The following is a 57,296-nucleotide window of genomic DNA, read 5'->3' as shown; positions in this document are numbered from 1 at the left end:
GACAGCGGGGATGCCACCAGCGATTATCTTGCCGCCGGCATCGGCGATGAACTGGCCGACCGGATTTCGCGGCTGCGCTGGCTCAAGGTCATCGGCTCCGGCAACAGCTTTGGCGTTGGCGGTGGGGAGGATGTGCTGGCCGCTGGCCGCCGGCTGGGCGCCGCCTATGTGTTTGGCGGGCGGCTGCGGCGCAGCCTGTCGGGCTGGCAATTGTCTGGCCGGCTGATGGCCTGCAGCGACGGCGAGATTATCTGCGCGCCGGCGCTGGAGCTGCGCAACCCACAGGAATCAAATGCAATCCTGCCGATTGTCGATCAGATGGTCGCCATTCTTTCGGAACGGCTGGATGCCAGTGAGCAGGATCGGGTGGCAGCACTCCCGGCGGATCAGCTTGATGTGGATGATCTGATCTGGCGCGGTCGCTGGCACCAGAATCGCCTGTCTGCGCCGGAGTTGGACAAGGCCGCGACCCTGTTCGGCGAGGCGCTGCGCCTGGCGCCGGAATCGCCCAATGCCGCCATCGAATGGGCGCAGAATCTGGGCCATCGCCTGTGGAGCCGCCGCGCCGAGCCGGGCGAGGTGCAGGCCTTTGGCGATGCCGCCCGCCGCGCGGTTGATCTTGATCGGCGCGATGGCCGTGGCCACATGCTGGTGGGCATTGCCGAAATGTGGCTGCGCCGCATGGGCCCGGCCGAAACCTGGCTGCGCGAGGCGATTGATCTGTGCCCCAGCCTGGCGATGGCCCATGAACAATTGGGCACGCTGCAAACCCTCAATGGCCGGCCGGTCGCGGCCTGCGAATGGCTGATGACGGCGCTGCGCCTGTCACCGCATGATTTCCGCCGCTTCTATCGCGAGGCCGAACTGGCACTGGCCCTGCTGCTGCAAGGTGAATGGGAAGACGCGCTGAGCCGGGCCGAAACCGCCATCGCGCTGCAGCCGGCCTATTGGCATGCCCATCTCACCCGCATCAACGCCTTGTGGCGCTTGAAGAATGATGCCGGCGCCGCCACCGCCCTGGCCGAATTGCAGGCGGCCCGGCCTGGCTTCCGCAGCGACTATGTTGACTGGATTCCGTTCCGCAACGCCAGCTTCAACGCCTGGCTGAAGGAACCGCTGCAGGCATTGCAATCGGGCTGAACACAAATCCTGGGGGTGGGGCATGGCATTGTTCAAGCTGAAATATCCGGTGCCTGCCGGCCCCCAGTCCTGGCATTTGTCGGGCCAGGATCTCGCCCAGGTCCGCTTCCGCCTGGAACGGCTTGAGCCCGTCGGCCTGCTTGCCCGATTGTTCCGCAAGGTCGTCCTGATCGGCCTTGCCCTGGCGGTCTGGTGGGCCCGCGTTTTCGGCCCCTATAGCCTCCTCGGTGTCCGCATTGTCGCCCGCCACGATGATGTGGTCGCCGTGCTCGGTGATCCCGCCCGCTATCCTGTCCCGTTCGGGCCCGAAATGGTCCTGCTCGCCCATGGTCCGGCGTCGGCTGATGCCGATCCCGCCCTGCGCCCGCCCTTCATGCTCGGCACCGAAGGCCCCGATCACGCCAGCCAGCGCGCACTTGTGGAACAGGCGATGGCCGCCGGGCCGGGCTGGCGAGACCGGTTCATGGCCGACACCAGCGCCATCACGGCGGCGCTGCTCGCCAATGCCGATGGCCAGATCGATGTGATGAAGGATGTGTTTGCCCGGGTGACGGCGCAAACCGGTGCCGATTTCCTTGGGCTGAACCCGCCCGACATCGATGCCTATTCGGATTGGACGCTGGCCATGTCGGCCATGCTGTTTGGCGATCCGTCGGGCACGCCCGTGCCCCGCGAACTGGCCCAGCATGCCGGCTGGCGGCTGCGCGCCCTGATCGATGCGCAACTGGCCGGTGCCGTGGCCCAGCTGGCGCCGCTGGATGCCGCCGGACGGGAGGCACTGGCCGCGCAAAAGGGCCTGATGTGGGCGCTGGCCGCCACGAAAATGGCCGGCGCACCCACGCTGGCGCCGGCCGATCATGCCCTCATCCGCTCCATCATCACCGGCCTTGCCATTGGCCTTGGCCCCACCACCACGCTGGCCGGCGGCAAGGCGTTTGACTGGCTGCTGAACCATCCCGGCCCGTTCCAGATGGCGGTGGACGCGGCGCAAGCTGGCAACCGCGACGCGCTGCGCCGCATCGCGCTGGAAGCCTGCCGCATGGCCCCGGCGCTTGATCCCGGCCAGTTCCGCATGGGCCCCGATGGCCCGGTGCTCGCCGCCACGGCGGCGGCCATGCGCGATCCCAAGATCTGGTCCCGGCCGGACCAGTTCGACCCCGATCACTGGGTTGGCAAGGAATTTTCCCCCAATCTCATGTTCGGCCACGGCCTGCACAACTGCATGGGCCAGCACATGAGCACCGAGCAGATGACGGCGATCATGGCCGAACTCTTCGCCCAGCCCGGCCTGATCCGCGCCAGCAAGACGCAAACCGCCGGCGTGTTCCCGCGCCGGCTGGATGTGCGCTATGGCCCGGCCCTCCCGGCTGGCCCGGCAGCGCATGCGATGATCACGCTGAATGTGCCGGTGCTGCGCGGCGTCGCTGACCCGGCCGCCGATCTTGCCGTGCTGGAAGCCGATCTGGTCGCCTTTGGCAACCCGGCCGGCCCGGCAGTGCGCGCCTGGCTCGATGACGTCGCCATCGTCCATTATCTGTCGATCAATGCGCTCGATGTCGGCACGCCGGCCGCGCCCGACGTGCGCCTGCTGATCGAGATTTCGGCCGATGGGGCGGAGGAACAGGCCCTCGAAACCATCTTCGCCAACCCGCCCGCCGATCTTTCGGCCCTGATCCAGCGGGTCAGCGCCTGGGATGGCCAATCCAGCCTGGCTGCCTTCCTGATCGGTCACCGCCTATATGTGCGGCCGCGGCCCTGGGGCGCCACCGGCCTGCTCTACAACGGCTCCACCGGCTTCACCATGGCGATGAAGCGCCGCCGCCGCCTGCTTGCCGATTTCGCCCGCCGCGCCGCCGATCATGTCCAGGCCCAGGCTGGCGGCGCTGCCGCCCCGGCGCTGGAAAGCGTCGCCGCCATCCGCGCCATGCTTGCCGATCCCGCAATCGCGCCCGCGCATCTGGCAAACGATGCCAGGGCCCTGCGCCCACTGCTGTTCGTCCCCGGCCGCCAGCGCCTGCCCTATGTCCATTTCCAATGGCCGGGCTTCTGGGGCGGGGTGATCGCCTATCTCTTCTCGCCCGCCGGCCGCTGGATTCCGGCGATCGCCGCCCTGCCGGCGCTTGCGGTCGGCCTTGCCACCTGGTGCCTGCTGGCCCCCGGCCTGTGGCTGGCCAAACTCGCCATCTGTGCCGCCGTCGGCCTGCTCGCCGCCGCCCTGTTCTGGGGCGCGGCGCTGTTCATCACCATCCGCCAGTTGAACAAATTGGAAGCCAGCGACGCGCCCGACACGCGCGATCCTGATCTGGCCAAGCGGCTTGCCATCGCAGCGGCGGAAAACGCCCCCGGCCACGAGCAGAGCCACATCATCTCCTGTTCCGATTTCAAGCCCGGCCTGCTGCGCCGGCTCACCTTCGCCTTCGCCATGTGGGGCATCAAGGTCTTCGCCACCCACTACACCCGCTCCGGCTTCATCCTCACCATGGGCACCATCCACTTCGCCCGCTGGCTGCGCCTGCCCGATGCCGAAAAGCTGATCTTCTTCAGCAATTATGACGGCACCTGGGAATCCTATCTCGAGGATTTCATCACCAAGGCCCACGAAGGCCAGACCGCGGCCTGGAGCCATGGTGTTGGCTTCCCGCCGGCCCGCAACCTGGTGCTCGAAGGCGCCAAGAACGGCGATCTGTTCAAGCGCTGGGTGCGCCGGCAACAGCGTCTCACCCATGTCTGGTACAGCGCGCTGCCTGATCTCACCCTCGATCGCATCCGCGCGCAAGGGTTGATCCACCACGGCCTTGCCCGCGCCGCCGATGAAGCCGCCGCCCAGGATCTGCTCAGCCTGCTGGGCAGCCTGCCGCGCCCGGCCGAGGTGGTGGACACCGCCCAGGTGCAAAGCATCGTCTTCCGCGCCATGGGCAGCCTCGTCCACGGTGCCCATCTCTTCCTGCGCCTGCCGGCCGATGCCCCCAACGCCGCGCTGGCCCGGCTGCTGGCCGGGGAAGGGGCCTTGCCGCCGGTGCGTTTTGGCGATCTGCCCTCGGGCGCGCCGCGCCTCACCGCCACCGCCAGCCTCGCCCTGTCACCGGCCGGCCTTGTCAAGCTGGGCCTGCCGGGGCCCGACAGCGCCCATGGCCTCGCCAGCTTCCCCCTGGCCTTCATGGCCGGCATGAAGCGCCGCGCCACCATCCTGGGCGATGCCCCCGATTGGGATGCGGCCGGCCTTGCTGCCTATGATGATGCCGATGTCTGCCTGATCCTCGCCACCGAAACCCCGCAGCAGCTGGCCGCCGCCATCGCCGCCGCCGGCGGCATCGCCACCATCGCCCACCAGGTCATCACCAGCCCCAGCGGCAACGGCCCCAACCCGGGCAGCCTTGAAACCGATCATTTCGGCTTCAGGGACGGCATTTCCCAGCCGGTCATCCGCCACACCGGCGATTGGCGCCGCCGCCCCGCCACCGATCACATGGCCGCCGGTGAAATCCTGCTCGGCCACCCCAGCAACCAGGGCTACACCGCCCCGCCGCTGCGCCTGGAATCGGGCCATGATCCCCTCGGCCTCCTCCCCGCCGCGGCGGAGCCCAAGCGCCCCTATCCCGATTTCACCCCCGATGATCCGCCCGCCTTCCGCGATTTCGGCCGCAACGGCAGCTTCCTTGTCGTCCGCCGTCTCGCCCAGAATGTCGAAGGCTTTGCCAAGGGCACCGCGGCCGCCGCCGCCGATCTCAACCAGCGGTGCCCGCACCTCGCCCCCAGCATCGGCCAGACCATCGATGGCGAATGGGTGGCGGCCAAGATCATCGGCCGCTGGAAGGATGGCACCCCGCTGATCGATCGTGCCGGCCCCGGCACCGATGGCGATGCGCGCAATGATTTCAGCTTCGCCCAGGAAGACCCGCAGGGCCTAGCCTGTCCGCTCGGCAGCCATATCCGCCGGGCCAATCCGCGCGACGGGCTGGATCTCAATGATCCGGAAAGCCAGGCCACCATCAACCGCCACCGCCTTGTCCGTCGCGGCCGGCCATACGCTGAGGGGAACGAGCGCGGCCTGATGTTCACCGCCCTCTGCGCCGATATCGAACGCCAGTTCGAATTCATCCAGCAACGCTGGCTGTTCAGCCCCAGCTTCCACGGCCTGCCCGGAGAGGTTGATCCCTTGCTGGGGCAGGGCAATTTCACCCTGCCCACCGCCACCGGCCCCGTCCGCCTCACCGGCCTCGCGCAATGGGTCACGCTGAAAGGCGGCGGCTATTTCTTTCTGCCCGGCCGCGCCGCCCTGCGCTGGCTGTCGCAGCCCCGCTGAATCCGCTTTCCCTGTCGGCGCGCCGCCGGTATGCGCGCCGACAGCCAGAAGGGGAGGCTTCATGGACCGTTTTCTCACCACCCACGTCGGCAGCCTGCCGCGCGCCGCCGATCTGCTCGATCAGATCATCGCCCGTGAAGAAGGCCACGCCGTGGACGAAGCCGCCCTGGCCGCGCGCATCGAACAGGCGGTCGCCGATGTGGTGGCCAAACAGGCTGCCGCCGGCATCGACATCATCAACGATGGCGAACAGTCAAAGCCCAGCTATGCCACCTATATCAAGGATCGGCTGACCGGCTTTGGCGGCACCGGCACCAGCTATGTCTTTCAGGATGTGGAGGATTTCCCTGGCGTCAAGCAGCGCATCTTCGGCGATGCCGGCCGCAAGCACCGCAAGACCCCGGCCTGCAACGCCCCCATCACCGCGAAGGACATGGAGGCGGTGCACATCGATGCCGCCAATCTCAACCGCGCCATCGCCGCCCACCCCGGCAAACAGGCCTTCATGTCCGCCGCCTCGCCCGGCGTCACCGCGCTGTTCTTCCGCAACGATTTTTATACCAGCGATGAAGATTATGTGATGGCGCTCCCCGAAGGCCTGCGCCACGAATATGAGGCCATCGCGGCCGCCGGCATCACCCTGCAGGTCGATTGCCCCGATCTCGCCATGGGCCGCCACACCCAGTTCCGCGATCTTGATCTGAAGGGCTTCCGGGCGAAGATGGAGCTGAACATCGCCGCCCTCAACCATGCCACCCGCAACATCGCGCCGGAACAGATGCGCATGCACCTGTGCTGGGGCAATTATCCCGGCCCCCACCATTGCGACGTGCCGCTGGCCGACATCATCGATCTGATCTGGACCGCGCGGCCCCACGCCATCCAGTTCGAAGCCGCCAACCCGCGCCACGCCCACGAATTCGCCATCTTCGAAACCGTCAAGCTGCCCGACGGCAAGAAGCTCATCCCCGGCGTCGTCGAATGCCAGAGCCCCTATATCGAACACCCCGGCCTCATCGCCCAGCGCATCGCCCGCTACGCCCACCTCGTCGGCCGCGACAATGTCATGGCCGGCATCGATTGCGGCTTCTCCATCCACGCCGGCTCCGGCGGGGTGGATCCTGACGTGGTCTGGGCCAAGATGGCCGCCATGGCCGAAGGCGCGCGGATCGCGACAAGGCAGTTCTGGCCCTGACATCCTCCCCGCACAGGGGAGGTGCCGAGCGCAGCGAGGCGCAAGGGTTAGGCCCGGCGCACGCGCCCTTGCACCGGCCCGCCAGCGCTGCCAACCTCCCCCCCCATGCTGCATGGCCCGCCATCCACCCAGCGCAAGGCCCGCCAACTCCGCCGCCAGCACCCGGCCGGCCCCTATATTCTGGATTTCTATTGCCCCGCCCATCGCCTGACGGTGGAAATCGACGGCGACAGCCATAACAACGCCGCGCAATGGCACCACGATCAAGCGCGCGATGCCTGGCTTGCCACCCACGGCGTCCTCACCCTGCGCATCCCCGCCCGCGATGTGCTGGCAGACTGCGACGCCGTCATCACCCGCATCCTCGCCACCGCCACCACCCGCGAGCCAACCACATCCTCCCCTCAAACGGGAAGAAGAACAGTCCCACATCCTCCCCTGCAAGGGGAGGTGGCGCCCGCAGGGCGACGGAGGGGTGTCGCCCGTCGAAACGACCGCTCTACCCTCAGCGCCCGCGCCTCACGGCCCGTCATAACCAATCGCCGCCGCCGCCGCGCCGCTCATGATGAAACCGATCGGCCGCTCGGTTTCTTCCTGCAGATGGCCGATCAGGCTGGCGGTGCGGGCCAGCAGCGAAATGCCCTTCAGCGCGGCCAGCGGGAAGCCGACATCCAGCATCACCGCCGGGATCGCGCCATTCACGTTGATCGGCAGCGGTCGGCCCAGCACGGCGGGCAGGGCGGCCTGCACATCGCGCAGCGCCTTGATGTGCGCGCCCTCCACGCCATGCTCGGCGGCCAGCTTCAGCAGCAGGTTGGCGCGCGGGTCGCCTTCGCTGTGCTGGGGATGGCCAAAGCCGGGGATGGCCTTTTTCTCGGCGCGCAGCGCCCGCACCGCGGCTTCGGCATCGCCCCCCGCTGCCACGGCTTCCACCACCTGCGCCAGGAACCGCCCGGCCACCTCGGCCGATCCCAGCACCACGCTGCCGCAGCCCAGCAGGCCGGCGGCCACGGCACCGTGGAAGGCCTCGGGCGCGGCGGCATAGGTCATGCGCGCGGCCACCACCGATGGCACCAGGCCATGTTCGGCAATGGCGCACAGCACGGCATTGGCGAAGAATTTCTGCGTCTCGCTCGGCACCTGGCCGGTCACCAGCATCCAGAAATAGGTGATGAAATCGGTGTTGCCGATGATCTCGCCGGTCAAATCCTGGCCGCGCACCTTGATCTGGTGGGTATCGGATGTGCAGATGGCGGTGAAGGGGGCATCCTGCTTGCCGATGCGCATGGGTGGGCTCCTCAGTATTTCGAAATACGAACTTGCCTTCGATATGCGAAAAGATTAGGGAGGGCAAGCTGGCGCTCCGGCCTGTGCGCGGGCCGGCCGCCGGGCGCGGTCACCCGCGGCCGATGTGCGGTCACCGCTGCACCGGCTGCGGTCACCGCGGGGCACGGGGCGGGCACGGCGGCGCCGGTTGCGGCCACGGTCGCACGGATTTTCGCGTTTTGGAGGATGGGTGATGCAAGCTGAACAGGCCGCGCTGCCGCTGGCGGGTGTGACCGTGCTGGAAATGGGCACGTTCATCACCGGGCCCTGTGCCGGCATGCTGCTCGCCGATCTCGGCGCCCGGGTGATCAAAGTGGAGCAGCCCGGCAGCGGTGATCCCTTCCGCGCCTACAAGGGCACGCTTTATTCCCCGCATTTTCAAACCTATAACCGCAACAAGCAGTCGATCACGCTGGATACGCGCCAGCCCGAAGATCTGGCTGCCTTCGATGCGCTGGCCCGCGATGCCGATGTGTTCATCCAGAATTTCCGCCCCGGCGTGGCAAGGAAACTCGGGGTGGACTGGGAACGGCTGCACGCGCTCAACCCGCGCCTCGTCTATGCCAGCATCTCCGGCTTTGGCAGCAGCGGCCCCGATGCCGACCGGCCGGCGTTTGACACCGTGGCCCAGGCCGCGTCGGGCTTCCTGCGCCTGCTGGTCAATCCCGTGCACCCGCGCGTTGTCGGCCCGGCCATCGCCGATGCCATGACCGGCTTCTACACCGCCCAGGGCGTGCTCGCCGCCCTGTTGCAGCGCGCCGCCACGGGGCAGGGCCGGCTGGTCGAAACCTCGATGTTCGAGGCGATGGCCCACTTCAACCTTGATGATTTCACGCATCTTTTTGCCGCCGGCCAGGTGATGGACGCCTATAGCCGCCCGCACGTGTCGCAATCCTATGTGTTCCAGTGCAGCGACGGCCTGTGGCTGGCCCTGCACATGAGCTCGCCGCCGAAATTCTGGGAAAATCTGGCCCAGGCGGTGGAACAGCCCCACATGCTGGCGCTGCCGGCCTTTGCCAGCCGCGATGCCCGCATCGCCCATTATGAGGATGTGGTGGCGCATCTGGCGCCGATCTTTGCCACCCGCCCGCGCGCCGACTGGCTGGCCCGGCTGCGCGCGCTCGAAGTGCCCACCGCCCCCGTCGCCACCACGGTGGAGGTGCTGGAGAACGAGCAGGCCCGCCATCTGCAGCTCCAGGTCTCCGCCACCGGCCCGATGGGCGAATTCCGCACCATCCGCTCGCCGATTTCCTTCGATGGCCAGCGCAATCTCGATGTGACCGCGCCGCCGCTGCTCGGGCAGGACAATGCCGCCATCCTTGGCCGCCGTGCCGAAGCGGCAGAATAGTTGACCGCGCCCGCCAAAGCCTGCCACACCAAGGCGATGGGTGCGGACAAGGATCCGGAATATCTCTCGACGCTGGAACGGGGGCTGAAGGTGCTGCGCGCCTTTGACGCGACGCGCCCGGAAATGGCCCTCTCCGAAGTGGCGGCCGCCACCGATCTGCCGCCGGCGGTCGCCCGCCGCTGCCTCAACACGCTGGTGGCGCTGGGCTATATCCGCCAGGATGGCCGGCGCTTCCTCCTCACACCCGAAGTGCTGGCCTTCGGCTCGGCCTATCTCTCCTCGATGAATGTCGAAAGCGTCGCGGTGCCGCCGCTGCAGGCGCTGGCCGACGCGACCGGGGATTCGGTCAGCCTCGCGGTGCGTTCGGGGCGGGAAATCCTCTATGTCGTCCATGTGCCCAGCAACCGCCGCATCCGGTTGGGGGCAGGGGTCGGCACCCGCTTTCCGCTGCACGCCACCTCAATGGGCAAGGTGCTGCTGTCCTACGCCGCCGATGTTGTGGTAGAGGACTTGCTGGCCGCTGGACCGCTGGCCCGCATGACGGAGCGGACGGTGACCGATCCGGCCGCCCTGCGCGCCCGCCTGGCGCTGGTGCGCGACCGGCAGTACGACAGCGCGCTCGACGAGCTGGATTATGGCATCGTCTCGGTCGCGGTGCCGGTGCGCGATGCGCAAGGCGTGGTGGTGGCGGCGATCAACTGCTCCACCAGCACCACGCGCATCAGCCAGGATGAACTGGTGCGCACGCGTCTGCCGCTGCTGCGCGATGCCGCCGGCCAGATCGAGGCGGAATTGCGCCGCACGCCGATGCTGGCCCGCTCGCTCGCCCGCTGACCGCCCCCATTTTCCACCTGTAGGACATGCCCAACAGCCCGCCGGGGTGCGGCATCTGTGCGCGCAAACTTCGCATATCGAACTTGAGTTCGCATACCGAAACGCTATCGCCGATGGTCAAGGCCCGTCATGGGCCGGGCGTGGCGCGGGAAGGCCACGCCCCAGCATTGGGGAGGCACAAGATGCAGATGAATTTCGCCCGTCACGCGGCCCGCCTGTTGGCCACCTCCGCCCTGGTCGCGCTGCCGGCCTTCGCCCAGACCGCTGAAGCGCCGAAGGACGAGGGCGAGATCATCGTCACCGCCACCCGCCGCGCCGACACGCTGCAGAACACGCCGGCCGCCGCGGCCGCCTTCACCAGCGCCACCATCCAGTCTGCCGGTATCGAACGGCCGGGTGACTTCATCGGCCTGACCAGCAACGTCAACCTCGTTGAAACCCAGAACGCCGGCAACGCCTTCGTCATCATCCGCGGCATCACCCAGGCCCGCAATTCCGAACCCTCGGTCGCCGTCATCGTCGATGGCATCCAGCAGGTGAACCCGGCCCAATTCAACCAGGAACTGTTCGACATCGAACAGATCGAAGTGCTGAAGGGCCCGCAGGGCGGTCTCTATGGCCGCAACGCCATCGGCGGCGCCATCATCATCCGCTCCAAGGCCCCCACCGATGAGCTCAGCGGCAAGATCACCGCCGGGGTGGACAATGGCTTTGGCTATTATGTGCGCGGCAATGTTTCCGGCCCGGTCGCCGAAAATCTGAAATTCCGCCTGTCGGGCAGCTGGTATGACACCGATGGTTTCATCCGCAACACGTTCCTCAACGAAAAGGCCGATCCGATCAAGGATCTGAACTTGCGCGGCAATCTGCTGTGGAACCCCACCGCCGGCCTCGATGTCGATCTGCGCGTCGCCTATTCCAACCTGCAGACCCAGGCGCTTTATTTCAACATCGTCAACGATGTGAACGACACCTCGCTGCCGGTGCGTGTCAACAACCGCGGCCAGAACGACCGCGAGATGTGGAACGCCGCGCTGAAGGTCAAATACAGCGGCGATTTCGGCACCGTGCAGAACGTCTTCAGCTATGACCGGCTGACGGAAGTGCTGACCGGCGACGCCTTCAACTTCCTGCCGATCCGCGAATCGCTATTCTTCCAGTTCTTCGGCTTCGACCTCAACCAAAGCCAGTTCCTGGAAGTGGACGCCTGGTCGAACGAGCTGCGCTATGAATCGCCGGCCGACAAGCCGCTGCAGTTCGTCGTCGGCTCCTACATGGTCGGCACCAAGCGCTTCATTTCCACCGGCAACATGATCGATACCGGCCAGGGCGTGTTCCCGGTGTTCCGCACCCCGTCGACCGATCCGCGCAATCCGCAGTTCAGCTTCCTGTCCGACAGTCAGGATAACTTTGCCTGGGCATTGTTCGCGAACACCAGCTGGAAGGTGAACGAGCAGCTGCGCGTCGATGCCTCGCTGCGCTATGACCGCGACACGCGTGAGAACACCACGCTTACCCCCACCGCCTTCCTGCCCAACGTGCCCGGCTTCCCGCAGGGCCGCAGCGGCGATGTGCGCAAGCGCAGCTTCCAGAGCTGGCAGCCCAAGTTCACCCTGACCTACAAGCCGGTGGACAATATCACCCTCTATGGCGGCTGGAGCCGTGGCTTCCGCTCGGGCGGCTTCAACCAGACCGGTGTTGGCGCCGTGGCAGCCGGCAACGGCATCGTCGGCGTCGGCGATATCTTCAACGCCGAAGTGGCCGAAACCTGGGAAGTCGGCGCCAAGACGCAGACGGATGACAAGCTGCTGACCTTCAACGCGGCCGCCTTCTCGACCCGCACCGAAAACAGCTATTTCTTCGTCTTCCTGGCCGCCAACTCCACGCAAAACCTCGGCAACGTGCCGCTGGCGCAGATCAAGGGCTTTGAACTGGAAGCCAATCTGCGGCCGATGAAGGGCCTCGATATCAACTTTGGCCTTGGCTATACCGACAGCAACATCAAGCGCTTCGCCGACGCCCGCCGCATCGGCAACGAACTGCCGCTGATCAGTCGCTACACGTTGAACGCCGGCATCAACTATGTCCGCCCGCTGACCGAGGATCTGAACCTCAACGCCCGCGTCGATTATCGCTGCACCGGGCGCACCTGGTGGGATGTCGAAAACTCCACCAGCCGCAACCCGGTGGACATCATTGATGCCCGCCTTGGCGTCTCCACCAACAAGTGGAGCGTGACGGCCTTCAGCCAGAACCTCACCAACAGCATCTATAACGCCGAATTCTCGCCCGGCGGCTTCGTGTTCAAGGCGCGCCCGCGCCGCTATGGCATCGAAGCCAGCTTCAACTTCTGATCGAAAGGCACGAACAATGGCCCGCGTTCTCGTCCTCTATTACTCCTCCTGGGGGCATGTGGAGGCCATGGCCAACGCCGTGGCCGAGGGCGCGGCCAGTGTCGATGGTGTCAAAGCCGTGGTGAAGCGGGTGCCCGAACTGGTCCCCGCCGACACCGCCGCCGCCTTCTTCTACAAGACTGAGCAAGCGGCCGCGATCGCCGATCCGAACGAGCTCGCCGATTATGACGCCATCATCATCGGCACGCCCACCCGCTTTGGCAACATGGCGGCCCAAATGCGCAACTTCCTCGATCAAACCGGCGGCCTGTGGGCCAAGGGCGCGCTGATCGGCAAGCTGGGCGGCGCCTTTGTCGCCACCGCCAGCCAGCATGGCGGCCAGGAAACGACGTTGACCAGCATTCACACCACGCTGCTGCACCACGGCATGATCATCGTTGGCCTGCCCTACAGCTTTGCCGGCAACAGCATCATGACCGAAATCAGCGGCGGCACGCCCTATGGCGCTTCGACGCTGGCCGCCGGCGATGGCAGCCGCCAGCCGTCGACCAACGAGCTCGACGGCGCCCGCTTCCAGGGCCGCCACACCGCCGAGATTGCGAAAAAGCTGTTTGGCTGATTATCCTTTGGGGGAGGAGAGCATCATGACCATCACCCGCCGTCCCAATCGCCTGCACCACACCGCCTATGTCACCAAGGATCTGGAGGCGACGCGCGCCTTTTACGAGGATGTGATCGGCCTGCCGCTGATCGCCACCTGGACGGAAGCCGACGAGCTGTTCGGCAAGCTGCGCACTTATTGCCACGTCTTCTTCGAACTGAACGACGGCTCGTGCCTGGCCTTCTTCCAGTTCGCCGATCCGGCCGACCAGGCCGAGTTTGGTCCCGACATCCCGTCGAGCCCGTTCATCCACATCGCCCTGCATGTGGACAAGGACACGCAGGAAGCGCTGGAAGCCCGCATCAAGGCCGCCGGCATCACGGAACCAGCCACCTATGTGCTGGAACATGGCTATTGCCGCTCGGTCTATGTCACCGATCCCAACGGCATGATCCTCGAATTCACCTATGATGCACCTGAAGCGCTTGATCCCGCCCTTGATGCGCAGCGCCGCGCCAACGCCCATGCCGAACTGAAGCGCTGGCTGGCCGGCGATCACACCAACAACAACAATTTCCGCTCGGCCGCGTGATCCAGCCGGCGCCGTCCACGGCGATGGACGGCGCCTTCGCCGGCAGCCGTCTGCATCGCATCCCCGTGCCGGGGGGCGAACTGGTCGCCGAAGTGGCGGGGCAGGGGCCGGCCATCATCCTGCTCCACGGCTGGATGCTGGACCGGCGGCAGTGGCGCGGCCTGCGCCCGCTGGCCAGCCGTTTCACGCTCATCGCCCTTGATCGCCGCGGCTGTGGCGACGCCACCGCCCCGCCCGATCTGGCCGAAGAGCCGGCTGACATCAGCCGCGTCGCCACCGCGCTCGGCCTCGGGCGCTACCATCTCGTCGGCTTGTCCCAGGGCGGCAAGGTGGCGCTGGCCCACGCGGCCCAGCGCCCGGCCGGGCTGGACCGGCTGGTGGTGATTGGTGCGCCGATCGATGCTGATTTGCCGGCCCCGCCCGATGCGCTGCCGCTGGCCCATATGGCCGATCTTGCCCGCGCCGGGCGCATGGCTGATCTGCGCGCCTTCTGGCTGGCCCATCCGCTCACCGCCGGTCGCCCGGAAGTGCGCGCCGCCATGGCCACCATGCTGGCCCGCTATGATGGCCGTGATCTGGTCGCACCCGGCCGGCCGCTGCGGGTCACCCTTTCTGACATTGCCCGCATCACCGCGCCTGCCACCGCGCTGGCCGGGGCGGATGACACGCCGTGGCGCCGCGCGGTCGCCGCCATGCTGGGCCGGGCCGGCTTTGCCCACGCCCTCGTCCCCGGTGGTGGCCATCTCGCCCCGATGGACGCGGCCGAGGCCACCAACGCCGCGCTGATCGCCGCCCTCACTTGACGTGGGCCACCGCTGCGGCAGCATGGCCGCGCATCCGGGATTTCCCGCAGCTTGACTTGGATGCAGCTGCGTGGCCATTTGTCCGGACAACTTGTGGAGCTTGCCCGCGATGTCTGATCTGCCACCGCCCTACACCGCGCTCACCCGCCACCCGATGCTGGCACGCACCAACCATGACGAGGCGGCGCGGTTCAACTTCCTCACCCACCTGAACCGCTATCTGTCGGGCACGCTGGGGCCGGGCAACCGGTTGGCCTATGATACCCGCGTGCTGCCGGCCTTCCGCGCCGAACATGGCCGCGATCCCGAACATCGCTATGAAATCCGCGATGCCATGAACCAGGACCCATTCCACCGCATGTGGAGCGCGCTGAAGCGCAATTCGATGGAGATGCGCCAGCACAACGGCCGCGCCACCGTGCTGCGCCAGCTTGACGAGCTTGATGCGCTTGCCCGCCAGTTCAACGAGCATTCGGGCCAGCTTGAACTCGATCCCAGCATTCAGCAGCCCGAATATCAGACCGCGGTGGACATTCATTGCCAGCCCGGCGGTTATCACAGCGAGGAACGGCCCGGGGATGTGTCGGCCGGGGCCAATTATGATGTCGGCATCTTTGCCACCACCGGCGGCGCGCTGGGCGGGCTGAACGATGGCGGCGGCCAGGCCGTGGTGGCCTGGGCCAAGAAGGAACGCCCCGGCTGGCAGCCGCAGCGCATCCTCGATGTCGGCGCCACGGTTGGCCACAACGCCGTGCCGATCGCGCTGGCCTATCCGGAAGCCGAGGTGATCGCCATCGACACTGCAGCCGCCTCCCTGCGCTATGGCGCGGCGCGTGCGGCCGGGCTGGGCGCGAAGAACATCAGGTTCGTCCAGGCCAATGGCGAAGACCTGTCGCGCTTCCCCGACAATCATTTCGATTGGGTGCAGACGACGATGTTCCTGCACGAACTGTCGGCCCGGGCGATGCCGAAGCTGCTGGCCGAATGCCACCGCGTGCTCAAGCCCGGCGGCCTCATCCTCCACATCGAACAGCCGCAATATTCGGATGCCATGCCGCTGTTCGAACAGTTCATGCGCGACTGGGATGCCTTCAACAACAACGAGCCGTTCTGGAGCGCGATGCACGGCCAGGATCTGAGGCAGGTGATGGCCCGCGCCGGCTTCCCGCTGGAAAGCCAGTTCGTCGTCGGCGTCCGCGCCGTGGTTGATCGCAGCATCTTCCCGGCCGCCGAAACCGAAGAACAGGAGGATTATGGCCGCGCCGCGGTGTGGAACGCCTATGGCGCCTGGAAACCTGCTGCGCAGGAGCTGGCGGCATGACAGAGGGAGTTGACTGGATCGCCCGCGCCGGCGCCCGCCCCAAGGGCCGCCGCCCGGCCTATTTCGATGATCCCGCCGTTGATCGCCTGTTGTCGCTGTCCATGGCGCTGGTCGCCGAAGTCAGCGTGCTGCGCGAACGGCTGGACACGGTGGAACGGCTGCTGGAGGCCAAGGGCGGCCTCAACCGCGCCGATATCGAGGCCTATATGCCCGACCGCATAGCTGGCGAGGAACGCGGCGAGGCCACCCGCGCCTATATCGCCCGCGTCATGCGCGGCTTCGCGCAAGAGGTCGAAGCCATGGCCAACCCTGATCCGCCGATCATGGACTGGGTGGAGAAATTGTCGAAGGAATAAGGCGCGCGTCAAGCGCCCGTCTCGACAAAGGGTGGAGAGACGATGGACATCGAACCGGTGCTGGTGCTGCGCTGGCTGCACATCCTTGCCATGGTCTATTGGCTTGGCGGCGAATGGGGCGTGTTCCAGACCAGCTACAATGTCACCAACCCGCGCCTGTCATTGGATGAACGGCGCCGGCACATGGAAACCGCCTACCGCATCGATATCCTGGCCCGCACCGGCATCATCCTGCTGCTGCCGCTCGGTCTGCACATGGGCCATATCTATGGCCTGCAACCTTATGGCGGTGGGTATCTCACCGCCATGTGGCTGGCGGTCGGGGCCTGGATGGCACTGTGCTGGGCGGCCTTCTTCACCCGCGAAACCGATACCGGCATCCGCCTCACCAAGATCGATGAATATGTCCGCTTCATCCTCATCCCGCTGATCTTCATCGTCGGGATCGGCAGCCTGCTTGGCCACGGCCCGCTCGAAGCCGGCGAGGGCAACCGCTGGTATGCCACCAAGCTCACCCTCTATGGCTTTGCCCTGTGCATCGGCCTTGGCCTCCGCTTCATCATGCGCGCCTGGACGGTGCGCTTCCGCCGCCTCGCCATGGGCCCCAACCCGGCCGAGGAAGCCGCCCTCACGCGCGAGATCGGCTGGGGCCGGATGATGGCCTATGTCTACTGGATCACCATCTCCGGCATCTGCTTCCTCGGCACGGTGAAGCCCTTTTAGGTCCTCCCCAATTTCCGATTGGGGAGGTGGCGCGCAGCGCCGGAGGGGCCTCTTTGGGCCAGAACCCCTCCGTCAGCGTTCAGCTGCCACCTCCCCAAACAAGTTTGGGGAGGACCTACCTCACTTCAAAATCTGGTTCATCTCCACCAGCACGCCATCCGGATCAAAGAAATTGCAGCCCATCACCCTGATCTCCGGCCCGCCGTTCCGCCCCGGATAGATCTGCAGCCGCGGTTCGGATGTGAAATGCACCCCCGGCACGGCCTTGGCCGCCTTGCAGCGGCCTTCCACATCATCGGTGTTCATCACCAGCACCACGCCGCCCGGCCCCATGCGCTTGGGGTACGGCTTGGCCTTCAACGTCGGCTTTACCCACTGCATCAGGCCGATCCAGCCCACCCAGGGGTCATTGCTGTTCAGCAGCACCAGCCGCGCCTTGGCGCCCGGCGGGCCGGCGGGCAGGGCGACGCCGCTGGTTTCCACCACCGTGTCATAATTCACCTGCATCCCCACCACGTCGCGATACAGCTTCAGGCTCGCCTCCATGTCGCGCACGATGATGGTGGCGCGGCGCACATCGGTGGGCAGCCGCTCCTTGGGCTTGTCCACGCCCGGCGCGGTCTGCGCCGTGGCAGCAGCAGCCATCAGGCCAAGGGCAATGATCAGGTGTTTCATCGGCTTTCCTCCACGGCACCGCTGGCGATCAGGGCGGCGATCCTGTCTGCATCATAACCCAGCCCGGCCAGCACGGCGCGGCTATGCTCCCCGGCCTTGGCCAATATCTGCGGGGCGCCGGGCCGGCCGCCGGCCAGCTCCAAGGGAATGGTCGGCAGCGTGGTCTGGCGGCCATCGTCCAGCGTCACCGGCTCCAGGCCCCCGCTGGCCAGATGGGGATCGTCAAACAGCTCCTCCGGCTTGCCAATCGGCGCAAAGGGCATGCCGGTGCCATCCAGCTTTGCCACCACCTCGGCCCGCGTCATGCCCGCCACGATGCTGCGGATCACCGGCAGGATACGGTCGCGCGCCAGCACCCGGCTGTTGTTTTTCCTCAGGCTTTCATCCGCCCACAGCGCGTCCAGCCCGAACAGCGCGCAGAATTTCTCCCACAGCGCATCCGTCACCACGCCGATGAACAGTGGTTCGTCCTTCGTCTCGAACACGTCGTAAATCGCCCAGGCCGAAACCCGGGCCGGCATCGGCGCGGCCGGTTTCCCGGTCACGGCAAACTGCGCCATGTGCTGGCCCACCAGATAGGCGGTGGTTTCAAACAGGCTGGCCACCACCTTCTGCCCGCGCCCGGTGGCGCCGCGCTGGTGCAGGGCCGAAAGGATGCCGATCACGCCAAACATGCCGCCGGTCACATCGATCACGCTGGCCCCGGCGCGCAATGGCCGGCCCGGCGGCCCGGTCATATAGGCAAGGCCGCCCATCATCTGCGCCACCTCGTCCAGCGCCGTGCGCTGCTCATAAGGGCCGGGCAGAAAGCCCTTCTCGCTGCAATAGATCAGGCCGGGGTTGCTGGCCGCCATCGCTTCATACCCCAGCCCCAGCCGATCGAGCGCGCCGGGGCGAAAATTCTCCACCAGAACATCGGCACCGGCAATCAGATCGCGCGCCACGGCAAGGCCATCGTCCGATTTCAGATCAAGGCAGATACTGCGCTTGCCGCGGTTGTACATCGGGTAATAGCCGGCGCCCGATCCCAGCAGCCGCCGCGTCTGGTCCCCGCCCAGCGGCTCCACCCGCACCACATCGGCGCCCAGCCCGGCCAGGATATGCCCCACCGTGGGGCCCATCACCATATGGGTGAATTCGATGACCTTCAGGCCAGCCAGCGGGGTGGGGGGCGTCATTTCGCCATCCTTTCGTGATAATCCAGCATCGGGCCAGCGTCTGGCGTGAAGCCATAGAGCGGCTCACCGGGCAGTGCCTCGGCCAGGATCGCCCGCACGTCGATCAGCTTTTCCAGATCAATTCCGGTCTCCAGCCCCATGCTGTTCAGCATCAGCACCAGATCCTCGGTCACCAGATTGCCCGAAGCCCCCGGCGCGAACGGGCAACCGCCCAGACCGCCCAAAGAGGCATCCAGTGTGGTGATCCCTTCTTCCAGCCCCGCCAGCGCATTGGCCAGCCCCAGCCCGCGCGTGTTGTGCAGGTGCAGCGTCGTCAGCCGCTCCCCCACCTCGGCCCGCACGGCGCGCACCAGCCGCTTCACCTGGGCCGGATCGGCATAGCCCGTCGTGTCCGACAGGCTGAACTCCGCCGCTCCGGCCTCGGCCGCCGCCACCGCCAGCCGCACCACCCGATCCTGCGGCACCGCGCCTTCCATGGTGCAGCCGAACGCCGTTGAAAGCCCCACGGCAAAATGCACACCGGCCGCGCGCGCGATGGCCGCCACCGCGCCAATCTCGTCGATCATTTCGGCATGGGATTTGCGCACATTCTTCAAACTGTGCGTCTCGCTCATCGAAAAGGGGATAGACATGCCATGCACGCCCGCCGCCACCGCCCGCGCCGCACCCTTGACATTGGGCACCAGCGCCACGACGTTCAGGCCGGGGATGGTCCGCGCAAACTCCACCAGTTCGGCCGTGTCGGCCATCTGCGGCAGCAGGCTGGGCGGCACGAAACTGCCCACCTCAATCTCGCGCACGCCGGCCGCCGCCTCCGCCGCAATCCACGCCTTCTTGGCCGCCAGCGGCATGACCCGGCTGATCGACTGCAACCCATCACGCGGGCCCACTTCGGATACGAGGATCATCGCATTGCTTCCAGATACACCCACGGCCGCACCCCCCGGTCTGCCGCCTCCCACGCATCAATCGCACCCCGCGCTTTCAGCGTCAGCGCAATCGCGTCCAGCCCTTCCAGCAGCATCAGCTTGGCTTCCGCATCAATGGCAAAGCCCACCCCGTTCACCGTCTGCGCCGCCAGATCGATGGTCAGCGTGGCCCAGGCCCAATCCGCCACCGGCAATTCCACCGGCAACAGCCCGTTGCGCAAGGCATTGGCCTTGAAAATCGGCGCAAAACTGGGCGCGATCACCGCCCTGATGCCCCATTCGGCCAACGCCCACACCGCATGTTCGCGGCTCGAACCACAGCCGAAATTCTCGCCGCCCAAAAGGATCTGCGCCCCCACCGCGCGCGGATCGTTCAGGGGAAAGGCCGGATCCGCCACCCGCGCATCAACATCCAGATACCGCCAGGGCGCAAACAGCCCGTCGGCAAGGCCGGTGCGCCCGGTGGAGCGCATTTCGCGGCTGGGGATGATGGCATCGGTATCGACATTGTTGCGAGCCAACGGAATGGCGACCGAGGTGAGGGTGGTGAACGGCGTCATGCGATCTGCCTTGGATCGGCGATCACCCCGGCCAGGGCACTGGCCACCACGGTTTCGGGGCTGGCGATATGGGTGCGGATACCGGGGCCCTGGCGGCCTTCGAAGTTGCGGTTGGTGCTGCTGATCGTGCGGCTGCCCGGCGGAAAGCCCTCGCCGCCGGCATAGAAACACAAGGAACAGCCGCTTTCCCGCCATTCAAAGCCGGCGGCCTGAAAAACCGCGTGCAGCCCTTCGGCTTCGGCTTCCCGCTTCACCGCGCTGCTGCCCGGCACCACCAGTGCCTTTTTGATGCCCGGTGCAATCCGCCGCCCCTTCAGCAGCGCGGCGGCGCGCCTCAGATCGGAAAGCCGGCTGTTGGTGCAGCTTCCGATGAAGGCCACATCAATCGGCGTGCCGGCAATCGGCGTGCCCGCGGCCAGCCCGATATAATCATGCGCCCGCGCCGGGCCGGCCGGCAGGGCGGCATCGATGGCGATGCTGTGCTCGGGGCTGGTGCCCCAGCTCACCATCGGCGCCACCTGGCCGGCATCCAGCGCCAACTCGGCATCAAAATGCGCATCCGCATCGCTGTGCAGCGATTGCCACCAGGGCGCATCAAAGGCCGCGGGCGCATAACGCCGACCGGCCAGCGCTGCATACGCTGCCTCATCGGGCGCGATGATGCCGGTGAAGGCAGAAAATTCGGTGGCCATGTTGCACAGCGTCTGCCGTGCCTCCATGTCCATCGCAGCCACCGCAGCGCCGGTATATTCCACCGCATGCCCGGCCCCGCCGCCGGCACCAAAGCGCGCCAGCAACGCCAGCGCCAGATCCTTGGCCGTCACCCCGGCCGCCAGCCGGCCATCCAGCCGGATGCGCATGGTCTTCGGCCGGGTCAGGCGCAGCGTGCCGGTCACCATCGCATGCTCAGCCTCGCTGCTGCCGATGCCCCAGGCCAGCGCGCCAAAGGCGCCCTGCGTGCAGGTGTGACTGTCCGGCGCCACCAGCGTGCAGCCCGGCAGCACGATGCCCAGTTCCGGCGAGATGACATGGACGATGCCCTGATCGGGATCGCTCACATCAAAGATGGTCAGCCCGGCGGCCTTGGCGGCGGCGCGTGTCTCGCTGATGAAGCCCTGGCCGCCGGGCATCAGCGTCTGGTCGCTGCGGCCGGGGCGGGTGTCGACAATATGATCCATGCCCACGAACACGCGGGCCGGATCACGCACGCGCCGGCCGGCCGCCGCCATGGATTTCAGCGCGGCCGCCCCGGTGCGTTCGTGCAGGAAGATGCGATCAATGGCGATCAGATCGGCACCACCGGGCGTGGTCGCCGCCCGGTGATGGTCCCAGATCTTGTCCACCAGCGTCGGCATCAGGGCTCCAGGCTCTGCCAGTCCTTCGTCACCAGGCTTTCCTGGATGGCGGTGCGGGTTTCCAGCTGGCCGTTGCGGATCCAGTGCCAGGTGCGGCAGCGCTTGGTGCCGCAATCGGAAAGTTGGATCATTTCATACAGATAGAGCGTGGGATCGCCGGTGCGTTCCCAGAACAGCATCACCGACCGGCTGTGGTCATCCTGGCCCACCTCCCAGGCGCTGCCCTTGATCAGCTCATTGTCCCACCACACACGCTTGTCGCGATAGGCGGCGGGAAAATCGCGGATTTCGGTGCGGCCGTCGGGCCAGGTATAGTGGTTTGTCTGGTGATAGGGCGTCGGGCTGTCATCGCCCAGAAAGCGGCAGAACAGCCGGCTCTTGTGCTCGTCCACCTTTTCGCCGGCGGCGTTGTAATAAGTATATGTGCCGTCCCACACGCCCTCGTGGCGGGCCAGCAGCGGCATGTCTTCACGAATTCCCATCTTGGTCTCCAGTGGCGGTGTGGAAGGCGCGGGCCGATCGGGCCTGCAACAGGGCAAGATGCGCCGCCGCCAGCCGTTCGGGCGTGATGGCGGCAGCATCAAAGGGGATGGCAGTGGCCGCGCTGGCCTGGTGCCATGGCCGGAAAAAACAGCCTGCGCGCACGGCGCTCCACGCGCGGGCCAGGTGGCTGCCAAAGCGGTCTGGGGTGAGATCGGGGTAGAGCAAGGCCGGATCGCCGGGGGCAGGGGCTTCGAACGCCAGGCCGGCAAAGCCGCGCTGCCGCGCCACCTCGGCCAGCACCGCATCCCAGGCCGCCCGCCCGCTGCCGCCCGACCAGTCATCCGACAGGCCGTGGCCGGGCGCATCGATGCCGGCGCCGGCAAACAGGCTGATGGCGCGGCCGGGGGCAGCCACGCGCGCCGTTGCGCCGGCCGGCCCGCGCCAATGCACCAGCCCATCGAAATCCGCCGTCACCACCCGGGCAAAGCCTTCATCCGCCGCCTCGCGCAGCGGCACCTCGGCCACCGGCGGCAGGCCCAGCAGCCACTCCAGGCTCACCCGCTGGTGATCGGCCGGCGTCTCGACCTTCTCGGCCCGCCAGCCGGCCGGCAGGGCACCCAGCCGATCAATATGCGCCTGCAGCGGATCGCCGGCATAGGCCGAAATCAGCACCGGCGGCACCGCCGCATCGGCCGGCGGAATATCGCGCGGCGCCCGCAGCACGGCGCCATAGCCGGCGCGATAGGCATCGCCGGCCTCCAGCATCTCGCGCACCGCCTGGTCCACCCGCGCCACATCGGCATGGGCGCCCGGCAGCCGCGCTTGGCCCCGCACATCAAACCAGGGGAAGAACCAGCTCTGTTCCAGCATGCGGTTCCACAGCCAGGTCAGATGCTCGCCATAGGCCGTGGGCTGGAACGGCGGCAGATAGGATTCGCCAAAGATCGCCATCTCCTGCGGCGTCCAGATCGCATAGCCGCCCACCGCCAGCCCAGTGAAGCGCTGCGGATGCCGTTTCAGCGCGGTGACCAGGATGATGCCGCCGGAATGAAAGCCATAGGCCGGGCAACGCTCCAGCCCCAGCGCGTCCATCAACGCCACCAGCCCATCGGCGAAATCGGCAATGTCGGGGCTGCCGGGCAGGGGATCGGATTGGCCAAAGCCCGGCGTGTCGGGCGCGATGCAGGTGAAATACTGGCCCCATTGCGCCATCAGCCCCGCATATTCTGCCGACGAACGCGGGCTTTGGTGCACCATCAGCAACGGCTGGCCGCGCCCGCAGCGGCGATAATGCACGCGCCGCCGGCTGCCATCGGCATTCGTCACATCAATGAAATGGCGGCTGATCATCAGCGCCAATTTGTCCGGACAAATTCCCCTCGACAAGCTTTTTCTTGCACGGCAGGTTGCACCAAGAGGAATCAGGAGGGACGGGGATGACCGTGAAGGGCACCCGCATGGTCAGCGATGGCCGCACGGCGAAGGCAATTTTCGAGGAGGTGATGGCCAATCCGGCCCGCCGCAAGTTCGGATTCGGCCACAAGCTCGCCATCATCAATGTCGATTTCCAGCGCGCCTATACCGACATCGCCGCCTTCGCGACCGCCTATGAGACGGACCCGCGCCAGATCGAACATGTCAATCATATCAGTGCCCTGGCCCGAGCGCGCGGCATGCCGGTGATCTGGACGCGCGTTGCCTACAAGGCCGATGCCGGTGACGCCGGCGTGTGGGGCACGCGCACCAACACGCCAGACAGCCTGCAGAACATCAAATATGACAGCGAGCGCCATGCCTATGATCCGCGCGTCGTCATCGGCCCCGATGATCTTGAATATACCAAGCGCATGCCAAGCGCCTTTTTCGAAACCCCGCTGGCCAGCTATCTCGTCTGGCACAAGGTCGATACGGTTGTGGTCACCGGCGGCTCCACATCGGGCTGCGTCCGCGCCACGGCGGTCGACGCGCTTTCCCACGGCTATCGCACCATCGTTCCCATCGAAACCTGTGCCGACAAGCACGAAAGCTATCACTTCGCCAATCTCACGGATCTGCAGCTGAAATATGCCGATGTCGAACCGGTGCAGGCGGTGATCGACTGGCTGGAGGCGCAGCCATGATGAGCGAGACGATCCTCCCCAAACTTGTTTGGGGAGGTGGCGCCGAAGGCGACGGAGGGGCAGCGGGCGAAGGCCCCTCCGCCTCGCGTCGCTCGGCACCTCCCCAAACAAGTTTGGGGAGGACCCGCCGGTGATCGAGAACGCCGCCGATCCCGGCCTCTACAACCCGGCGCCCAGCCGCCGCCGCTTCACCTGGCCCGGCGGCAAGACGGTCGCCGTCTGGGTCGCGCCCAATCTGGAATATTACGAGATCGACCCGCCGCCGCACCCGCGCCGCAAGGCCTGGGCCCGGCCGCACCCCGATGTCGTCGGCTTTTCGCACCGCGATCATTCCAACCGCGTCTCGCACTGGCGCATGGCCGATGTGATGACGAAACACGGCTTCCCCGGTTCCGTCTCGCTCTCCGTCGCCCTGTGCCAGCATCACCCGGAGGTGGTTGCCGATGCCAACGAACGCGGCTGGGAATTCTTCAGCCACGGCATCTACAACACCCGCTATGCCTATGACATGGCAGAGGAACAGGAACGCGCCATCATCGAAGATAGCATCGCCACGGTGCGCGCGGCCACCGGCCAGACCATCCGCGGCTGGCTCGCCCCGGCGCTCACCCACACGCCGCGCACCCTCGATCTCATCGCCGAATATGGCCTCAGCTACACCTGCGATCTCTACCATGATGATCAGGTGCTGCCGGTCCACACCCGAAGCGGCCGCCTCGTTTCCATCCCCTACAGCCTGGAGGTGAACGATCATTATGGCTTCTTCGTCTACAACATGTCCGGCCGGGACTATGCCGACACGCTGATCCGCCAGTTCGAACGCCTGGCGCAGGAACCCGGCAGCGTGATGTGCATTCCGCTGCACGCCTATCTGATCGGCCAGCCGCACCGCATCGGCCCGTTCGAACAGGCGCTCCGCCACATCGCCGCCGACGGCCGCGCCTGGATCGCCACCGCCAGCCAGATCGTTGACGCCTGGCAGGAGCTGCAGCCATGAGCGCCACCCAAATGATCCTCCCCAAACTTGTTTGGGGAGGTGGCGCCGAAGGCGACGGAGGGGCTGGTCCGGCGCTGCCCCTCCGCCTCGCGTCGCTCGGCACCTCCCCAAACAAGTTTGGGGAGGATCGGTGATGCTCGATCCCGCCTATCTCCACTACCCCCGCCGGGTCCACGGCTACGACCATGATCTCTACCCCTGGTCGGCCCTGCACCAGCGCCCGCCGCTGCGCTGGCCCACCGGCAGCGTCGCCGTCTGGGTCTGCGTGTCCCTCGAATTCTTCCCGATCACCCCCACCGACAAGCCGTTCCGCGCCCCCGGCCACATGCAGACGGCCTATCCCGATTTCCGCCATTTCACCGCGCGCGATTACGGAAACCGCGTCGGCGCGTGGCGCTTCCTTGAGGCGCTGGCCGCCGCTAAGGCCCCGGCCAGCTTCGCCACCAACGCGGCGGTGGCGGAACGCAATCCCGAACTGCTCGCTGCGGTGCAGGCCGGCGGGCACGAGCTGATCGCGCACAGCACCGACATGAACGGCACCATCGACTCCACCCTGGCCGTCGAGGATGAACGCGCCCTCATCCATGCCGCCCGCGCCCGGCTCGCCGCCTGCGGGGTGCAGCCCGATGGCTGGCTCTCCATCGCCCGCAGCCAGAGCTTTCAAACCGCCGATCTGCTGGTGGAGGCCGGCTATCGCTACGCCTGCGACTGGGTGAATGACGAGCTGCCCTATCGCTTCAACAACGGCCTCATCAACCTGCCGCTGAACCACGAATTGTCTGACCGGCAGATCATCGCCGTGCAGCAGCAATCGGCCGACAGCTGGGCGCAAAGCATGGAAGACGCCTTCGACTGGCTCGCCGCCGAAGCCGCTGCCACCGGGGCCGGGCGCATGCTGCCCATCCATGTCACCCCCTATATCATGGGCCTGCCCTATCGCATCGCCGCCTTCGAACGGCTGCTTGCCCGGCTGGCGGCGCGGCCCGAATGCTGGTTCGCCACCGGCGCGCAGATCGTTGACCAGTTCACCGCGCAGGAGCGGCCATGAAAATCCGCAACCCCCGCACCGGCGAACTGGATCATGAAATCACCCCCGCCGGCCCGGCCGAGGTGGGCGCCGTCGCTGCCCGCCTGCGCGCTGCCCAGCCGGCCTGGGCAGCGCTGGGGCCAGCCGGCCGCGCCGCCGTGCTGGAACGCTTTGCCCAGGCCGTGGAGCGCCATGCGGAGGCCATCATCGCGGCGCTGACCATCGACACCGGCCGCCACGCCGTCTCCCGCATCGAGGTGGAGGGGCTGCCCCGCACCATCCGCCGCTGGGCGGCGCGGGGCCAGCAGCTGATGGCCGGGCTCGACGGCGGCGAAACCCCCAGCGCCGTGCCCGGCATCCTGCTCAAGGGCCGCCACATCGCCTATCCGCTGTTCGGGGCGATTGCGCCGTGGAACTTCCCGGTTGTCCTGTCCCACATCGATGCCATCCCGGCGCTGATGGCCGGCTGCGCCGCGCTGGTGAAACCCTCCGAAGTCACCCCGCGCTTTGTCGTCCCCATGCAGGCCGCCATTGCCGAGGTGCCGGAACTCGCCGCCGTCTTCGCCTATGTGCTGGGCGGGGCCGAAACCGGCCAGGCGCTGATTGGCGCGGTGGATTATGTCTGCTTCACCGGCTCCACCGCGACGGGGCGCAAGGTCGCCGAAGCCGCCGCCCGCGCGCTGATCCCGGCCAATCTGGAACTGGGCGGCAAGGATCCGATGATCATCCTGCCCGGTGCCGATCCGGTTGCTGCCGCCCGCCTCGCCCTGCGCGCCAGCGTGGTCGCCACCGGCCAGGCCTGCCAATCGATCGAGCGGGTTTATGTGCCGCGCGCCCTCGCCGAAGCCTTCCTCGCCGAACTCACCGCCCGCGCGGCCGAGGTGCGGCCCAACTGGCCCGACATAAATGTCGGCGAACTCGGTCCGTTCATCCTGGCTGCCCAGGCCGAAAAGGTCGCCGCCCAGATTGACGACGCGCTGGCCCGCGGTGCCCGCCTGCTCGCCGGCGGCAAGCCCGAACAACTGGGCGGCGGTTGGTATATGCGCCCTACCGTGCTGGTGGATGTGACGGCGGACATGGCGGTGATGGCGGAAGAGACCTTCGGCCCGGTCATCCCGGTCACCGTTTATGACGATGTGGACGATGCCATCGCCATGGCAAATGCCAGCGTCTATGGCCTGTCCGCCGCCGTGGTCGGGCCGCAGCGCGAGGCCGAAGCGGTGGCAGCGCGGCTCGAAGCTGGCGCCATCTCGATCAACGATGGCGCGCTCACCTCCATGGTCTGGGATGCCACCAACTCGTCCCAGAAATTGAGCGGGCTCGGCCCCAGCCGCATGGGCGATGAAGGCCTGTTGCGCTTCTTCCGCAAACAGGCGCTGATCATCCAGACCGGCCAGCCGCTGCCGCTGGCGGCCTATGCGGAGCGCGGCGCATGAGCAACCGCGCTGAACTCGCCGCCGCCATGCCGGCCATGCTGCTCCACGAAGGCCATTGGCAGGGCTGGTATCGCGATTTCTCGGCAGACGGCCAACTGCTCGACGCCCGGCGGGTGCGCACCTGGTGTGAATTCCCCGACAGCGGCCCGTTCCACTATGTCCAGCACAATTGGCTCGAATGGGAAGACGGCCGCACCGCCACCTATGAATTCGGCGGCACGCTGGTGGGCGAGCGGCTGCATTGGGAGACTGACCGCTTCGCCGGCTATGGCTGGCAGACGGCCGAGGATGTGCTGATGCTCCGGCTTGACCGCCGCGACGTGGCCGACGCCTATTATATCGAAATGATTGCGCTCGCCGCCGATCGCCGCACCCGCGCGCGGACTTGGCAATGGTTCCAGAACGGTGCCCCGTGGAAATGGACCCTGTGCAACGAGGAGAGGCCCTGATGCTCACCGCCCTGATGCTGATGGCCCAGGCAGCGGCCGCCCAACCCCAACCCGTGCAGGCCCCGACCCCCGCCTGCAATGCGCCGGTGATCATGATCGTCTCCGGCCCCACCCACGACCGGGCGCGCATGCTCGCCTATGGCAAGGCCATTGCCGACAGCGGCCTGTATCAGAAACTTGGCGGCTACTATGTCAATCTCGCCTTCCCGCAGGCGATCTTCGAAGGTGATGCGCCGCAAGCCTATGTCAACCTGATCGTGCGTTTCCCCTGCATGGCCAACGCCCGCGCCTTCTGGTTCTCCAAGGAATATCAGGAAAAGATCAAGCCGCTGCGGCTGAACCCGTCCGCCGGCGATTATATTGTCACAGTCTATCCGGAAGCGCCCTTGCGGGCTGACATGATCGGCAAGGTGGGTGACAATGAATACAAGGCGCCCTTCAGCGCCGAGGGGATTGCACAGGTGGAGGGGGCAAAACCATGAGTGTCGAGCTGCAGCACGGCATGAAGCCGGAATTGACCGCGGAGGAAGCTGCGCGTGGCCGCTTCGTCTCCGGCATCCGCAGCCTCATCCTCAATGATCTCGCCGCCGACATGAAGGCGGCTTACGACCGGCGCGCCGCCCCGGCCTTTGCACGCGCCCACGGCCGCCCGCCCCAGACCAGCAGCGAGGCCCACAAGGCGCTGCGCGGCGATCCGGCCTTCAACATCTATTCCGCCATGCGTTGCCAAGCCCAGAAGATGGTGTGGGCGAGCGTGGCCGACAGCGTGGCGCGCGAGGCCGACCGGCTCGCCGCCGCCGCCAATGCGGCCGGCGGCAAGGTCCAGCTCAACCCCGCGCTCGCCGTGCCGAAGAATGTCGGCGCCATCGAGGTGCATCTGATGCCCGGCAGCTACACCCGCGGCGGGGACAGCGTGGAGGCCGGCGCCGTCTATGATCGCGGCCTGGCGGTCTTCTCCATGGGGCTGATGGGCGCCAATCTCGACGACATCGGCCTCTCGATGAGCCGCTATATCGCGCTGAAATATCCCGAATTTTCGCCCTCCCGCATCCTCGATACCGGCACCACCATCGGCCACAACACGCTGCCGTGGAAACAGACCTATCCCGGGGCCGAGGTGATCGCCATCGATGCTGCGCCGGGCGGCCTCGTCTATGGCGCGGCGCGGGCGGCCATGCAGGGCCAGGATGTGCAGTTCGTGCAAATGTGTGCCGACAAGCTCGACTATCCCGATGCCAGCTTCGATCTCGTCTGGTCCTCGATGTTCCTGCACGAATTGTCGAAGAAACAACGCGCCGCCGCACTGGCCGAGGCCCATCGCGTGCTGCGCCCCGGCGGCCTGATGCTGCACATGGAATTGCCGCCCAACGCTGAAATGAGTGCCTTTGACGGCTTCTACCTCGATTGGGACTCATGGTATAACGAGGAGCCTTATTACAAGGGCTATCGCGATGAAATCCCGCAGGAAAATTGCGTGAAGGCCGGCTTTGCCGCCGCCGATTGCTTCCAGTTCGTCGTGCCCTCCATCGGCATTTATGGCGAACAGGCCATCGCCGATCTCGTCGCTAGCGAAGCCGCCGAGGCAGTGGGCCAGGCCACCACCGGCCGGCTGGCCGAAGGCGTGATGTGGTTCGGCTTTGGTGCGTGGAAACGGTGATGAGCGAAACGCCGCGCCCCGACGACACTCCGCCCGGCCTCTATGACGAGACCGGCAACGCCCGCTTCTTCGCCGATCCCGCCATGGACCGTTTTGTCGCCGTGGTGATGAACATGGCCCAGGAACTCTGGGTGCAGGAAGAACGCCTCCTGGCATTGGAAGAGGCCAAGGGCGCGCCACCGGCCGACCGCGACGCCAAACTCCAGGCCTTCATCACTCGCATCTTCGCCCCCATCCGCGGTGCCTGACGCTCCTCCCCAAACTTGTTTGGGGAGGTGGCGCGCAGCGCCGGAGGGGCCGCCCCAAATCGGTCACCCACACCCCAAACGCGGTCACCACCGCCGGCAAGCTGCGGTCACCAGCGCGCAAAACGCGGTCACCGCCACCCCGAAATCGGCCACCAAATTGGCCACGTCTGCCACGCCCCAACGGCCCCGAATCCCACAATCACGCCATCAGCCCGACCGCGCACCGCCGAAACACAAGCAATATCAGCATTCTAACTGTAAATCTGTCCTACACCCCACCAAAATGCGACACTGACCACGCTCCTTGAAAATCCAAAAAACGATCCTCCCCAAACTCGTTTGGGGAGGTGGCACGCGCAGCGTGACGGAGGGGCCCTCCGCCACAGCCGACAGTCCCGCCTAAACCCCCGCCGCCACCGGATCAAAGCCCATCAACGCCTGGTTGGCCATCGGCACCGCCGCCGGCACCAGCGCGTCCGGGTCCATCGCCTGGGTCATCTCGCCCTGCCGGCGCGACATCGCCTGCATCGTCTCGCAGCGTTCGCGCCGCGCCGCCTCATACCGGTCCAGCGCCCGGCCCACATCCGGCTCCAGCGCCAGGCAGCGCGCCAGCGCCCAGCCATCCTCGATCGCCATCGCCGCGCCCATGCCCAGAAACGGCAGCATGGCATGCGCCGCATCGCCCAGCAGGGTCACCCGGCCCTGACTCCAGCGCGGCAGCGGCGTGCGGTCATACAGGCCCCATTTGATGATGGATTGCGCCTGCCCGATCAGGCCGGTCACATCGCCGTGCCAATCCGGAAAGGCCGCTGCCACCTCGGCAACGCTGGCCGGCAGCGACCAGCCCTCCGGCACTTCCTCCCCGGTTTCAGCCAGGCCCGCGCAGTTCACCACGTTGCCGCCCTGCATCGTGTAGCGGTTGAAGGTGCGTTTGGGCCCGATGAAGATGGCGCTGCGGCCCAGCCCCATGAACGGCGCGGCGGCGGCGCGCGGCACCAGAAAACGATAGGCGACATGGCCGGTGAAGCGCGGCGCATCGCCCGGATGCAGGATCGCCCGCACCGCCGAGCGCACGCCATCGGCGCCCACCAGCAGGCTGGCGCGCGCAATGCTTTCATCGCCAAAGCGGGCGGTGACGCCGTCGCCATCCTGATCCAGCCCGGTCAACCGCTTGCCGGTGTGGATCGCCACCCCCAGGCGCGCGGCATGATCGAGCAGCACCGCCTGCAGATCGGCGCGATACATGTGGCGCACGATATCGGCCTGGCCATCATCCGGCGTGCCATCGCCGGGATCGGGCGCCCCCATCAGCAGCCGCGCACTGCGCCAGTGCAAAAAGGGCAGGCTGCCGGCCGGGCAGGCGCGGGCCGCGACATCGCCTTGCAGGCCCAGATCGCGGAACACATGCTGGGCGCCGCGTCCCAGGGTCAGGCCAGCGCCGGTTTCCCTCAAGCTGCCAGCCGCTTCAAACACCGCCACCGGCAGGCCGGCGCGGGCCAGGGCTATGGCGGTGACCAGCCCGCCCAAACCGGCGCCGATGATCAAAATCATCGTTTCAATTCAATAAGTTCGTACCGGTTCATCATGTAACCGTCGATGCTGCCATACACCAGGATGCAATCATCATCGGCGGTCACCCAGATATCATAATCCGGGTGGGTCTTGCCGCCCATGCCGTCGGCGCTGTCGTCAACAAAGCGGAAATGCCGGCAATGGAACGTACCGGCTGCAACTGTTTTCTGTTCTTCGCCAACATATTCCAGGTTGATCTTCACTTCCGCTATCAACGGCGGCGTCGCCCCGCGATGATCGGGGGAGGGCAGGAACACCCGCATCAGCCGCCGGTGCGGCCCGCGGCCAACATCCATGGCCCGGGCCAGATAGCTATCGCCCACTACTGGATGGGTGCCAAAGGCATCAAACGCCCCATCGGCGGGCCGAACCTGCGAAATCCGCCCCAGCGACGGGCTCTCGCTCTCACATTCCAGCCGGCCGGTCGCGGGATCATGGCGCATCCAGCCGCTGCCCATATAGGCATCGCCCACGGTCAGATGGACATGCAGGTTCAACGGCACCATGCCCGGCCCCAGGTGATAGATCACCTCGCGCAGCACGGTCGGATCAGGCTCCTCGATCTCGCAACTGGCGCGCAGGATCACGCTGCCATCACCATGATGGGTGAACTTGAAGCTCTCGCGGCCGCGCTCCATGCCCTCCATGCCGGGCTTCTTGCTGGTGTATCGGATGGTCCCCGATACCGTGCGATGCTTCATATCACACCTGCTTTCGCCAGTTTTTCAATCACTTCCCGCTGCATCTTCAGGAACTGCTCGCGTTCCGGCACCTGCGGCTTGCCGTCCGGGCCCAGCATCAGATTGCCGGCCTGGAATGTCGCGGCGGCCGCCTGATAGGCCGGGGCGAACAGGCCGGGCCGCTGCCGCGCCAGGCTGTTCACCATCGCCGGCTGCCGGCGCTGTTCGCGCAAATGGCCAATGTCGATCTCGGCAAAGGCGGTGAACGTCTCCCCGCTGCCCGATTGCGCCAGCAGCTTGCCGCTGGGGGCAACGATCTGGCTGTTGCCATCCGCACTCATCAACGGCAGCGCTGAACCCGCGATGCCGGCGGTGTTGGCCGAAACCACATAGGCGGCATTTTCAAAGGCCCGGGCCCGCTTGGCGATATCCTTGGCGGTGGCCAGCGGCGATCCGATTTCGGAACTGGAATGGCAGAACAGCTCCGCGCCCTTGAAGGCCAGGCAACGGGCAATCTCGGGATAGAGGATTTCTTCCGACGCAATCGCCGCCAGCCGGCCAATCTCGGTCTCGGCCACCGGAAACAGCGCATCCGGCCCATAAGCATCGACATAGCGGTCGATCACATCATGCGGGCTGGGCGCAAACATCGACAGCAGCCGGCGATAGCGCAGGATGACCTTGCCCGTTGGCGCCACGATGAAGCTGGTCTGGAAATAAAAGTCCGGAAAGGCCTTGTCCGTCTCATAGGCATTGCCGGCGATGAACAGGCCCATCCGCTCGGCAATGCCGCCAAGCGCCTGATATTCCGGCCCTTCGGCAGCAAAACCGGCGCGTTTGGCAAAATCCGGAATGGAAATCCGGCCGGGATAGGAGGTGAAGAGATATTCCGGCAGCACCGCCAGCTTCACCGGCGAACCGCCATATTGCTCGATGAAAATCCGTGCCGAACGGATCTTGCCCTCCAGCCCGGCAATCTGCGCCATGATCTGGGCGCGCGGATCGGCCGCCTGCTCGACGCTCTGCGCCGTCAACTGCAAGGCAACGGCGGTGTATGGCGTCACAGGCCCAGGCTCCCGGGGTTCATCAGATTTTTGGGATCAAGCTGCCGCTTCATCGCGGTCAGCAGGGCCCAGATGGCCGGATCATGGCTGGCCTTCAACGGATAGGTGCGGGCGATCTGCAGATGGATGGCGCCAAGCCGCTGGAATGCCGCGATGATCTCGGCGCGCAGCTGGTGCACCAGCCCGCTCGCCTCAGGGTTGGGCGCAAAGCCCTTCAGCTTGGCGAGATGGCCGGCCTCCACGGCATGGCGATGCAGCGGGTTCAGCGCTTCGGGCCAGAAGAACACCGGCTCGATCAGGCAGGCCTGCGGGCTGACAGCGGCCAGCATGGCACCGGCCTCCACCCCCAGCCGGGCCATGGCATCGGCATGGGCGGCGTAAATGGCCTGCACCGTATCCCACCCGGCAACCAGTTGGGAATGCGGCAGAAATCCATGCACCGGCACCCAGCGTTCACCATTGGGGCCCACCATGGAATTGACGGGCGGGAACGGATTGGCCCGCAGGATCTTGGGAATGCTGTTCTCCACCGCCTTGCCGCCGGCGGACTCGACGATCCGGCCGATCTCGGCCATGTCGGCCTCCGCCTCGGCCTCGCGGCGGCGCTCGGCGATGCAGTGGAGGGAGAAGGGCACGCCATCCAGGAAGCCGCGCCCGGCCAGTGCCACCTTGGCACCTTCCTTCAGGCCCTTCAGCAGGCTGCCTTGCGCCTTCATCATGGTGACAAGGCTCTTGGCGTCGCTGGTCAGGCTTTCGCGCTTCATGCGCTGGCTCTGCAGGAACGGGTCGAACCCGAAATTCTCGGCCGCCAGGCCTTCGCGGGCAATGCCGGCCATGGCCGTCAGGATTTGCGCTGCGCTGTCAAAGGCATAGCTGCCATAGGCGCAGCGGCCTTCCTTCACCAGCCGCAGCGTCGCGCGTGCCTTCACGCCAAAGGCCCCGCAATCGGCGGCAAACAGCCCGGTGATATCGGGGCCATAGGGCCGGAAGAAATCGCTGCCGGTGGCAACGATGCGGCCATCGGCCAGCACGACATCTAGGCTGAGCGCACTGTCCACCACCGTCCCGTTGCCGGCACCCCAGAACACGCCGTTCTGGCTCATGCCGCCGCCCACGGTGGCGTTGATGCCCGACAATGTGCCCCAGCAGCGGACGCGATAGCCCTTGGGCTGCAGGAAGCGACGCAGCGCATCCCAGGTGACCCCGGCCTCCACCGTCACCGTCATGTCTGCCTCATTCAGCGCGACGATGCGGTCCAGCCCGCCAGTGTCGACCAGGATAAAGCGCGGCGTGGAGGACAGATAGCCGCCGGTGTAGCTCATGCCGCCGCCGCGCGGCACGATGGCAATGCCCTGGGCTGTGGCCGCGGCAATGCCGGCGGCCAGTTGCTCCACCGTCTGCGGCCGGAACACGGCCAATGGCTGCGGCCCGGCGGCATAGACATCATGGGCAAACAGCGACAGGCTGGCCGCATCGGTCAGCAAGGTTTCCGGCGGCACGGTGCTGCCGCCCTGCAGGCTGTCACGAACGAGCGTGGCGGTCGTCATGCGGCCTCCCTGGCACCAAAAACGGGGTAGCGACCCAGTGTCAGCAGCAGCAACGCCCCGGCAACAAACAGGAAGGTCGCGCCCATGAGCATCTGGTCATAACTGCCGGTGGTGTCTCGGATACGGCCGTAAAGCACGGGCGAGATTGCCGAAAATATGCCGAACGGCATGTAGAGCATCCCATAGATCTTGCCATAATTCGCCATCCCGAAATAGCGGCTGGCCAGATAGGCGATCAGGTCGGACTCCGCCCCGGCAGCAAAGCCGAGCAGAAAGGCCGATACCCACACCATCGTCTGATCGGTGCCATTGCCCATCAGCCACCAACAGGCCAGCGCCGGGATGGACAGGATCGGCAGGCAGACAAACGGCGCCCAGATGCGATCCAGCAGCCAGCCGGTGACGATGCGGCCCGACAGCAGCGCGATACCGATCATGCCCATGATGCCGGCGCCATCAGCGGCGGTGAGGCCGTGCTGCTTGATGATTTCCGGCATGTGGATATGGGCGCCGCCATAGGCCAGCGCCACCAGCGCGATCGAAATCCAGATCGTCCAGAACCGCCGGTCCTTCGCGGCTTCGGCAAAGGTCACGCCCACAAGGCCGCCGCTGGCGGTGATCTCGGCCGGCGTTTCCGCCGCCGTCGGTTCGCGAAACCAGGCGAGGCCCAGCGGCAGGGCGAGCAGCAGCGGGAACAATGCCACCACCGGATACATGCCGCGCCAGCCCCAGGTGGCAATGGCCCACACCGCCACCTTGGGCACGATCAGGGCCGCCAGGCTGGTGCCCACCAGCAACAGACCCAACGCCAGCCCGCGGCTGCGATAAAACCACATGTTGATCGCCCGGCTCCAGGTGACAGGGGTGGAGCCCATGCCGACCAGGCCAATGAGAAACCACAGACCGAACCAGGCCACCAGCGATCCGGGGATCAAGCCAATGGCAGCAAACACCAATGCAAAGGCCAGGAGTGAACCCAGTGCGATCCGGCGGACTCCAAATCGGTCAACGGCCGCGCCAATGATGGGGGCGAGCAGGCCAGCGGTGATGCCAAAGGTGGTGACCCCGGCCGAGATGGTGGCAAAGCTCCAGCCGAATTCGTCGTGCAGCGGGCCGAGCACGAAACCGATGGTGTTGAACGGCAGTGGCGAGGCGCCGCACATCACGCCCAGCATGCCGGCTGTCAGCACCTTCCAGCCGGCGGAAAACTCTGATCTTGCTTGGCTCACGCGGCATTCCCATCCAGGGTTTCGAGCTGGAACAGCCCATCCATGTAGCCGGCGACAAGGCCCTTCACATAGAGCTTCTCATCGTCCGCGCTGATCCACATCGTGTAGGGCGGGTGGTTGTTTGTCATGCCCTGAAATGACAGGCGATGGCAGTCAAAGCGGCCAGCTGGCACCGCCACCGTCTCCCGCGCTTCATAGCGCAGGCCAGAAGTGGAGGTGACCAGCATGGGGCCGGTCGCCCCGAAATGGTGCAGGCTGTGCAGCAGGCTGGGCCCCCAGAAGTGGGTGTGGCCGGGCCCCTTGTCGAAGGGAAAGCTGGCGGCCAGCCAGCCATCCCCGATCAGGGCGTGGATGCCAAAGCCGCGCATGGGGCGGGCGATCGGTTTGCGCTGCGACAGGCGCCCCTCGGCCTCAGTGGCGGCCTCGCCTTCCGCCTCGCTCTCGGTGAAGCGGAACCAGCCGCTGCCAGTGGGCCTGCCATGGTTCAGGATGCGGACATGGGCCTCCACCGGCTGCAGATCGGCATCCACCGCAAGCGTGGTGAACCGCGTCACATCCTCCGCGCCATGGCGCATCTGGCATTCCACCATCAGCGTGCGGCCGCCATCGGCCTGGCGCGTGATGCTGAAATCCTCGATTCCCCACAAGGCGTGGGTAGAGGCGCTGCGATAGGCAATGCGGCCGTGCCGGCGGGGCAGGGGCGTGAATTCAGCGGGCATGGTAAAACTCGGTCAGGCTGCCATCCGGATCGGTCACCGCAAAGAGATCGGTTGTGCCAAACCCTTCTATTGGCACAGCTTCGGCCGACTGCGCCGGCGTCACGCCCTGTTTGGCGAGCGCAGCACGATAACCAGCCAGATCCTGCACGGGATAACGGACCGACAGGATGCCAAGGTTTGGTGCCCGGGCCCGGGCCCCCTGCGGGATGCCGGCAAATTCGGTGATCTGCATCATTTCCACCCGCCCGGTCTCGCCCGGCGTTGGCGACAACGCCGCCGCCGCCCGCAAAGCCTTGAGCGTGTAGTTTAGCGGGATGCCAAAGTTGGAGGGTTCGGGCGCGGTGGCAATCGCGTTGGTGCCATCCCCATCGAACACCAGGCCAAAACCCAGTTTCTGGGCATAGAAATCCCGTGCCCGCGGCCGGCTTTCGACCATGCGCATGGAATTGAAGCCCTGGCTGATGAGGCCAAGGTGGAAATCGGTGAACGGCGGTGAAAGCCGTTGATACACGGCGAAATTGACGCCGTGCGGGCCGGTCAGCACGACATTCCTCAGGTCGGAACCGCCGAAATTGAACCGGATGATCGGGCTCTCGGCCCACCACCCAGCCTTGATCGCGGCATCAAACAGCCGCGGCAGATCATCCGAGCGCATCATGATCGAATAGATGCCGCCCGGATCCCAGGCCCGGGCGCCCAGCCGGATCGGCTGCTGCGGCACACCCTTGAACCTGACAAGGCGCAAGCAGCCGGTGCTGCTCTTCGGTGCGCACCACAACTGGAACCGTGCGGAGGCCGTGGCAGGCAGCTGCCAATAGGCTATTTCCGCCGCTGAGAGCCGCCCCCGGGCCACCGGCTGCCAGCCACCGATTTCGCCCAGCAGGCGGGCAAAGGGTTTGACGTCGCTCACACTGATCACCGTCTCGGTCCACGGGGCAACACCATGAACCTGCGCAAACCCGGCCAGCGTGGGGCTGGCCGGGATGCAGGCAACCAGCAAGCCGAAGGCGGCGCGGCGCATCAGAAGTTGTAACGGGCCCTGACCGTCCACGTGCGCGGAGGGTTGAGATAGCTGTGATTGGCCAGGCTCGATTCCACCGCTTCCTGATCAAAGCAGTTGCGGCACTCCACCAACACTTGCCAGCCATCAGCCGATTTCAGGGTCAGGCTGGCATTGGCAATCCAGCGCGCCTGGCTAAACGATCCGCGAATGAAGTCACCATTATATGCGGCGTTGGAGGCGTAACGGGTGCCGCCGGCGCTGGTGAACGCCCGGTTGAAAAAGCTCACCTGGCTGGTCCCGACCTCGCTCGACGAGCGCCAGTTGGCATTGACCGACGGGATCAGCGACAAGCTCTCATCCAGCTTTGCTTCGTAGGTGGCGCCCAGGCTCATCGTCCAGGCCGGGGTGCGCACTGGCTGGGCGATGGCACCATTCGGCGCCACGATGCCGACCCCGCAGGCAGCAGCAACCTCTGCCGCCACGCCAAGGGCCACGCGCCCCGCTGCCAGCTGTGACAGGCAGCTCGCCTGCTGACCGGCCACAGACTGGAAGTTATACTCATCAAATGCGGGCGCGTTGGCCGGCAGCTGATATTTGTCGTCCTGATAGCCAAGGCTGCCGAACAGGGTGAGTGCATCGGTGGGCCGGGCAGTGAATTCGGCTTCGATACCCTTGTTCAGATAGTCGGCGAAGTTGCGTGTGAGGAACGCGATTGAGCCATTGGGGCGCACAAAGGCCGACGGAGTCTGCAAACCGCTCACATCCACCACGAAGGCAGTGAGGTTGAACCGCAGGCGTTTGTCGAACAGATCGGCCTTGAAGCCGGTCTCATAGCTCCAGACCTTTTCGGGACCAAACGGCAGCAATTCCGAAGCAGCCGTGCCACGGGCATTCCAGCCGCCAGATTTGAAGCCATTCGTGGCGCTGGCAAACAGCAAGAGGTCGTCGTTGGCCTTCCACGACAAAGCAAAACGCGGTGTCCACAGCTTTGCGCGCTGCTGGGTTGGGATTGCCACGCCGTTGGGTGCGCGCAGGTTGATTGTGTCGATGCAGGTCGCTTCGATGCTGCCATCATTGCAGCTGAACCGATTGTCCCGCACGCGGAAGGTCTTAACTTCGTCCGTGTAGCGGATGCCCGCAGTGAAGGTGACGGCCTCCATTGGCTTCACGTCCACCTGGGCATAGCCTGCCCAGGCTTCGGTGGTGTTGCGCAAGGTGCGATCCGCCAGCACCAGCGGAATGCCAACCGGGCCAGTTGCGCCAATGTTGAACAGGTCGGCAAAATCGGTTTTGTTGTTTTCCTTGAAGTAGAAAACACCCGTCACATATTCCACCATGCCATCAAGCGCTGATCCTGACAGCTTCAGTTCCTGTGTGAACTGGCGGTGCTGGCCATCATTGGCGATGACGAACCCGCCCGGCGTGAAGCTTCGCACTGGTGGTGTCGGGCTGGCCAGACTGGGCAGGGAGGTGCCATCGGCGAAGTCCAGCGCGAATTTCTGGCCGAGATCAATCCAGCCGGTGATCACCGAAAGATTCATCTTTTCAGACAACTGGAAGGCAAAATTCGACGTGATCATGTCGAACGTGGCCTTGTTGAAATTGCCGAAATCATCCTTGCGCCCGACGAAGCGGCCGCCAAAATCGTTGCTGCGGCGCAAGCCGGTGGTGGCAAAGCGGCCGTCGCATTGGGTTGGATTCGCCGGATTGCAATCGAAATTCAATACGTTGGTGGAGTCCGCGAACGTGTGGGTATAGCTGCCGGTCCAACTCGCGCTATCAGAAATCTTGGCGCGCATACCGAGCCGCACACCCCAGCCATTGTTGTTGTTCAGTCGTTCGTTGGTGGCGGTGTTGCGGACCCAGCCATCGTCTTCCTGCCAGTATCCGGAGAGCTTGAACCCGAAGTTTTCGCCGACGGGCAGATCAAGTCCGCCGCGCAGCAGTTTCTGGTCATAGGCACCGAGGCCGGCCTCGACATAGCCGCCGGTGCGTTCGCCCGGTTGGCGCATCACCACGTTGATGGCGCCGCCAGTGGTGTTGCGGCCGAACAATGTGCCTTGCGGCCCGCGCAGCACTTCAACCCGCTCGACATCGAACAGATTGAAATTGTTGGCATTCTGCCGGCTGATATAGATATCGTCGACATAGGTGCCAACCGGGGGATCGAAGGTGGCGATCGATTCCGTGTTGCCGATACCGCGCAGATAATAGGCGTTGGCAGTGCCCAGGCCGGTGTTGTTCAGACCAACAAGGTTGGGCACGAACTGGGTGAGATCGAGCGCATTGACGATCCCGCGGGCCTGCAGCGTTTCGGCCGAGAAGGCGGTGATGGCGATCGGCACTTCCTGCGCGCGCTCACGGCGGCGCTGCGCGGTGACCACAATATCCTCCACCGTGCCCGTATCTTCGACCACGGTGTCCGATTTGGCCGTCTGGGCGGCAGCGGGCGCGGCCACGGTGACCGCCAGTGCGGCAGCAAGAGCAATGCGGCTGGCAAGACCCTGGCCAGAAACTGCGGCTGAAATCGTCATCTTCATCATCCCCATGTTGCGCGACCAGACCTGGCCGCATCACACCGCGCTGACGCCGTGTCGCCCTCCCTGCGGCCCGGCACTCGCCGTCCAACGGCAAGCTTGTGCCAACTTGTCTGGACAGGTTCTGACTTGTCAAGCACTAGCCGCCAATTTGTCCGGACAATTGACGTATCGCGCGGCTCGGGCCATCCCTTTCATGGCCGGTGTGGCCCGCACGCCGCAACCGGCAGGGAAGGGGGCTGTGCCAATGTCTGATCTGATCTATCCCAGCCTTGTCTATGTGCACCTGCTGCTGTTCGTGCTCTGGCTTGGGGCGGATGTCGGGGTGTTCCTGCTGGGCCAGCATTTCCGCAAACGGCACGATTACACGCTCGATCAACGGCTTGCGCTGTTGAAGCTGCTGGTGCTGGTGGACATGACACCGCGCACCGCCTGGGCGCTGATGGTGCCGCTGTCGCTCACCGTGTCGTTTGCCGGCGGCTGGTGGGATGTGCCGGTGGCCGTTGTCGCGGCGGGCTGGATCGTCGGCGGTCTGTGGTTGTGGCTGGTTTGGGATGCGCACTGGCATGATCAGACACCACGTGCTGCGCGGAATCGTCGCATCGAAGGCTGGATCCGCTGGCTGCTCGCCGCCGGCTACCTGTTTCTGGGCGCAGAATCGCTGCTGACCGGCCATCCGATTGCCCCGGTCTGGCTGGCCTGGAAAGCCCTACTGTTCGGCCTGATCTTCGTGGCGGCGATCATGATCGATTTCAGTTTCAAGCCGGTCGGGCCGCAGCTGATGGCACTCATCAGCCAGGGCTCCAGCGACGCCACCGAAGTGCCGTTGCGCACGACCATGGACAAGACCCGGCGGTGGGTGACGCTCACCTACATCCTGCTTGTCCTCACGTCGTGGCTGGGGGTCGTCAAGCCGTTGGGTTGAGGCGTTGCAGCCGGGCCACACTGGCGACCTTTGTCCGGAGAAGTGAGCAGTAGGCGGCAATTTGTCTGGACAAATTGCCGCGTGCGATAAATGTTTCGCCGTCAGGACAGGCACCGGGGGGTGCGGTCGGAACGGGGAGACAGATTGATGATTGTTGGCATGCGTGCGCTGCTGCTGGCCGCCACCTTGATGACGCCGGCCACCGCGATGGCACAGGCAGTGGCCGCCGCCGAAACCGAAGGCGGTGTCGAGGAAATCACCGTGACTGCCCGAAAGGTCGAGGAAAAATTGTCGAGCGCACCGGTCGCGGTCAGTGCCATTTCCGACAAGAATATTGCCAACCTGGGCCTCAATAGTATCAATGATTTTGCCCAGCAGGCGTCTGGCATCAGCTTTTCCCAGGCCTTTGGCCGTTCGTCAGACCGGCCGGTGATCCGTGGCCAGTCAAACGTGCTGGCCAATGTGCAGTTCGGCGTGGAAACCGGTGCCGCCTATTTCGTGGACGGTGTCTACTGGCAGGGCGATCTGCAGGGCTTCGATCCGGAGCAGCTGGCCCGGGTGGAAATCGTCAAGGGGCCGCAATCGGCGCTCTATGGCCGCAACACCTATGCCGGCGCCATCAACTTCGTCACCAAGGACCCGACCGACACGCTGTCGGGCAGCATCCGCGCATCGGTGGCGGAATATGGCGAGTATATCGCCTCCGCCTCGCTGTCAGGGCCGATCATCGGTGATAAGCTCACCTTCCGCATCGGTGGCCGCTACCAGGATTATGGCGGCCAATATGTGAACCAGCTCACCGGCAGCAAGGTGGGCCAGGAAAAGACCCGGGTTGGCTATGCCATGATCCTGGCCAAGCCGACGGACAATCTGAAGATCCGTCTGCGCGGCGAATATTCGGAACAGAATGACGGGCCGCTGGCCCTGTTCCTGCAAGGCTCTGCCGACAACAATTGCAGCCCGGGATTCCGGTCCAACTTCTATCGCCAGTCCGGGGTGCCCTTCTTTGGCAATGTGCCGGCCACGCTCGGCGCAACGCCGGGGGCGCAGAATCAGAACCAGTATTTCTGCGGCCCCATCCAGGCCCAACCCAACAATGTGCGGTTGCACACCGATCCGGTGCAGACGCCGTTCGGCGTGCGCGACGGCACGGCGTTTGATGGCATTCAGAACAAGCAGTTCAACGCCCAGGCCATCATCGATTGGGATGTTGCCGGTTCGGGGTGGGTGATCTCCTCGATGACCGGCTATCGCGATCTGCTGAACCGCTTTGGCACCGACAGCGACCACAGCGACGCCTTTTTCTATCTGGCGCCGGGGGCAACCCCGGCCGTCACCGTGGAACCGGCATTCGCCAACACCAATCGCAAGAATTTCAAGGATTTCAGCCAGGAAATCCGCATCGCCTCGCCGCAGGACAAGCCGGTGCGGGTGATGGTGGGCGGTTATTATTACAGCCAGAAATTCAACCAGCGTGACATCAGCTTCACCTCTGGCGCCACCGGCGATGCGCTGGGCACCAATGGCAGCCAGGTCGCCAGCATCGAGAACAAGGCCATTTTCGGCCTTGCCGCCTGGGACATCAGCGAACGGCTGACCGTGCAGGGCGAGATCCGTTATCAGGAAGAAACCAAGACCCTGATGGACCGTGCCAGCGCCACGTCGATCTTCTGCGCTGGCGAGGCGGGCAATGCGGCACTGTTCGGCTTTGCCGGCACCTGCCTTGCCAAGGGCAAGTGGACCGGCACCGATCCGCGGATCACGGTGAATTATACCACGGCCGGCGGCACCCTGTTCTATGCCGTCTATGGTCAGGGCCGCAAACCGGGTGGCTTCAACGGCACGGGCGGCATCCTGGCGGGCAACCCGACCTATCAGGAAGAAATCGTCAAGGGCGGCGAAATCGGCGTGAAATGGACCTCGCCGGATCGCAAGCTGCGCATCAACGCTGCCGCCTATCTGAACGAGCTTTCGGCCGTGCAGCTGACCAATGCCATCCCGTCGGGCACGGCGATCAATTCGATCGTGGTCAACACGGGCGATGCCCGCACCAAGGGCTTCGAACTCGACATGGTGGCTGCGCCCCATCGCGATATCGCCATCACGGTCAACGCCTCCTATGTTGATGCGCGTTTCACCAATGGCTGCGATGCCGATTTCTTCCAGCTGAATTCCGGTGGCCTGCGCGTCAATTTCGACACGCGCAATCCGCCGGCCACGGCGCTGCCCCTGTGTGACATCACCGGCAAGCGGCTGCCGCTGGGATCGAGCGTGCAGGTCAATGGTTCGTTTAGCTGGGAACCGGAAATCGGCAACGAGACCCGCCTCACCACCAATGTGAACTTCTCCTATGAAGACAAGAAGTTCATCCAGACCGACAATCTGGCCTATGTGCCCGAAGCCTTCATCGTGAATGCCCGTGTCGGGGTGCGGTTCAAGGGCATCCAGGTTGTTGGCTTTGTGCGCAACCTCACCAACGAGGATGCAGCGCCGCTGGCGACGCGCTGGTTCGATTTCCGCTATGGGGCCACGGGCCGCGGCCTGCCGCCGGCGGCCAGCGTGACCTTCAACGGCGCACCCACCACGATCGAAACCGGTGGCCCGCGCGCCTTCTTCACTGCGCTGCGCCGCGGCCGCACCTTCGGCATCGAAACCGTCATGCGGTTCTGATCAGCGCGGGCTCCAAGAGAAAAGGGCGCCGCCGGGTTGACCGGCGGCGCCCTTCATCTTTGGGGGTCAGTTCACTTGGCGGGCTTCCTCGCGTCCACCCACTTCTTGAACACGGTCCAGCTGGTTTCATTGGGCCGCTTGTCGTCCACCGGCGGCGGCGCCACATAGATGGGATAGTTGGCGGCAATCTCGGCCTTCAGCACGGCCGGCAGCTCGTCAGCGCTCTTGAGCTTGTTGCCCATGGCGTTGAACACCAGCTGGCCCTGGCGGCCGCGCATCTTCATCCACGGCAGGAAATCGGAAATCCGCACCCAGCTCACCGTCGGGTAGGCGGTGGGATTTTTCGTATCCAGCATCTCTTCTGCATCAAAGGCGAAATCAAAGATTTCCATGGCGTGATACTTGCCGCCTACCCAATCCTGATACTCGCCCTGCAGCGGGTTCGTGTAGAACAGGGGCGCTTCGAACGGCATGAAGAACCAGCGGCCTTCGCGGCGCAGCGTGGGGATGGAATAGGGCGTGCCGCTGGCCGATTTGGGGAATTGCGGCGACTGGTTCACCGGATCATTGGCGATGTGCAGCACGTCCAGCTTTTCGCCCGTCCAGGGATTGTCCCACTGGCGCACCACCTCGCCGGTCTTGGGATCAAGATAGAGCAGCAGCTCGCGGCTGACGAGGCGCCAGCCCTTGCCCCGCACCGGATCATCGACCGTGGTGCAGGTGCGGATGTTCATGCCTTCCGCCTTGAACAGCAACCGGTCCGGCTCGCCGGCCACCCGGCTGTAGACCTTGCCGCTCCAATGATAGACGCCGGGTTTGCCGTCGGCCTCACCACATTGCACCCGCTTGGAAATTTCCAGCGCATCATCGGCCACCGCCGGATCCAGCAGCCGCGCCTTGGCGGCCTTCCCCTTGCCTTGCGCCAGGGCAGGGCCAGCGGCCAGGGCCGCGATCGCCGTGGCGCAAATCGCCGCAGTCCGAATGCTTCGTGTCATTTTCCCACTCCCGTTCTGAACCCCTGATGCTTATCCCTTGACATTAGAGTTGTCCGGACAAATTGTGAAGCCGCATTCCACAGGGCCGGCGCGATTCAAGCGTTTTGTCCGCATAAGACAGGGGCTAGTTCACCGCCGTGTTCACCGCGCAAAGCCTGTTGTTCGTGCCGGGCCACCGGCCGGACCGGTTTGGCAAGGCGATTGCCGCCGGGGCAGGGGTGACCGTGATTGATCTGGAAGATGCCGTGCCGCTGGCCGACAAGGTGGCGGCGCGCAGTGCGGCGTTGGCGGAATTTGGCGCGGCGGCGGAAAGCGGCGCGCTGGCCGGCTGGGCACTGCGCATCAACCCTGTCACCACCGCTGCCGGCATTGCCGATCTGGCGGCCTTGGGCGAGGCGGCGGTGTTGCCGCCGCTGCTGCTGGTGCCGATGGTGGAAAGCCCCGTTGAAGTGCGGATTGTCGCCAATGCGCTGGGCAGCCGCTGCCCCGGCCTGGTCCCGTTGATCGAGACCCCGGCCGGTCTGCGCGCGGCCCACGCGATTGGCTGTATGCGCCACGTTGTGGCGCTGATGTTTGGCGGGGGCGATTTTTCGGCCGAACTGGGCGTGGCGCTGGCGTGGGAGCCGCTGGCGGTGGCCCGCGGGCAGTTCATCCTGGCGGCAGCCGAGGCCAGGGTGCCGGCCATCGACGTGCCGTTCATCGGGCTGGACGATCCCGAGGGCTTGACGGCCGAAACCCGCCGCGCCCGCGCGCTGGGCTTTGCCGCCAAGGCCGCCATCCATCCGGCCCAACTGGCACATATCCACGCCGCCTTGGCGCCGACCCCGGTGGAAGTGGCAGAGGCGGCCGAGGCCATGGCCGCCTATGCCGAGGGCGGCGGCCAGGCGATCCGGTTCAAGGGGCGCATGCTGGAAGCGCCCATCATCCGCCGATACCAGGCGATACTCGACGCGAAGGACAGGATGCATCATGCGTGACGGTGTGAAGGAAGTGGCCCCGGGCCGGTTCCGCGAGGTGTTTGGCCGCGCGTTCGAGGATTTCGTGGTCGGGCATGTTTATGAACATCGCCCGGGCCGGACGATCACTGACACCGACAATGTGTGGTTCACGCTGTTGACGATGAACACGCATCCGGCCCACTTCGATTATGAATTCGCCAAGAAGACGGAGTTTGGCAAACCATTGGTGTGCTCGCCGCTCACCGTTGCATTGATGGTGGGGATGAGCGTTTCCGACATCAGCCAGAAGGCGGTGGCCAATCTGGGGTGGGACAATATCCGCCTGACCCACCCGCTGTTTTGTGGCGACACCCTCTATGCCGAGAGCGAAGTGCTGGACAAGCGCGAGTCGAGCAGCCGGCCGGAGCAGGGCATCGTGACCGTGCGCACCATCGGCAAGAACCAGCACGGCGACGTGGTCTGCACATTCAATCGCACCATGCTGGTGTGGAAGCGCGGCTGCGGCCCGGTGGACGATTGATCAGGAGACCTGAGATGGCAACCGCCCCCAAGCTTGACCTGATGGCCGATCAGGGCCGCACCATCGATCCGGCCGAGGAAGCCGCCTTTCTGGATGCGATCGATCGCTGGCTGGAGCGCCGGGTGATCCCGGTGGTGATGCACCATGATCACAACGATATCTGGCCGGCCGAGCTGGTGGCCGAAATGGCCGAGATGGGCCTGTTTGGCGCCACCATCGGCCAGCAATATGGCGGGCTTGGGCTGCCGGCGACGACCTATGCCAAGATCGTGATGAAGATCTCCAGTTACTGGATGGCGATCACCGGCATTTTCAATTCCCACCTGATCATGGCCGCCGCCGTGGAGCGTTTTGGCACGCCGGAGCAGAAGGCCAAGTGGCTGCCGAAATTCGCCACCGGCGAGATCCGCGGCGGCCTGGCCCTGACCGAGCCCAACGCCGGCACCGATCTGCAGGCGATCCGCACCGTGGCCCGCCGCGATGGCGACCATTATGTGATCAATGGCACCAAGACCTGGATTTCCAATGCCCTGAACGGCAGCTGCTTTGCCCTGCTGGTCAAGACCGATCCCGATGCCAGCCCGCGTTACAAGGGGATGAGCCTTTTCATCGCCGACAAGCGCGATGGCTTCACCACCGGCAAGAAGTTCGACAAGCTGGGTTACAAGTCGATCGACAGCGCCGAACTGGTGTTCCAGGATTATCGCGCTCCGGCCGACCAGCTGATTGGCGGGGTGGAGGGCCAGGGATTCTTCCAGGCCACCGGCGGGCTGGAGCTGGGCCGCATCAATGTGGCGGCGCGCGGGGTTGGCCTTTCAGAAGGCTCGCTCAGGCTGGCCACCCAATATGCCCAGGAACGTCACACCATGGGCAAGCCGATCGCCGAGCATCAGGCCATCCAGTTGAAGCTGGGCGAAATGGTGACCCGCGCCCGCGCCGCCCGGCTGCTGACGCTGGATGCCGCGGAAGCCTATGACCGGGGCGACCGCTGCGACATGGAAGCCGGCATGGCCAAATATTTCGCCAGCGAGGCGGCGGTGGAAAACAGCCAGGAGGCAATGCGCATCTATGGCGGCTACTCCTACAGCAAGGAGTATGACATCGAGCGTTATTACCGGGATTCGCTGCTGATGTGCATTGGCGAGGGCACCAACGAGATGCAGCGGATGATCATTGCCAAGCAGTGGCTGAAGATGAACCCGGCCTGATGCCCCATCTTCCGCTCTCAGGCTTCCGGATCATCAGCGCCGAACAATATGGCGCTGGCCCTTATGGCAGCATGTTCCTCGCCCAGCTTGGCGCCGATGTGATCAAGATCGAGCCGCCAGGCCCGCCAGGCAAGGGGGGCGATACGGCGCGCGCGGTGGGGCCGCATTATCTGCGCGAGGGCGAAAGCCTGTATTTCCAGGCCTTCAACCTCAACAAACGCAGCCTGACGCTGGATCTGAATGCGCCAGAAGGCCAGGCCATCTTTCGCAAGCTGGCCGGCACGGCGCACGCGGTGGCCAACAATATGCGCGGCGATCTGCCGGCGCGGCTGGGGCTGACCCATGACGCGCTGAAGGACATCAATCCTGCCATCGTGTGTGCGCACCTGTCGGCCTATGGCCGCGACAATGAACGGGCGCGCTGGCCGGGTTATGACTATCTGATGCAGGCTGAGGCGGGTTATTGCCTGTTGACCGGCGATCCGGGCGGTGAGCCGCAGCGCATGGGCCTGTCGATGGTGGATTTCATCACCGGCACCATCCACGCCATCGGCCTGCTGGCGGCGCTGGTGGATGCGCAGCGCAGCGGCGTTGGCTGCGATGTCGATACCGATCTTCTGTCGGCGGCCGTGCACCAGACCAGCTATCCGGCGCTATGGTACATGAACGAAGGCGATGTGACGGAACGCACCCCGCGCAGCGCCCATCCCACCGCCACGCCCAGCCAGATGTTCAAGGCGGCGGATGGCTGGATGTTCGTGATGTGCCAGCTGCCGAAATTCTGGACGATCATGGTCGAACGGATCGGCCATCCCGATCTGGCCAGCGATCCGCGCTTTGCCAGCAACAAGAGCCGGCTGGCCAACCGCGAGGCGCTAACCGCCGCGCTGGACGTGATTTTCCAATCGCAGCCGATGGCCCATTGGCAGGCTCTGCTGGCCGGGCATGTGCCGGTGGCACCGGTCTATGGCCTGGATCAGGCGCTGGACAATCCCTGGCTGCAGCGCACCGGCATGCGCGACAGTGTGGATCACCCCGACCGGCCCGGCATGCAGGTGCTGGCCAACCCGATTCGCATCGGCGGTGCGCGCCTGCCCAACCGGCCCGCGCCGCTGCTGGGGGCCGACACCGATGCCATCCTGGCCGATCTTGGCCTGGGGGCCGACGAGGTGGCCGATCTGAAACGCGCCGGGATCGTGTGAGGCCGGCGATGGGCAAGCTTTCCGGCATCCGCGTTGTTGACCTGTCGCAGTTTCTGCCTGGCCCGATGCTGACCGTGATGATGGCCGATCAAGGGGCCGAGGTGATCAAGGTGGAGCCGGCCGCTGGCGATCCCGCCCGGGCGCAGGCGCCGTTTGAAAATGGCCAGAGCATCTGGTTCGCCAATCTCAACCGCGGCAAGCAAAGCCGGGTGATCGATCTGAAGAGCGAGGCCGGCAAGGCGGAGCTGCGCGACCTGATCCGCAATGCCGATGTGTTCGTCGAAGGCTTTCGCCCCGGCGTGATGGCGCGTTTGGGCTTTGGCTGGGAAGATGTGCGCAGCCTCAATCCGCGCATCGTCTATTGCTCCATCTCGGCCTTTGGCCAGCAGGGGGCGTTGGCCCAGCATCCGGCCCATGACATGGCGGTGCAGGCGATGGCAGGCTTCATGAGCGTGAATGATGCCGGTGATGGCAGCCCGCCCGTGGTGCCGGGCGTGCCGGCCGCCGATGTCGCCGCTGGCCTGACCGGCCTGGCCGCGGTGTTGATGGCGCTGATCGGGCGCGAAAGGAGCGGACAGGGCGATTATCTGGATATCGCCATGTTCGACAGCCTGTTGCCCTGGTGCGCCCATATCGCCGGCAGCGCGCTGGCCGGTGGGGAGGCGCCGAGCTCTGCGGCGCAACGCTCGCTGGGCGGGGCTGGCTTCTACAATGTCTATGCGTGCGCCGATGGCCGCCACATTGTGCTGGGCGGGCGCGAGATCAAGTTTGCGCGCAGCTTGCTCACGGCGCTGGGCCGACCCGATCTCATCCCGCTTGCCGAAGCCGATGCCGGGCCCGCGCAGGCCCCGCTGATCGCCTTCCTGCGCGATACCTTCCGCACCCGCAGCCGCGATGATTGGGACCGGTTCATGCACAATCTCGACGTGGCCTATGCCCCGGTGCTGGATTTCGCCGAAGCCTTTGCCCAGCCGCATGTGGCGGAGCGCGGCCTGATCGTGGAGGCCGATGGCCGCCATCATATCGCGCCGGCCATCCGCTTTGCCGGGGAGGAGTGGACACCCGGCAGCGTGCCCGGATTGGGGCAAGGCTGATGCGCCTATTCGACGTCGATGTGCATCGAATAGGCGAAGCGGTCGCCGGGGTGATGGCTGACCGAAATTTCGAACACCCGCCCTTGCGCATCGCGGTAGCAGCGGATGATGCGCAACACGGCCGCACCCCGCTTGATGCCCAGTTGCCGGGCAACCTCGGCGCTGGCGATCACCGCCTGGATATCCTGGGTGACCTGGCCGACGGAGACGCCCGACAGCGCCTCGATCTGGCTGAACAGGGTGCCGGCGGCAAGATCAAGCCGCGCCGGCGCGTCGCCCAGAAGTTCGTGGAAATAGGCAATCGTGGCGGCAATCGGCTGATCACCATCGGCGGTGGTGCGCACCCCGTGCACGAGCGTCCAGGTGCCGCTGGCGGGCAGGCCGGTGCTGGTGGCCAGCCAGGCCGGCAGCGGCCCGGTGCCGGCCGGTTGGTAGGTGACCCGCGTGTCGCGCGCATATTGCAGGATTTCGCCGACGTTGCTGAGCGGCTGGTGCAGGGCGCCGCCGCGTGCGCCGGCCGGTTGCACCACGGTTCCCGACCCGCGGCGGCGGGCGATAAGCCCTTCATTCTGCAGCCGGCGCAGCGCTTCACGCACGGTGAAACGCGACACACCATGGGCCGAGCACAATTCGCTTTCGGTGGGAAATGGCTGCTCCGCACCAAAGCGGCCGGCCAATATGTCGGCGCGCAGTTCGGCCGCCAATTGCAGGTAGCGCGGCGCCGCTTGCCCGCGAACCTTGGTCGCCATGTCGTTCAACGATTGCTCCCGCCCTCAGCCCAGGTGTCGGCATGAGCGATGCCCTGCTGACCCAACTTGTCCGGACTTTAGCGCGCCCGGCGGCGGAAAGCGAGGAAAAGCGCGCACGGTTGCACCTGCTGGACTGGGTTGCCTGTGTCGCGGGGGCACGTCTGGACCCCGTGGCTGATGCCGCCCGCCGGGCCGGGCCAGACGTGCTGGAACGTGTTGCCTATCTGGGCAATGTGCTGGAGATGGATGATGTCCACCGCCAGGCGCTGCTCCATCCCGGACCGGTGATCTGGCCGGCGGCGCTGAGTGCGGCGCGGGAGACGGGCGCCGGCATGGCCGCGCTGCTGGCCGGTGGCGCGCGCGGATATGAGGCGATGATTGCCATCGGCATGATGCTGGACGCGCATCATTACAGCCTATGGCACCCGACCAGCACGGCCGGCGGGATTGGCGCCGCGGCGGCTGCGGCAAGCATTTTTGGCCTTGGGGACCGCGAAACCGTCAGCGCGCTGGGCCATGCTGCATCTATGGCCGGCGGGCTGTGGCACATGCGCCATGATGATGTCATGACAAAGCAGCTGCATGTCACCCGCGCCGCGCTGGAGGGCTTGTGGTGCGCACGGGCGGCAAGGGCCGGCTTCACCGGGCCGGCTGGCATCCTGGAAGGGCCGCAGGGCCTGTTTGCGGCGATGACCCAATCGCCGGGCCCGCTGCCCGACGCCGGTGCATGGCGCATCGCCGAAGTGAGTTTCAAGCCATGGGCCGCCTGTCGCCACGCGCATCCGGTGATCGATTGTGCCCTGGCCCTGCGCGCGGCCAATGCACTCAAGCCGCCGTTCCGGGTGGAAACCTATGCCGATGCGCTGCGCTTTTGCGATCGGCCGCATCCGGCCACGGAACTGGAGGCCAAGTTCAGCCTGCAGCATTCGGTGGCCGTGATCGCGGCCGGGCGGCTGGCCACCCCTGCCGACTTCACCCTGTCTGCGATTGCCGAACTGGCCGATCTGCGCGCCCAGGTGACGGTGGCGGAATGCCAGGCGATCACTTCGCGCTATCCGGCGCATTTCGGAGCCCGACTGAACGGGCTGGAACGCGTCGACACGCTGGGCGATCCGGAACGGCCGCTGGATGTGGAGGGCCTGACCGGCAAACTGGCCATGCTGGCAGCATGGGGCGGGCTGCCAGCGTCTGAGGCGGATCGCGCGGCGGCTCTGGTGCTGGATGGCGATGATGTGGGCGCAGTGATCGCCATGTTGACCGAGTGGACGGCGTGAACGCGGTGAGCCGCCTGATCGAATTTGCTGGTGCCGAGCATCGGATACCAGCCGATGTGGTGGCCATTGCCCGACATTTCCTCGCCGATACGCTGGCGGTGGGGGCTGCGGCCCACGACGCACCGGGGGCGGCGGCCATCCTCGCCGTGGCGCGTGCCATGGGGCAGGGCCATGACGCCCGGCTGATCGGCACGGCAGAGCGGCTGCCGGCCGCCGCAGCCGCCTTTGTGAACGCCTATCGCATCCACTGCCTGGAATGGGATGCGGTGCATGAACCGGCGGTGGTGCATGCGATGAGCGTGGTGACGGCCGCGCTGGGCGCCGCGATTGATCGGCGCGGCGGCTGTGACCCGAAAGACGCGTTGGCCGCGCTTGCGGTGGGGGTAGAGGTGGCCGCCGGGCTTGGTGATGCCGCGACGTCGCCGTTGACATTCTTTCGCCCGGCCACTGCGGGCGCCATGGGCGCGGCCATGGCGGTGGCCCGGATCGATGGCGCGCCAATGCTGCCCGCGCTGGGCCTTGCCTATTCCAGCCTTGCCGGCACCATGCAGGCACATGTGGAGGGCAGCCTGGCCCTGCCGTTCCAGATCGCCAACGCGGCACGCGCGGCCGTGCTGGCCAGTGATCTGGCCGCCGCCGGCTTTCCGGCGCCGGCCGATGTGCTGGACGGGCCGTTCGGTTATTTCCGGCTGTTTGATCAGGGCGATAGCGGTGCGCTGGTGGCGGGCCTGGGCCGGCGCTGGCGTATCGCGGAATTGTCGGTAAAGCCCTATCCCTCTGGCCGGGCCAGCCATGCCGCGCTGGCTGTGCTGGCCGGTTTTGCCGGCCAGGATGTGGTGGGGGTGGAATTGGCCTGCCCGCCGCTGATCCGCCGCCTGGTGGGCCGGGCGATGACAGCAGACATGACGCCAAGCTGGGCAAGGCTGTGCCTGCCGTTCCTTGCTGGCCTGATGCTGCGCGATGGCCGGATCGATCCGCGCTGTTTCACGCCCCAGCAGTTTGCCGATCCGGCGTTGCTGGCCTTCGCCGACCGGGTTGCGTTGATGGATGATGGCAATCCCGACCCCAATGCCTTGTTTCCGCAGGCGATTACGTTGATCTTTGGGGGTGGCCGGCGCGAGCGGATTGCCATTCCCGCAACGCTGGGCAGCCCGGCGGCTCCACTGACCCCGGCGCAGACCGCGGCCAAGCTGGATCTCGCCCGTGAATTGGCCAGCCCGTCCGCCGATCCCCGCATTTTCGACAATCCTCTTGGCTATTTCACGGACCCGACATGAGCCAGCGCAGCTATTTCGAGTGTGTCGACATCAGGCAGTTGCTCGCCGATTATCCGGTGGGCGATGACTTCACCCACCGTTATCGCCGGATCAGCCGCGATGAATTGCGCGGCCTGCAGGAGGCGCAATTTGCCCGGTTGATGGCGCGTGGTTGGCAGATCCCCTTTTATCAGCGGCTGTGGGGCGCCAAGGGGATCGAGCCGGGCGATATCAGGGGCCTGGACGATATCACCAAGCTGCCGGTGTATGACAAGACCGACCTGATGGCCTCGGTCAACGCCCACCCGCCCTATGGCGATTTCGATGGGCGGGGTGCTGATCCCGTGGTGTTCCATACCACCAGCGGCACCACCGGCCGGCCGCAGCCGCTGATGTTTGGCCCCAAGGGGCGCGAAGTCACCAATTTGCTGGTGGGCCGCATGTATCGCTGGATGGGGCTGCAGCCGTCTGACGTGGTGCAATCCGTCTATGGCCACGGCATGATCAATGGCGGCCATTATATCCGCGAGGCGGTGACCCATTTCACCAACGCGCTGTTCCTGTCGGCCGGCACCGGGATCGAGACGCGCAGCGCCGCCCAGGTCAATCTGATGGCCGATTTCGGCGTGACGGTGATGGTTGGCTTTGTCGATTATGTCCGCAAGCTGGCCGAGGTGGCGGAAGCCGAAAAACTGTTTGATCGCATCAAGTTGCGGATGATCATCGGCCATCTGGGCACCGAGGATCGTGCCGCGACAGAAGCGGCCTGGCACGGCGCCAAGGCCTATGATTGGTATGGCGTGGGGGACACTGGCACGATTGCCGGCGAGGGGCCGGATCGCAATGGCCTCTATGTCTGGGAAGATGCGCAATATCTGGAATTGCTGGACGTGGAGAGCGGCCAACCGGTGGCGTTTGGCGAGACCGGCGACATGGTGGTGACCTGCCTGTTCAAGGACGATATCGCGCCCTGCATCCGCTTCAACACCCACGACATCACCCACGAGTTGGCCGGGCAGGGCGAAATCGCCTTCCGCCGCATCGCCGGCTTCAAGGGGCGCAGCGACAACATGGTGAAACTGCGCGGAATCAACATCTTCCCGCACGCCATTGCCGCCCTGATCGAGAACCGCAGCGATCTGACCGGGGAGTATGTCTGCATCCTCACCCGCGATGTGACGGGGCGGGACACTATGCTGGTGACGATCGAGAGCCGTGGCGGCAGCGATGTGGCGGCGCTGCGCGAGCTGCTGCGGCGCGGGCTGGGGGTGGAGGTGGAGGTGGCGCTGTGTGCCCCTGGCGCCACCGCGGCCGATACCCAGATTGATGTGCGGCAAAAGCCGATCCGCCTGATTGACCGGAGGGGGCTGTGAGCCACGACCCCTGGAATGCCATCGTTGACCGGGCGGCTGACCCTGGTGGCGGGGCAGGGCCGTTGGCCGGCGTGCGGGTCGGGGTGAAATCCAACATCGCCGTCGCGGGCCTGCCGCACACCGGTGGGATGGGCCATCTGCGCGACATTATCGCGGCCCAGGATGCTGAAGTTGTTGCACAATTGCGCCGCGCCGGGGCGAGCATCGTGGGCAGCCTCAACATGCACGAGGCCGCGCTGGGGGCGACGACGGACAACACATTTTATGGCCGGACCCACAATCCGCACCGCATGGGCCATACGCCGGGCGGATCGTCGGGCGGCAGCGGCGCGGCGGTGGCGGCGGGGCTGGTTGATCTGGCCCTGGGCACCGACACGCTGGGCAGCATCCGGCTGCCGGCGGCCTATTGCGGAGTCTATGGCCTGAAACCCACGCATGGCGCCGTCAGCGAGGATGGGTTGTTGTATCTCGACCCGGCGCTGGACTGTATCGGGCCGCTGGCGCGCGATCTGGATCTGATCGAACACGCCTGGGACGTGATTGGCAATGGTGGCAGCGATGGACAGTTCAGCCGATTGATTTTGCTGGATGATCTGGCCGGTGTGGCTTGCGAGCCGGCGGTGCTGGCGGGCTATCGGGCGGCCTGTGCGGCGATTGATCTACCGGTCTCAGGGCTAAGGCTGCCGGCCGATACCAGTGCCATCCGCATTGCCGCGCTGGCCGGGTCGGTTCGCTTTCTGATCGGCGAATTGGGGCCGCATCGGGCCAGTGCCTCGGCCGAATTGCGCTTCATCCTGGATGCGCTGGAGCCGGTGCCGGCCAATCCTGACTTGCTGGCCGCGGTAAAAGCCACGCTGATTGAGGCACTTGGCGATGATGGCGTGCTGCTGATGCCCACGGCGCCGCAAGCGGCCTTTGCCCATGGCACGCGGGCGCCGGTGAACCAGGCCGATTTCACCGGGTTGGCCAATATCGCCGGTCTGCCAGCCATCGCGCTGCCATCGGGCTGGAGTGACGATGGCCTGCCGGTTTCGGTGCAGCTGGTCGGCCCGCCGAAAGCCGAACGCCGGCTGATTTCCCTTGCGCGTCAAGTGGATGGCGCGCTCAATCAATACAAGCCGCCAAGAGGGGAGTGACCCGACATGCGCATCATCTGCCTGTTCAATCTGAAGCCGGGCGCCTCCGCGCAAGCCTATGAGGCCTGGGCGCGCGGCACCGACATTCCCGGCGTCAACGCCCTGGGCAGCGTCAACAGCTTCACCGTCCACCGCGCCACCGGGCTGTTCGGATCGGAAGCGGCGCCGCCCTATGATTATATCGAGGTGATTGATATCAAGGGGATGGACGCATTTGTTGCCGATGTTTCGAACCCGGAGTTCCAGAAGGTCGCCGCCGCATTTGGCCAGTTCACCGACAATCCCTGCTTCATCCTGACGGAGGATCTGTGATGGGCCTTTTCGCCGGCAAGACCATCGTGGTCACCGGGTCGGGCAAGGAGAAGGGCCTGGGCCAGGGCATATTGCGGCGCTTTGCCGATGAGGGCGCCAATTGCGTCGTGTCGGATATCAGCATCGATGCCGAAGCGCAAAATGTGGCCACCGACCTTGCCGCGCGTGGCGTCAAGGTGGCCGCAATTGCATGCGACGTGTCCGATTCCGCGCAGTGCGTGGCACTGGTCGATCAGGTGGTGGCCGAATTCGGCGCCGTCGATATTTTCGTCAACAATGCCGGCATCGGCTTCATGATGAAGCCCATGCTGGAGGTTGATCCGGCCGACTGGGCGAAGGTGATTGCCGTCAACCTGTCGGGCGCCTTTTACTGCACGCAGGCCGCGGCGAAGGCGATGATTGCCGCCGGAAAGGGCGGCCGCATCATCAACATCGCCAGCCAGGCCGCCAAGACCGGCTTTCCGCATCTGCCAGCCTATGTCAGCTCCAAGCATGGCATGATCGGCCTGACCCGGGCGACCGCGGTGGAGCTGGGCGCGCATGGCATCACGGTCAATGCCGTGTGCCCCAACCATGTCACCACCGGGCTGGGCGCGATGCAGAATGAATATTTCTCGAAACTGCTCGGTTTCCCGACGGTCGAGGCCTATCTCGCCAACATGGCGGCGAAGAACCCGATGGGCCGGCCCGGCCTGCCGGGCGACACGGCGGCGGCCTGCGCCTTTCTGGCGAGTGATGACGCCTTCTACATCACCGGCGAGGCGCTGAACGTCTCGGGCGGGGAGGAGATGCACTGATGTTGGCCGAGGAACGCATCGATTGGCCGGGCGGGGCGAAGATGGCCCTCAGTGTCGTTGTCAATGTCGAGGAAGGCTCCGAACAGACGGTGGCGCGCGGCGACAAGGGGATGGAGCCGGTTGACGAACTGGGCATCTTCATCAAGGCGCCGATCCGCAATTATGGCAATGAGAGCAATTATCTCTATGGCATCAAGGCCGGCGCGCCGCGCGTGGTCAAGCTGCTGAAGGCCTTTGACATCAAGGCAAGCTGGACGGTTGCGGCCCTGTCCCTCGAAAACCATCCGCAACTGGCCGAAGCCATCGTGGAACTGGGCCATGAGCCGGTCAGCCATGGCTGGCGCTGGGTGCACCAGTTCAAGCTGAACGAGGAGGCCGAACGCGACTTCATCGGCAAGGCCGTCGAATCCATCCAGCGCAGCTGCGGGGTCAGGCCCTATGGTTGGCTCTCCCGCTATTTCCACA

The 57,296-nt window shown here is 65.8% G+C and carries 52 protein-coding genes and 1 pseudogene (2 of these 53 cut by a window edge); 35 read left to right on the top strand and 18 right to left on the bottom strand.

What is annotated here, in order from left to right:
- From CHU93_RS16320 to CHU93_RS16305, 4 genes and pseudogenes are all read left to right on the top strand, one after another.
- Positions 1-1,140, top strand: part of the annotated coding region (locus CHU93_RS16320) for a tetratricopeptide repeat protein (protein WP_207759302.1) (this coding region is incomplete at its 5' end). 455 nt of the annotated region lie to the left of the window's left edge; 1,140 of its 1,595 annotated nt are in view.
- A 22-nt stretch (positions 1,141-1,162) separates the two neighbouring features.
- Positions 1,163-5,443, top strand: a complete 4,281-nt coding sequence (locus CHU93_RS16315) for a cytochrome P450 (protein ID WP_094475193.1) — start codon at positions 1,163-1,165, stop codon at positions 5,441-5,443.
- Positions 5,444-5,504: 61 nt separating this feature from the next.
- Complete coding sequence (locus CHU93_RS16310) at positions 5,505-6,638, top strand: cobalamin-independent methionine synthase II family protein (protein WP_094475192.1); 1,134 nt, start codon at positions 5,505-5,507, stop codon at positions 6,636-6,638.
- 105 nt (positions 6,639-6,743) lie between these two features.
- Positions 6,744-6,995 (top strand): annotated as a pseudogene (locus CHU93_RS16305) (endonuclease domain-containing protein); the annotation flags it as partial.
- Between the two features lie 162 nt (positions 6,996-7,157).
- Here the strand turns inward: CHU93_RS16305 and CHU93_RS16300 are convergent.
- Positions 7,158-7,925, bottom strand: a complete 768-nt coding sequence (locus CHU93_RS16300) for a citryl-CoA lyase (RefSeq protein WP_094475191.1) — start codon at positions 7,923-7,925, stop codon at positions 7,158-7,160.
- Between the two features lie 232 nt (positions 7,926-8,157).
- Between CHU93_RS16300 and CHU93_RS16295 the strand changes: the two genes are divergently transcribed.
- From CHU93_RS16295 to CHU93_RS16255, 9 genes are all read left to right on the top strand, one after another.
- Complete coding sequence (locus CHU93_RS16295; RefSeq protein WP_094475190.1) at positions 8,158-9,312, top strand: CaiB/BaiF CoA transferase family protein; 1,155 nt, start codon at positions 8,158-8,160, stop codon at positions 9,310-9,312.
- A 36-nt stretch (positions 9,313-9,348) separates the two neighbouring features.
- Positions 9,349-10,146 carry an IclR family transcriptional regulator domain-containing protein gene (locus CHU93_RS16290; RefSeq protein ID WP_094475211.1) on the top strand — a complete coding sequence of 266 codons (798 nt, stop codon included), beginning with the start codon at positions 9,349-9,351 and terminating at the stop codon, positions 10,144-10,146.
- 182 nt (positions 10,147-10,328) lie between these two features.
- The gene (locus CHU93_RS16285) at positions 10,329-12,500 is read left to right on the top strand and encodes a TonB-dependent receptor (RefSeq protein WP_094475189.1); all 2,172 of its coding nucleotides are present in this window, start codon (positions 10,329-10,331) and stop codon (positions 12,498-12,500) included.
- Between the two features lie 16 nt (positions 12,501-12,516).
- Positions 12,517-13,119, top strand: coding sequence for an NAD(P)H:quinone oxidoreductase (gene wrbA, locus CHU93_RS16280; RefSeq protein ID WP_094475188.1), 603 nt, complete (start codon positions 12,517-12,519; stop codon positions 13,117-13,119).
- 25 nt (positions 13,120-13,144) lie between these two features.
- A complete protein-coding gene (locus CHU93_RS16275; RefSeq protein WP_094475187.1) occupies positions 13,145-13,693 on the top strand; it encodes a VOC family protein in 549 nt (182 codons plus the stop codon).
- Positions 13,690-14,496 (top strand): alpha/beta fold hydrolase, encoded by an 807-nt coding sequence (locus tag CHU93_RS16270; protein WP_094475186.1) that lies wholly within the window; start codon positions 13,690-13,692, stop codon positions 14,494-14,496. The genes CHU93_RS16275 and CHU93_RS16270 overlap by 4 nt, the downstream gene beginning before the upstream one ends.
- 109 nt (positions 14,497-14,605) lie before the next feature.
- A complete protein-coding gene (locus CHU93_RS16265) occupies positions 14,606-15,817 on the top strand; it encodes a class I SAM-dependent methyltransferase (protein ID WP_094475185.1) in 1,212 nt (403 codons plus the stop codon).
- The gene (locus CHU93_RS16260) at positions 15,814-16,173 is read left to right on the top strand and encodes a hypothetical protein (RefSeq protein ID WP_094475184.1); all 360 of its coding nucleotides are present in this window, start codon (positions 15,814-15,816) and stop codon (positions 16,171-16,173) included. Before CHU93_RS16265 ends, CHU93_RS16260 begins: the two co-directional genes overlap by 4 nt.
- 42 nt (positions 16,174-16,215) lie before the next feature.
- Positions 16,216-16,896, top strand: coding sequence for a hypothetical protein (locus CHU93_RS16255; RefSeq protein ID WP_094475183.1), 681 nt, complete (start codon positions 16,216-16,218; stop codon positions 16,894-16,896).
- Positions 16,897-17,016: 120 nt separating this feature from the next.
- Here CHU93_RS16255 and CHU93_RS16250 read toward each other — a convergent pair whose 3' ends face one another.
- From CHU93_RS16250 to CHU93_RS16220, 7 genes are read right to left on the bottom strand one after another with little or no spacing between them, the layout of a single operon-like run.
- Complete coding sequence (locus tag CHU93_RS16250; RefSeq protein ID WP_094475182.1) at positions 17,017-17,571, bottom strand: VOC family protein; 555 nt, start codon at positions 17,569-17,571, stop codon at positions 17,017-17,019.
- The gene (locus tag CHU93_RS16245) at positions 17,568-18,749 is read right to left on the bottom strand and encodes a CaiB/BaiF CoA transferase family protein (protein ID WP_094475181.1); all 1,182 of its coding nucleotides are present in this window, start codon (positions 18,747-18,749) and stop codon (positions 17,568-17,570) included. The genes CHU93_RS16250 and CHU93_RS16245 overlap by 4 nt, the downstream gene beginning before the upstream one ends.
- Entirely contained in the window at positions 18,746-19,657 is a 912-nt protein-coding gene (locus CHU93_RS16240; RefSeq protein WP_094475180.1) for a hydroxymethylglutaryl-CoA lyase, read from the bottom strand. The genes CHU93_RS16245 and CHU93_RS16240 overlap by 4 nt, the downstream gene beginning before the upstream one ends.
- Positions 19,654-20,238: a 3-isopropylmalate dehydratase small subunit gene (gene leuD, locus CHU93_RS16235; RefSeq protein ID WP_094475179.1), complete on the bottom strand. Its 585-nt coding sequence runs from the start codon at positions 20,236-20,238 to the stop codon at positions 19,654-19,656. The genes CHU93_RS16240 and leuD overlap by 4 nt, the downstream gene beginning before the upstream one ends.
- Entirely contained in the window at positions 20,235-21,593 is a 1,359-nt protein-coding gene (locus CHU93_RS16230; RefSeq protein ID WP_094475178.1) for a 3-isopropylmalate dehydratase large subunit, read from the bottom strand. The genes leuD and CHU93_RS16230 overlap by 4 nt, the downstream gene beginning before the upstream one ends.
- Complete coding sequence (locus CHU93_RS16225) at positions 21,593-22,075, bottom strand: DUF3598 domain-containing protein (RefSeq protein WP_094475177.1); 483 nt, start codon at positions 22,073-22,075, stop codon at positions 21,593-21,595. Before CHU93_RS16225 ends, CHU93_RS16230 begins: the two co-directional genes overlap by 1 nt.
- On the bottom strand, positions 22,062-23,426 hold the full coding sequence (locus CHU93_RS16220; protein ID WP_094475176.1) for an alpha/beta hydrolase: 1,365 nt from the start codon (positions 23,424-23,426) through the stop codon (positions 22,062-22,064). The genes CHU93_RS16225 and CHU93_RS16220 overlap by 14 nt, the downstream gene beginning before the upstream one ends.
- A gap of 86 nt (positions 23,427-23,512) precedes the next feature.
- Between CHU93_RS16220 and CHU93_RS16215 the strand changes: the two genes are divergently transcribed.
- The 8 genes from CHU93_RS16215 to CHU93_RS16180 all read left to right on the top strand — a co-directional run bounded on the left by CHU93_RS16215 (position 23,513) and on the right by CHU93_RS16180 (position 30,010).
- Entirely contained in the window at positions 23,513-24,196 is a 684-nt protein-coding gene (locus CHU93_RS16215) for an isochorismatase family protein (protein ID WP_094475175.1), read from the top strand.
- A gap of 130 nt (positions 24,197-24,326) precedes the next feature.
- Positions 24,327-25,193 carry a polysaccharide deacetylase family protein gene (locus CHU93_RS16210; RefSeq protein WP_094475174.1) on the top strand — a complete coding sequence of 289 codons (867 nt, stop codon included), beginning with the start codon at positions 24,327-24,329 and terminating at the stop codon, positions 25,191-25,193.
- A gap of 133 nt (positions 25,194-25,326) precedes the next feature.
- Positions 25,327-26,241 carry a polysaccharide deacetylase family protein gene (locus CHU93_RS16205; protein ID WP_341476596.1) on the top strand — a complete coding sequence of 305 codons (915 nt, stop codon included), beginning with the start codon at positions 25,327-25,329 and terminating at the stop codon, positions 26,239-26,241.
- Positions 26,238-27,656, top strand: coding sequence for an aldehyde dehydrogenase family protein (locus tag CHU93_RS16200; RefSeq protein WP_094475172.1), 1,419 nt, complete (start codon positions 26,238-26,240; stop codon positions 27,654-27,656). The genes CHU93_RS16205 and CHU93_RS16200 overlap by 4 nt, the downstream gene beginning before the upstream one ends.
- On the top strand, positions 27,653-28,105 hold the full coding sequence (locus CHU93_RS16195) for a hypothetical protein (RefSeq protein WP_243375736.1): 453 nt from the start codon (positions 27,653-27,655) through the stop codon (positions 28,103-28,105). Before CHU93_RS16200 ends, CHU93_RS16195 begins: the two co-directional genes overlap by 4 nt.
- The gene (locus CHU93_RS16190; protein WP_165768782.1) at positions 28,105-28,587 is read left to right on the top strand and encodes a DUF1330 domain-containing protein; all 483 of its coding nucleotides are present in this window, start codon (positions 28,105-28,107) and stop codon (positions 28,585-28,587) included. The genes CHU93_RS16195 and CHU93_RS16190 overlap by 1 nt, the downstream gene beginning before the upstream one ends.
- Positions 28,584-29,762: a class I SAM-dependent methyltransferase gene (locus CHU93_RS16185; RefSeq protein ID WP_094475170.1), complete on the top strand. Its 1,179-nt coding sequence runs from the start codon at positions 28,584-28,586 to the stop codon at positions 29,760-29,762. The genes CHU93_RS16190 and CHU93_RS16185 overlap by 4 nt, the downstream gene beginning before the upstream one ends.
- Complete coding sequence (locus CHU93_RS16180) at positions 29,762-30,010, top strand: hypothetical protein (RefSeq protein ID WP_094475169.1); 249 nt, start codon at positions 29,762-29,764, stop codon at positions 30,008-30,010. The genes CHU93_RS16185 and CHU93_RS16180 overlap by 1 nt, the downstream gene beginning before the upstream one ends.
- Positions 30,011-30,409: 399 nt before the next feature.
- Here the strand turns inward: CHU93_RS16180 and CHU93_RS16175 are convergent, their stop codons facing one another.
- From CHU93_RS16175 to CHU93_RS16140, 8 genes are read right to left on the bottom strand one after another with little or no spacing between them, the layout of a single operon-like run.
- Complete coding sequence (locus CHU93_RS16175; RefSeq protein ID WP_094475168.1) at positions 30,410-31,561, bottom strand: FAD-dependent monooxygenase; 1,152 nt, start codon at positions 31,559-31,561, stop codon at positions 30,410-30,412.
- Positions 31,558-32,283: a DUF3108 domain-containing protein gene (locus CHU93_RS16170; protein ID WP_094475167.1), complete on the bottom strand. Its 726-nt coding sequence runs from the start codon at positions 32,281-32,283 to the stop codon at positions 31,558-31,560. The genes CHU93_RS16175 and CHU93_RS16170 overlap by 4 nt, the downstream gene beginning before the upstream one ends.
- A complete protein-coding gene (locus CHU93_RS16165) occupies positions 32,280-33,326 on the bottom strand; it encodes a nitrilase-related carbon-nitrogen hydrolase (RefSeq protein ID WP_243375735.1) in 1,047 nt (348 codons plus the stop codon). Before CHU93_RS16165 ends, CHU93_RS16170 begins: the two co-directional genes overlap by 4 nt.
- Complete coding sequence (locus CHU93_RS16160; protein ID WP_094475166.1) at positions 33,323-34,873, bottom strand: FAD-binding oxidoreductase; 1,551 nt, start codon at positions 34,871-34,873, stop codon at positions 33,323-33,325. Before CHU93_RS16160 ends, CHU93_RS16165 begins: the two co-directional genes overlap by 4 nt.
- Positions 34,870-36,102: an MFS transporter gene (locus CHU93_RS16155; protein ID WP_243375734.1), complete on the bottom strand. Its 1,233-nt coding sequence runs from the start codon at positions 36,100-36,102 to the stop codon at positions 34,870-34,872. Before CHU93_RS16155 ends, CHU93_RS16160 begins: the two co-directional genes overlap by 4 nt.
- Positions 36,099-36,821 (bottom strand): DUF3108 domain-containing protein, encoded by a 723-nt coding sequence (locus CHU93_RS16150; protein ID WP_094475164.1) that lies wholly within the window; start codon positions 36,819-36,821, stop codon positions 36,099-36,101. The genes CHU93_RS16155 and CHU93_RS16150 overlap by 4 nt, the downstream gene beginning before the upstream one ends.
- Complete coding sequence (locus CHU93_RS16145) at positions 36,811-37,842, bottom strand: VOC family protein (RefSeq protein ID WP_094475163.1); 1,032 nt, start codon at positions 37,840-37,842, stop codon at positions 36,811-36,813. Before CHU93_RS16145 ends, CHU93_RS16150 begins: the two co-directional genes overlap by 11 nt.
- The gene (locus tag CHU93_RS16140; RefSeq protein WP_094475208.1) at positions 37,842-40,358 is read right to left on the bottom strand and encodes a TonB-dependent receptor; all 2,517 of its coding nucleotides are present in this window, start codon (positions 40,356-40,358) and stop codon (positions 37,842-37,844) included. Before CHU93_RS16140 ends, CHU93_RS16145 begins: the two co-directional genes overlap by 1 nt.
- A 250-nt stretch (positions 40,359-40,608) precedes the next feature.
- On the opposite strand from CHU93_RS16140, the gene CHU93_RS16135 reads away from it, so the two are divergent.
- On the top strand, positions 40,609-41,286 hold the full coding sequence (locus CHU93_RS16135; protein ID WP_243375733.1) for a hypothetical protein: 678 nt from the start codon (positions 40,609-40,611) through the stop codon (positions 41,284-41,286).
- A 147-nt stretch (positions 41,287-41,433) separates the two neighbouring features.
- Positions 41,434-43,956 carry a TonB-dependent receptor gene (locus CHU93_RS16130; RefSeq protein WP_165768781.1) on the top strand — a complete coding sequence of 841 codons (2,523 nt, stop codon included), beginning with the start codon at positions 41,434-41,436 and terminating at the stop codon, positions 43,954-43,956.
- A gap of 71 nt (positions 43,957-44,027) precedes the next feature.
- Here CHU93_RS16130 and CHU93_RS16125 read toward each other — a convergent pair whose 3' ends face one another.
- Positions 44,028-44,951: a DUF1838 family protein gene (locus tag CHU93_RS16125; protein WP_094475161.1), complete on the bottom strand. Its 924-nt coding sequence runs from the start codon at positions 44,949-44,951 to the stop codon at positions 44,028-44,030.
- Between the two features lie 137 nt (positions 44,952-45,088).
- On the opposite strand from CHU93_RS16125, the gene CHU93_RS16120 reads away from it, so the two are divergent.
- Genes CHU93_RS16120 through CHU93_RS16100 form a run of 5 tightly spaced genes read left to right on the top strand, consistent with a single transcriptional unit; the run spans position 45,089 to position 49,934 of the window.
- Positions 45,089-45,928 carry an HpcH/HpaI aldolase/citrate lyase family protein gene (locus tag CHU93_RS16120; RefSeq protein WP_094475160.1) on the top strand — a complete coding sequence of 280 codons (840 nt, stop codon included), beginning with the start codon at positions 45,089-45,091 and terminating at the stop codon, positions 45,926-45,928.
- A complete protein-coding gene (locus CHU93_RS16115; RefSeq protein WP_086116417.1) occupies positions 45,921-46,430 on the top strand; it encodes a MaoC family dehydratase in 510 nt (169 codons plus the stop codon). Before CHU93_RS16120 ends, CHU93_RS16115 begins: the two co-directional genes overlap by 8 nt.
- Before the next feature lie 14 nt (positions 46,431-46,444).
- Entirely contained in the window at positions 46,445-47,638 is a 1,194-nt protein-coding gene (locus tag CHU93_RS16110; protein WP_094475159.1) for an acyl-CoA dehydrogenase family protein, read from the top strand.
- Positions 47,638-48,840, top strand: a complete 1,203-nt coding sequence (locus CHU93_RS16105; protein ID WP_094475206.1) for a CaiB/BaiF CoA transferase family protein — start codon at positions 47,638-47,640, stop codon at positions 48,838-48,840. The genes CHU93_RS16110 and CHU93_RS16105 overlap by 1 nt, the downstream gene beginning before the upstream one ends.
- An 8-nt stretch (positions 48,841-48,848) precedes the next feature.
- Positions 48,849-49,934: a CaiB/BaiF CoA transferase family protein gene (locus CHU93_RS16100; RefSeq protein ID WP_094475158.1), complete on the top strand. Its 1,086-nt coding sequence runs from the start codon at positions 48,849-48,851 to the stop codon at positions 49,932-49,934.
- Between the two features lie 5 nt (positions 49,935-49,939).
- Here the strand turns inward: CHU93_RS16100 and CHU93_RS16095 are convergent, their stop codons facing one another.
- Positions 49,940-50,683 carry a GntR family transcriptional regulator gene (locus CHU93_RS16095; protein WP_094475205.1) on the bottom strand — a complete coding sequence of 248 codons (744 nt, stop codon included), beginning with the start codon at positions 50,681-50,683 and terminating at the stop codon, positions 49,940-49,942.
- 41 nt (positions 50,684-50,724) lie between these two features.
- On the opposite strand from CHU93_RS16095, the gene CHU93_RS16090 reads away from it, so the two are divergent.
- The 7 genes in view from CHU93_RS16090 to CHU93_RS16060 are tightly spaced (at most 6 nt apart) and all read left to right on the top strand, a layout consistent with a single transcriptional unit that may run on beyond the window.
- Positions 50,725-51,957: an MmgE/PrpD family protein gene (locus CHU93_RS16090; RefSeq protein WP_094475157.1), complete on the top strand. Its 1,233-nt coding sequence runs from the start codon at positions 50,725-50,727 to the stop codon at positions 51,955-51,957.
- A gap of 5 nt (positions 51,958-51,962) precedes the next feature.
- On the top strand, positions 51,963-53,234 hold the full coding sequence (locus CHU93_RS16085; RefSeq protein WP_243375732.1) for an MmgE/PrpD family protein: 1,272 nt from the start codon (positions 51,963-51,965) through the stop codon (positions 53,232-53,234).
- Positions 53,231-54,586 carry a phenylacetate--CoA ligase family protein gene (locus tag CHU93_RS16080; RefSeq protein WP_094475156.1) on the top strand — a complete coding sequence of 452 codons (1,356 nt, stop codon included), beginning with the start codon at positions 53,231-53,233 and terminating at the stop codon, positions 54,584-54,586. Before CHU93_RS16085 ends, CHU93_RS16080 begins: the two co-directional genes overlap by 4 nt.
- Positions 54,583-55,722, top strand: coding sequence for an amidase (locus CHU93_RS16075; protein ID WP_094475155.1), 1,140 nt, complete (start codon positions 54,583-54,585; stop codon positions 55,720-55,722). Before CHU93_RS16080 ends, CHU93_RS16075 begins: the two co-directional genes overlap by 4 nt.
- A gap of 6 nt (positions 55,723-55,728) precedes the next feature.
- The gene (locus CHU93_RS16070; RefSeq protein ID WP_094475154.1) at positions 55,729-56,034 is read left to right on the top strand and encodes an REDY-like protein HapK; all 306 of its coding nucleotides are present in this window, start codon (positions 55,729-55,731) and stop codon (positions 56,032-56,034) included.
- Entirely contained in the window at positions 56,034-56,831 is a 798-nt protein-coding gene (locus CHU93_RS16065) for an SDR family NAD(P)-dependent oxidoreductase (RefSeq protein ID WP_094475153.1), read from the top strand. The genes CHU93_RS16070 and CHU93_RS16065 overlap by 1 nt, the downstream gene beginning before the upstream one ends.
- Positions 56,831-57,296, top strand: the 5' portion of a protein-coding gene (locus CHU93_RS16060) for a polysaccharide deacetylase family protein (RefSeq protein WP_094475152.1). It continues 404 nt past the right edge of the window; the window shows 466 of its 870 coding nt (coding positions 1-466); the start codon lies at positions 56,831-56,833; its stop codon lies off the right edge, out of view. Before CHU93_RS16065 ends, CHU93_RS16060 begins: the two co-directional genes overlap by 1 nt.

This window comes from Sandarakinorhabdus cyanobacteriorum, from assembly GCF_002251755.1.
In the GTDB taxonomy this organism is placed as follows: domain Bacteria; phylum Pseudomonadota; class Alphaproteobacteria; order Sphingomonadales; family Sphingomonadaceae; genus Sandarakinorhabdus; species Sandarakinorhabdus cyanobacteriorum.
Note: the sequence above shows the minus strand (reverse complement) of the source record. Positions and strands in the feature narration are given on the sequence as shown.

Coding starts and splice junctions, on each gene's coding strand:
- CHU93_RS16315 (WP_094475193.1), top strand. CDS start 1,163: ATGGCATTGTTCAAGCTGAAATATCCGGTGCCTGCCGGCCCCCAGTCC.
- CHU93_RS16310 (WP_094475192.1), top strand. CDS start 5,505: ATGGACCGTTTTCTCACCACCCACGTCGGCAGCCTGCCGCGCGCCGCC.
- CHU93_RS16300 (WP_094475191.1), bottom strand. CDS start 7,925: ATGCGCATCGGCAAGCAGGATGCCCCCTTCACCGCCATCTGCACATCC.
- CHU93_RS16295 (WP_094475190.1), top strand. CDS start 8,158: ATGCAAGCTGAACAGGCCGCGCTGCCGCTGGCGGGTGTGACCGTGCTG.
- CHU93_RS16290 (WP_094475211.1), top strand. CDS start 9,349: ATGGGTGCGGACAAGGATCCGGAATATCTCTCGACGCTGGAACGGGGG.
- CHU93_RS16285 (WP_094475189.1), top strand. CDS start 10,329: ATGCAGATGAATTTCGCCCGTCACGCGGCCCGCCTGTTGGCCACCTCC.
- wrbA (WP_094475188.1), top strand. CDS start 12,517: ATGGCCCGCGTTCTCGTCCTCTATTACTCCTCCTGGGGGCATGTGGAG.
- CHU93_RS16275 (WP_094475187.1), top strand. CDS start 13,145: ATGACCATCACCCGCCGTCCCAATCGCCTGCACCACACCGCCTATGTC.
- CHU93_RS16265 (WP_094475185.1), top strand. CDS start 14,606: ATGTCTGATCTGCCACCGCCCTACACCGCGCTCACCCGCCACCCGATG.
- CHU93_RS16260 (WP_094475184.1), top strand. CDS start 15,814: ATGACAGAGGGAGTTGACTGGATCGCCCGCGCCGGCGCCCGCCCCAAG.
- CHU93_RS16255 (WP_094475183.1), top strand. CDS start 16,216: ATGGACATCGAACCGGTGCTGGTGCTGCGCTGGCTGCACATCCTTGCC.
- CHU93_RS16250 (WP_094475182.1), bottom strand. CDS start 17,571: ATGAAACACCTGATCATTGCCCTTGGCCTGATGGCTGCTGCTGCCACG.
- CHU93_RS16245 (WP_094475181.1), bottom strand. CDS start 18,749: ATGACGCCCCCCACCCCGCTGGCTGGCCTGAAGGTCATCGAATTCACC.
- CHU93_RS16240 (WP_094475180.1), bottom strand. CDS start 19,657: ATGATCCTCGTATCCGAAGTGGGCCCGCGTGATGGGTTGCAGTCGATC.
- leuD (WP_094475179.1), bottom strand. CDS start 20,238: ATGACGCCGTTCACCACCCTCACCTCGGTCGCCATTCCGTTGGCTCGC.
- CHU93_RS16230 (WP_094475178.1), bottom strand. CDS start 21,593: ATGCCGACGCTGGTGGACAAGATCTGGGACCATCACCGGGCGGCGACC.
- CHU93_RS16225 (WP_094475177.1), bottom strand. CDS start 22,075: ATGGGAATTCGTGAAGACATGCCGCTGCTGGCCCGCCACGAGGGCGTG.
- CHU93_RS16220 (WP_094475176.1), bottom strand. CDS start 23,426: ATGATCAGCCGCCATTTCATTGATGTGACGAATGCCGATGGCAGCCGG.
- CHU93_RS16215 (WP_094475175.1), top strand. CDS start 23,513: ATGACCGTGAAGGGCACCCGCATGGTCAGCGATGGCCGCACGGCGAAG.
- CHU93_RS16205 (WP_341476596.1), top strand. CDS start 25,327: ATGCTCGATCCCGCCTATCTCCACTACCCCCGCCGGGTCCACGGCTAC.
- CHU93_RS16200 (WP_094475172.1), top strand. CDS start 26,238: ATGAAAATCCGCAACCCCCGCACCGGCGAACTGGATCATGAAATCACC.
- CHU93_RS16195 (WP_243375736.1), top strand. CDS start 27,653: ATGAGCAACCGCGCTGAACTCGCCGCCGCCATGCCGGCCATGCTGCTC.
- CHU93_RS16190 (WP_165768782.1), top strand. CDS start 28,105: ATGCTCACCGCCCTGATGCTGATGGCCCAGGCAGCGGCCGCCCAACCC.
- CHU93_RS16185 (WP_094475170.1), top strand. CDS start 28,584: ATGAGTGTCGAGCTGCAGCACGGCATGAAGCCGGAATTGACCGCGGAG.
- CHU93_RS16180 (WP_094475169.1), top strand. CDS start 29,762: ATGAGCGAAACGCCGCGCCCCGACGACACTCCGCCCGGCCTCTATGAC.
- CHU93_RS16175 (WP_094475168.1), bottom strand. CDS start 31,561: ATGATTTTGATCATCGGCGCCGGTTTGGGCGGGCTGGTCACCGCCATA.
- CHU93_RS16170 (WP_094475167.1), bottom strand. CDS start 32,283: ATGAAGCATCGCACGGTATCGGGGACCATCCGATACACCAGCAAGAAG.
- CHU93_RS16160 (WP_094475166.1), bottom strand. CDS start 34,873: ATGACGACCGCCACGCTCGTTCGTGACAGCCTGCAGGGCGGCAGCACC.
- CHU93_RS16150 (WP_094475164.1), bottom strand. CDS start 36,821: ATGCCCGCTGAATTCACGCCCCTGCCCCGCCGGCACGGCCGCATTGCC.
- CHU93_RS16145 (WP_094475163.1), bottom strand. CDS start 37,842: ATGCGCCGCGCCGCCTTCGGCTTGCTGGTTGCCTGCATCCCGGCCAGC.
- CHU93_RS16140 (WP_094475208.1), bottom strand. CDS start 40,358: ATGACGATTTCAGCCGCAGTTTCTGGCCAGGGTCTTGCCAGCCGCATT.
- CHU93_RS16135 (WP_243375733.1), top strand. CDS start 40,609: ATGTCTGATCTGATCTATCCCAGCCTTGTCTATGTGCACCTGCTGCTG.
- CHU93_RS16130 (WP_165768781.1), top strand. CDS start 41,434: ATGATTGTTGGCATGCGTGCGCTGCTGCTGGCCGCCACCTTGATGACG.
- CHU93_RS16125 (WP_094475161.1), bottom strand. CDS start 44,951: ATGACACGAAGCATTCGGACTGCGGCGATTTGCGCCACGGCGATCGCG.
- CHU93_RS16115 (WP_086116417.1), top strand. CDS start 45,921: ATGCGTGACGGTGTGAAGGAAGTGGCCCCGGGCCGGTTCCGCGAGGTG.
- CHU93_RS16110 (WP_094475159.1), top strand. CDS start 46,445: ATGGCAACCGCCCCCAAGCTTGACCTGATGGCCGATCAGGGCCGCACC.
- CHU93_RS16105 (WP_094475206.1), top strand. CDS start 47,638: ATGCCCCATCTTCCGCTCTCAGGCTTCCGGATCATCAGCGCCGAACAA.
- CHU93_RS16100 (WP_094475158.1), top strand. CDS start 48,849: ATGGGCAAGCTTTCCGGCATCCGCGTTGTTGACCTGTCGCAGTTTCTG.
- CHU93_RS16095 (WP_094475205.1), bottom strand. CDS start 50,683: ATGGCGACCAAGGTTCGCGGGCAAGCGGCGCCGCGCTACCTGCAATTG.
- CHU93_RS16090 (WP_094475157.1), top strand. CDS start 50,725: ATGAGCGATGCCCTGCTGACCCAACTTGTCCGGACTTTAGCGCGCCCG.
- CHU93_RS16080 (WP_094475156.1), top strand. CDS start 53,231: ATGAGCCAGCGCAGCTATTTCGAGTGTGTCGACATCAGGCAGTTGCTC.
- CHU93_RS16070 (WP_094475154.1), top strand. CDS start 55,729: ATGCGCATCATCTGCCTGTTCAATCTGAAGCCGGGCGCCTCCGCGCAA.
- CHU93_RS16065 (WP_094475153.1), top strand. CDS start 56,034: ATGGGCCTTTTCGCCGGCAAGACCATCGTGGTCACCGGGTCGGGCAAG.